Raw genomic sequence first — 57,671 nt, forward strand, 5'->3', positions numbered from 1 at the left:
AGTCCCGAGTCCCGAGTCCCGGCTTTCTAGTCCCGAGTCCCTCTCTCCATCCCCGGGCCGCACCGCTGCCAAGGCCCGGTGCAGGCTGCCGAACAGGAAATCGTGCACCAGGCGGCTGTCGCGGAAGCGCACCTCGTGCTTGGTCGGGTGCACATTCACATCCACCGACGCTGGATCCAGTTCCAGGTAGAGTACGAACGCCGGGTGACGGCCGTGGTAGAGCACATCGGCGAAGGCGCGGCGCACCGCGTGGCTGACCACTTTGTCGCGGATGGCACGGCCGTTGACGTAGAAGAACTGCAGGTCCGCCTGGGAGCGGGAGAAAGCCGGCTCGGCCACCCAGCCCCACAGGCGCAGGCCGTTGCGCTCCACGTCGATATGCAGCGCATTCTGCATGAACGCCGGGCCGCATACCTGCGCCACGCGCCGCTCCTTTTCCACCCGACCACTGCCGGCGCGCAGGTTGTGCACGCCCTTGTTGTTGTGACGCAGGGTAATGGAGACATCGAAACGGGACAGCGCCAGCCGCTTGATGGTGTCGTCGACGCGGTTGAACTCGGTTTTCTCGGTACGCAGGAACTTGCGCCGCGCCGGGGTGTTGAAGAACAGGTCGCGCACATCCACGGTGGTCCCGCGCGGATGCGCCGCCGGCGCCAGCTGTGCGTTCATATCGCGGCCCTCGGCACTCACCTGCCAGCCCTTGCCGCTCTCGTCGCGGCTGCTGGTCAGGTTCAGGCGCGCCACCGAGGAGATGCTGGCCAGCGCCTCGCCGCGAAAGCCCAGGGTGGCGACCGCCTCAAGGTCTTCCAGCACGTGGATCTTGGATGTCGCGTGGCGGGCCAGCGCCATCGGCAGGTCGTCCTTGTCGATACCCTTGCCGTTGTCGCGCACCTTGATGCGCTTGATACCGCCGTTGTCGATTTCCACTTCCAGGCGGCTGGCGCCGGCATCCAGGGCGTTTTCCAGCAGTTCCTTGATCACGGATGCCGGGCGCTCGACCACCTCGCCGGCGGCAATCTGGTTGGCGAGGCGGGGGGAGAGTTGCTGGATTCTGTCGGACATAACAATTTACGAATCAGGTTTCGGGGCACCCAATGTGGCGCCGGGTGGGGTGGCCCTTTGCGGGACACGCTGTGAATACATCCCTGTACGCTCGTAATCGACATCCCTGTCTCATACGGTCCCGCAAAGGGCCACCCCACCCGGCTTCGTGCCCACAGCCGGATCTCTCCAGCTCCGAAATGGTCATTTCAGCCTGAAGGGATCGTCAGGGTCTGGCCAACGCGGATCACCGAGGAATCGATCCCGTTCAGCCGCTTCAGCGCCGACACCGACACATTGTACCGCGCCGCGATGCCCGACAGGGTATCCCCGCGGCCAATGGTATGGCGGCGCTCGCCCTTGCCGGGATTGGCGGCCAGCCAGGTACCGGCCGGCGGCCGGCTGCTGAAGTGCGCCACTATACCGTCGCTGAGCGCCCTTGCCATCTTGCGCTGGAACGATGGGTCACGCAGGTGCCTGGCCTCGCGGGGATTGGTGATAAACCCGGTTTCCACCAGGATCGACGGTACGTCCGGCGAGCGCAGCACGGAGAAATTGGCCTGCTCCACCTGTTTCTTGTGCAGGTGGGTAATACCGCCGATCCTCGACAGCACACTGGCGCCGATATCGAGACTGGCGTTCATGGTCGCGGTCATGGATAGATCCAGCAACACACCGGCGAGGGTATCGTCCTTGTCGCCGATATTGAGGCTGCCGGCCCCGCCGATCAGGTCGGATTCATTTTCCCGCTGGGCCAGGAAGCGCGCCGTCTCACTGGTGGCACCGCGCGAGGAAACCGCATAGACGCCGGCCCCGCGGGCGTCCTTGCGATGGAATGCATCCGCGTGGATGGAGACAAACAGGTCGGCACGCATCTCGCGCCCTTTCTTTACCCGGCCGCGCAGCGGAATGTAGTAGTCACCGCTGCGCACCAGCCTGGCCGCGAAGCCGGGCTGTTTTTCCAGGGCGGCTTTCAGTTTTTTGCTGATGGCCAGCACTACATCCTTCTCGCGCAGGCCGCCGGGCCCGGAGGCCCCGGGATCCTCGCCGCCGTGACCGGCGTCGATGGCAATGACGATGTCCCGCTCGCCGCCAACCTGCTGCAGGGTTTTCTCCTCACTCTGCACTCGGTCGTGCAGGTCGATCACCAGCCGATCCGGCAGGTCCTCGTGGCGACGCAGGGCGAAGCTGCGGGGTTTGACCTGCTGTTTCAGGTCCAGCACCACGCGCAGGTCTTTCTTGTTGTGGCGGCCGTGGCGCACCCGCGCGATCGGAGTATTGTCCAGCTCCAGGTCGTCGAACTGCGCCGCCAGCCTGGTATCCGCCACGTCGATCACGACCCGGTGCGGCCCACTCAGGGTGAACAGCTTGTGCTCCGCCGGGCCGCTCAGGTCGAACACCAGGCGCGTGTGGTCCGGCGCGCGCCACAGGCGCACGCCTTCCACTTCTGCCGACTGTGCCGGCAGGGACAGCAGTAACATAGCCACTGATATGTAGAACGGACCGAACACTCGGCGCCACACTGATTTCATTCTTCCGCCCTGTCGATTATTTTTTCCCGCACTTCCCTGCTGCAATTTAGCCGAGTTTTCTTACAACAATTTCTGCATCGCCCGGATCGCGGTCTCACCGGCAGACGAGTGCGCCATCAGCTGCAATTGTCGACCGCTGTCCGGCACCTGCAGTTCAATTTCCAGGTCCGGCTCCGGCAACACACCGGCACCGCGCTCCGGCCACTCCACCAGGCTCAGGCTGCCGGGCGCAAAATAGTCCCGCACCCCCATAAACTCCAGTTCCTCCGCATCGCCGAGGCGATACAGATCGAAGTGAAACACCCGCTGCGCACCCAGCTCGTAGGGCTCCACCAGCGTATAGGTGGGGCTCTTGACCGCACCGCTGTGGCCGAAAGCGCGCAGTACACCGCGGCAGAAAGTGGTCTTGCCAGCACCCAGCTGGCCGTGCAGGTAGAGGGTTAGCCCCTCCGCCAGGCCGGTCGCCAGGCAGGCGCGGCCCAGTTGCTCGCCGGCGGCGACCGTCGCCTCCTCGTCGACCAGGTGCAGGGTCAGCTCGCTCACGATCAGTCCACCAGCTTGCGGATATACGGCAACAGGTCCGTGGCCAGCAAACCGCGCTGGCCGTCACCGGCGGCACAGTTGCCGGCCTCGCCGTGCAGCCACACCGCCAGCCGCGCCGCCTCCAGCGGCGACAGGTGCTGGCCGATCAGCGCCGCAATCACACCGGTGAGCAGGTCGCCCATACCACCGGAGGCCATACCCGGGTTGCCGCTGTTGATCAGGTCCACACCGGCGTCGTGGGCGATCAGGGTACCCGCGCCTTTAAGTACCACCACGCCGCTGAATTTCTGCTGAACTGCCAGCGCCGCCGCGCGCGGGTCGTCGAGCACCTCGGCGGTATCCCAGCCGAGCAGTCGCGCCGCCTCGCCGATATGGGGCGTCAGCACCCAGTCGTCGCGCCGGACACCGGCCAGCACGCGGCCGCCGGCGAGAATATTCAGCGCATCCGCATCCAGCACCAGCGGCACCTCCGCGCGGCCGGCACGGGCCAGCAGCTGCTCGCCCCAGGGCGCGCGGCCGAGACCGGGCCCCACGGCGATCACATCGGGGCCCTCCAGCAGCGGCTCCAGCTCCTGGCCGGAGATCACCGGGTGTGCCATTACTTCCGGGCAGCGGGTCAGCGCCGCCGGCAGGTGCTGCGGATGGGTCGCCAGGGAAATCAGGCCGGCACCGCTGCGCGCCGCGGATTCCGAGGCCATCAGCGCGGCGCCGCCAAAGCCGCTGTCGCCGCCGACAACCAGCACGTGTCCGAACTGGTTCTTGTAGCTGTCCGCGGCGCGCGGCGGCAGGCGCCTGATGCTGGCGCCATCAAAGCGCCTTGCCAGCGACTCCAGCCCGCCGTGCACTTCCACCGGCGCGCCCAGGCTCTCGAAGATAACCTCGCCGCACAGGGCCGGACCGCGCCCGCAGTAGAGACCGAGCTTGCGGCCGATAAAAGTCACCGTGGTATCGGCGCGTACGGCATCCGCCGCGGCGCCGCTGTCGGCACTCAGTCCGGAAGGAATATCGACTGCCAGCACCGGGCCGGGCGATCTGTTGATACGCTCCACCGCGTGCCCGATGGGCTCGCGCAGTTCGCCCTCGAAACCGGTGCCCAGCAGCGCGTCCACCACTGCGGTGTCGCCGTCGGCGTCGTCCAGTCCGGTTGGGGATGTCACTATCTGCACACCTTCGCGGCGGGCGTAGTCGCAGGCTTCGAGTGCGTCGCCTTTCAGCTTCTGTGGATCGACACAGGCGCAGACGGTCACCGGGATCTGCTTCTGTGCCGCCAGCGCGGCGATCACGTAGCCGTCGCCACCGTTGTTGCCGCCGCCGCAGAATACCTGGATGCGCCGCACATCCGGCCAGCGCCGCAGCAACTGGTTGAAGGCCGCGCGGCCGGCGCGCTTCATCAGTGCGATGGAGGGAATTTTCAGCGCCGCGATGGTGCGGCTGTCCAGCTCGCGAACCGATTCGGCGCTGTAGAGAGGTTGAGGCGTGTCCATTCGACTCCCGCGATTCGACCAGAATTGGTGCTCAAAATTTAATCTGTGGCAGAATACACGGCCACAGTGCCGCCGTATTCCATCGAGAGACCACAGTATACCGCCCCGGGCGCGCATTTTGCTCCCGCGGGGCCGCTTCAGAATGCCATGACCGAAACATCACTCGCCGCGCTGGCAGGCCAGATCAGGATCTGGGGCCGCGAGCTCGGCTTCCAACAGATCGGGATTACCGACTGCCAGCTGGAAGAGCACGGCGAGCGCCTGCGCGCCTGGCTGGCGGCCGGTTACAACGGCGATATGGAATGGATGGGCGCCCACGGGGAAAAGCGCTGGCGACCGGACCTGCTGCAACCGGGGACACTGCGGGCGATCAGTGTGCGGCTGGACTACCTGCCGCCGGACACCGAACCGGTGCGGGTGCTGAAGGATGCCGACAAGGCCTATGTGTCCCGCTACGCCAATGGGCGCGACTACCACAAGCTGATCCGCAAGCGGCTCGCGCAACTGGCGCAGAAGATCGATGCCTGGTGCGACGAGCGCGGTATCGAGTCCTCCGGCCGCGCCTTTACCGACAGCGCACCGGTCATGGAGCGGGCGCTGGCGGAAAAGGCCGGCCTGGGCTGGATCGGCAAGAACTGTATGGTGATCAATTCCGGCGCCGGTTCCTGGTTCTTCCTCGGCGAGATCTACACCAACCTGGCACTGCCGGTGGACCGGCCCCAGGAGATCAACCAGTGCGGCGACTGCAGCGCCTGCCTGAAGGTCTGCCCCACCGACGCCTTTGTCGGCCCCTACCAGCTGGATGCGCGCCGCTGTATTTCCTACCTGACGATCGAGAACAAGGGCCCGATTCCGGAGCAGTTCCGCGAGCCCATGGGCAACCGCGTGTTCGGCTGCGACGATTGCCAGATCATCTGCCCCTGGAACAGGTTCGCCAAGCCCACCGCAGAGAAGGATTTCCACCCACGGCACGGACTCGACGACGGCGAGCTGCTGGCACTATTCGGTTGGACGGAACAGGAATTTCTGGACAGGACCGCCGGCTCCGCAATCCGGCGTATCGGTTACGAGCGCTGGCGGCGGAATCTGGCGGTGGCGCTGGGAAACAGTACCCCCGGGCCGGAAGTGATTGCGGCGCTGGAAAATGCGCTGGTGGATGCGACACCGCTGGTGGCGGAGCATATCGAATGGTCGCTGGGGCGGTTGCGCAGTGGGCGCAGACGCAAGCGGAAGATCAGGCGGGCATAGCTATCGCCGGGTCCCAGGAGGTCGCCCGCAAGCCCGCTTTCGGGACGGCAGTAGGGCCTTCGCATTGAGCCTCAATATTCTTTTCGATCGTGCAGTGCGTAGGGTGCGCCGTGCGCACCTTGTCCGAGTCCCGAGTCCCCAAACACTACAGCCGGAAAAAATGCTCCCGGTAGTGAATCAACTCATTGATCGAATCGCGGATATCGTCCAGCGCCAGGTGGCTGCTCTCCTTTTTCACGCCCTCCAATACATCCGGCCGCCAGCGGCGCGCCAGCTCCTTGACCGAGCTGACATCCAGGTTGCGGTAGTGAAAGTAGGCCTCGAGCCTGGGCATGTACCTGACCAGGAAACGGCGATCCTGGCCGATGGAGTTGCCACACATGGGCGAGGCGCCCTCCGGCACCCACTGCTGCAGGAACTCGATCGTCTCGCGCTCCGCGTCGCGCTCGCCGATGGTCGACTCGCGCACCCGCTTGACCAGCCCGGAACCGCCGTGCTGCTCGGTGTTCCAGTCGTCCATCGCATTCAGCAGCCCGTCGCTCTGATGCACCGCCATGGTCGGCCCCTCGGCGAGGATATTGAGCCTGGAATCGGTGACGATGGTGGCGATCTCGATGATGCGCTCTTTCTCCGGATCGAGACCGGTCATTTCCAGGTCGATCCAGATCAGGTTGTTCTGGTCCACTGCGGGCCTCCTTTCGGTTTGCGGGCAAGTTACCGCAACAATCCTCTAATAGCTATAATCCGCGGCGAATCCAACGGCCAGTAGCGCATGAGCAAACGCAGACTGAACCGCCGCCAGCAGTGGCGCATCGACAAGATCCAGAAAGAGCGCGAGGCGCGCGCCCACAGGCGCGCCGCCTCCGCGGAGCAGGTGCTGGAGGAAGGCGACCTGGGACCGGAGCAGACCGGGTTGGTGATCGCCAACTACGGCACCCAGGTGCTCGTCGAGAGCGCCGCCGACCCGGCGTTGCGCCAGCGCTGCCACCTGCGCGCCAATATCGACACACTGGTCACCGGCGATCGCGTCGCCTGGAGTCCCGCCACCGGTGACAGCAGCGGCGGTACCGGCGTCGTGGGCGCGCGCCTGGAGCGCCAGTCGGAGCTGCAGCGGCCGGATCGCTACGGCGACCTGAAGACAGTTGCGGCCAATATCGACCGCATCCTGATCGTGATCGCCCCCTACCCGGAGCCCTTTGCCAACGCCATCGACCGCTACCTGGTGGCGGCGGAAACCACCGGTATCGCACCGCTGTTGCTGCTGAACAAGAGTGACCGCATCGACGACGGCAATCGCGAGGAGCTCGAGGACCTGCTGGCGCCCTATCCGGGTCTCGGCTATCCGGTCCTGCGGCTGTCCACCAAGACCGGCGAGGGCCTGCCGGCACTGCTGGAGACGCTCGCCGGGGGCACCAGCGTGTTCGTCGGCCAATCGGGCGTGGGCAAGTCGTCGCTGGTCAACGCACTGCTGCCGTCCGCCGGCGCGCGCACCGGCGCCCTGTCCGAGGCCACCCAGAAAGGCACCCACACCACCACCGCGGCGGAACTCTTTCACCTGCCGTCCGGCGGCGATCTGATAGACTCCCCCGGCATCCGCGAATTCGGCCTCTGGCATATGGACGAGCAATCGCTGCTGGAGGGCTTTGTGGAATTCCGGCCGTTTATCGGTCACTGCCGCTTCCGCGACTGCCGCCACCAGGGCGAACCCGGTTGCGCCATCGCCGGGGCGCTGGCCCGCGGCACCATCAGCGAGCGGCGCATGGACAGTTTCCTGCGTCTGCGCAACAGCCTGGAATCGGAGAATTGATGTCGAACCTGATCATTGAACCGGAAGAGCTGGCTGCACAGCTCGGCCGGGAAGCACTGCTGGTTGTCGACCTGAGCACACCGCAGAACTACCGGGGCGGCCATATTCCCGGCGCTATTCACCTGCCGTTCCAGGCGCTGCTGGCGGGTACGCCGCCGGCGCCGGGCAAACTGCCCAGTGCCGAGCGGCTGACACAGGTATTTCGCGCCATCGGCCTGAAACCGGGACATCACGTTATCGCCTGCGACGACGAGGGCGGCGGCTGGGCCGGGCGCTTCCTGTGGACCCTGGAAGTCATCGGCCACAAAAACTACAGCTACCTGAACGGCGGCATGCACGCCTGGCGCAGCGCCGGCTTGCCGCTGTCGACGGAGGACGTGGCGCCGACACCGAGCGAGATCGATATTTCAATCGACCCCGCCCCGTCGATGGACGCCGAAGAAATCCAGCGGCACCTGCACGACGACAACTTCCTGGTCTGGGATGCCCGCTCGCCGCGGGAGTACAGCGGCGAACAGGTCGCGGCGATGAAAGCCGGCCATATTCCCGGCGCCATCAACTGCGAGTGGACGCAGCTGATGGACCCCCAGCGCGACCTGCGCATCCGCACCGACGCGCGCGAATTCCTGGCCAAGCTCGGTATCGATGACCAACACAGGATTGTCACCCACTGCCAGAGCCACCACCGCTCCGGCTTTACCTGGCTGGTGGGCAAATCTCTCGGTTTCGACATCCGCGCCTATCCCGGCTCCTGGAGTGAGTGGGGGAATCTGCCGGATACGCCGGTGGAGCGATAATCGGGACTCGGGACTCGGGACTCGGGACTCGGGACTCGGGACTCGGGACAAAATTGTCAGGAACAATTTTGGACGCCGCAAGGCGCCCGCGCAGCGGGTGTGCGCCGTGCGTACCCTACAAACTGGAATTTGCCTCCATAAGAATTGCCACTGAACTCCAAAGGCCGGGTGGGGCGCCGCTTTCCGGGACTGTCTGCGAGAGGGACCTCGCGGACAAGCCTACAGGGACGTATTCACGGCGTGTCCCGGAAAGCGGCGCCCCACCCGGCCCGGCAACCAACTCCGAATAACGGGGCCGAAGACGCTCCCAAACAGAAATAGACTTATGCACCCCAAACTATTTGCCGCACTGCAATACCTGACCCCACAACGGGCCCTGTCCCGCGCCGCCGGCTGGCTGGCGGAAACCCGCATCAAGTGGATCAAGGATCCGTTCACCCGCTGGTTCGTGGACCAGTACGATGTGGACATGAGTGAGGCGGAAGAGACAGACTGCACCGCCTTCGCCAGTTTCAACGACTTTTTCACCCGCGCACTGAAGGCCGACGCGCGGCCGATTGCCGGGGGCGACAATACCATCGCCTGTCCCGCTGACGGCGCCGTCAGCCAGCTGGGTGAAATTCACAACGGCCGTATCTTCCAGGCCAAGGGCCACGACTTCAGCCTGCTGGAACTGGTCGGCGGCGATCCGAAAACCGCGGCCCAGTTTACCGGCGGCCACTTCGCCACCGTCTACCTGTCACCGAAGGATTACCACCGGGTGCATATGCCCATCGCCGGCAGGCTCAGGAGTATGACCTATGTACCGGGGCAGCTGTTCTCGGTCAACGACGTCACCACCCGCACAGTGCCGCGGCTCTTTTCCCGCAACGAGCGAGTGGTCTGCATTTTCGATACCGCCGTGGGGCCCATGGCCGTGATCCTGGTCGGCGCGATGATCGTCGCCAGCATTGAAACCGTCTGGGCCGGGCTGGTGACACCACACAAACGCTGTGTGCGCACCACCGACTACGACGACAACCAGCCTATTCAACTGCAAAAAGGCGAGGAAATGGGCCGCTTCAAGCTCGGCTCCACGGTGGTGATGCTGTTCGGCGCGGACAAGGTGCGCTGGGCGGAATCACTCGGGGCGGAAAGCGGGGTGAAGATGGGGGAACATTTCGGCGATCTCCTGGCGCCGGCGTAAGAACCGGACCCGGCGCTGATGGCGCGGCCGCGTGAGCGCCAGGGAAAGCGGCCGCTTAGCGGTTCAAAAACCGCGAGAGAAACGCCGGCAGGCGCCGACGGCTGAACAGATAGCTGTCGCGCACCGCGGCCACGCTCACATGCGGGAAACGGCCCGGCTCCACATCATTGAGGATGGTGATCTTGTCACCGGGCGCGAGCTTGCCCCGCTGGATCAACTTATCCTTGCGATCGTCGTCGGCGGCCATATCCAGCAGCCTAGGCTCCGCCAGCAGCTGTTTATCGCTGTCCAGCACGACCATCACGCGCGGCTTCAGCCGCCGCCGATGGGTCTGTTCCACCACCACACCCACTTCGCCGGTGGAGAGCGCCACCTGGGTGCCGGTGGGATAGAGGCCGATGGACTGGATAAATTCCACCGCCAGTTGCTCCTGGAAGCTGATACCGCGCAGGTCATACAACCTGGCGACCGCTTTCGACGGTGCCACGGGATAGGTGATGCCGCGGGGATTGGTGGCCTCGTCATAGAAGGTGACGATACCGCACATGCGCGCCAGCACCGGTATCCTGTCGCCGCGCAGCCCGCGCGGGTAACCGCTGCCGTCGTGCATCTCGCGATGGCTGTGGACGATATCGACCACCTGCGGATCCATCTGCGGGTCCGCGGCCAACAGCCGCACACTGTGGTCGACAAACTGGCGGTACTCCAGCTCTTTGCGCGGATCGCGCCTGTGCGCCTTCAGCACCTCGTCGGGCAGCATCAGCTTACCCACATCCTTGAGCAGCGTCGCCACCCCCAGCCGCACCAGGTCGTGGCGGCGCAGACCAATATGGCGTCCGAACATCACCGCCCAGATACTGGCGCGGATGGAGTGGCTGTAGGTGTGCTCGTCCTTTTCCCGCACCCGCGCCAGCCAGGCAAATGCATCCGGGCTGCGCAGCACGCTCTCCACGAGGCTTTCCACTATGCGGTTGACCTGCTGCAGCGGAAGCGGCCGGTCGCCGCGGACCTGCACCATCACCTCGTGCATGCCCTTTACAATCTGGCTGTGCAGTTTGCGTGCCTGGTCGGCTTCCCGGCGTGCCGGCAGCGGCGCCGGATAGGCGTCGCGGGAAATCTGTACAGGCCTGCAGGGGATGGCTACCGGGATGCGGGCGGAGCCCGAAGCAGAGGAGGAGGGGGAGACGGTGCCGGCACCGCCACCATTGGCGCGGACGATGCGGCGCAGCTTGACGCCCACGTCACCGACGGTTTTCACCACATCGACATAGACGTAGCGACAGTATTTCTGCAGCTGGCGGATCTCTTCCAGATCGCGAATGTAGAACCCCTGCAGCGCAAAAGGTGTCCGCGTCCAGGGCCTGTCGAGCCTGGACACAAACATGCCGCGCTGTAGGTCTTCCACCAGGACTTTCGCCTGTTCTATTGCCACGCCTGTGTCGCCAAACCGTTTCAAATGGAGCACTACCGTACCGAGCGGAGAGGCTGCGGACGGAAGCGTTCTTTTATAACACGCAAGTCTACCCTCAGGTACACAATGAAATTGTGACCGATATCACGGTAATGATGTAAGAGCGTGTAATACGACTTGGCCAGCGGCTCAATCGTGGTATTGCGGTGATAATTCGACCACCGCCTCGATCATCGCGCGCGCGTGTTCCGGGTCCACTTTCGGCGTGATGCCGTGCCCCAGGTTGAAGATATGGCCGCTGCCGCGCCCGAAGGACGCCAGCACCGCAGCCACTTCGCTGCGGATTCGCTCCGGCGACGCATAGAGCACCGCCGGGTCCAGATTGCCCTGCAGGGCCACCTTGTCCCCGACGCGGGCGCGCGCCGCACCCAGGTCGGTGGTCCAATCCAGACCCAGCGCGCTGGCACCGGAATCGGCCATGGCCTCCAGCCACTGGCCGCCGCCCTTGGTAAACAGGATCGCCGGCACCGGGCGGCCGTCCGCCTCTTTGATCAGGCCGTCGACGATACGCGCCATATATTGCAGGGAGAATTCACGGTAGGCCTCGTGGCTGAGGGCCCCGCCCCAGGTATCGAAGATCTGCACCGCCTGGGCACCGGCGCGAATCTGCGCGTTCAGGTAGTTGATCACCGAATCCGCCAGCACTGTCAACAACTGGTGCATGACTTCCGGCTGGTTGTAGAGCAGCGCCTTGCAGCGGGCAAAGTCGCGGCTGGAGCCGCCCTCGACCATATAGGTGGCGAGTGTCCAGGGGCTGCCGGAAAAGCCGATTAGCGGCACGCGACCATTCAGTTCGCGGCGGATGGCGGACACCGCGTTCATGACATAGTCCAGATCGCGCTCACTGTTCACCACCTCCAGTGCGCCGATCTCCGCACCGGTGCGGACCGGCTTGCGGAATTTGGGTCCCTCGCCCTCTTCGAAGTAGAGCCCCAGGCCCATGGCGTCGGGGATCGTCAGTATGTCGGAAAACAGAATCGCCGCATCCAGCGGGTAGCGCTCCAGCGGCTGCAGCGTCACCTCGCAAGCCAGCTCGGTATTGCGACACAGGTCCATAAAGCTGCCGGCCTTGGCGCGCGCGGCGCGGTACTCGGGCAGGTAGCGGCCGGCCTGGCGCATCATCCACACGGGAGTGCGGTCCACCGGCTGGCGGGCCAGGGCGCGCAGGAATCGGTCGTTTTTCAGGGGGGCAAATTGGGAATCGGGCATGATCTGTACACTTTCCGGCGTGGGGCTGGCTAAAACGGCGGCTATTGTACAGAGCGCTGCCGGACTGTGACAGGGGACGGTCTATTGGTTATTCGTATGGTGGCGATTGGGAACGGCCGCCGGGTATTCCAGCGGCCCGCGGGCCGGGCCGGAACCCGGCGCTACCGGATCAGACATCGAGATAATCGAGGATACCCTCGGCGGCCTGGCGCCCCTCCCAGATGGCGGTCACCACCAGGTCGGAGCCGCGCACCATATCGCCGCCGGCAAAGACCTTCTCGTTGCTGGTCTGGAACTTGAACTCCTGCTCTTCCGGCGCGATGACGCCGCCCCAGTCGGCCACGTCGATCTTGTGCTCGCCGAACCATTCCTGCGGGTCGGGACGGAAGCCAAAGGCCACCAGCACCACGTCGGCGGGCACAATTTCCTCGGAGCCCTCCACCACCTGCGGGCGGCGGCGGCCGTTTTCGTCCGGCTCGCCCAGTTCGGTGGTCACCACCTTGACGCCGGTCACACCGCCACTCTCGCCGCCACCGACGATCTCCACCGGCTGGCGGTTGAACAGGAACTTCACCCCCTCTTCCTTGGCATTGGCCACCTCGCGGCGGGAGCCGGGCATGTTTTCCTCGTCGCGGCGGTAGGCGCAGGTCACGCTCCGGGCCCCCTGGCGCACGGAGGTGCGGTTGCAGTCCATGGCCGTGTCGCCACCGCCGAGCACCACCACGCGCTTGCCCTCGACAGAAATGAACTCTTCCGGGCTCTTTTCCCAGCCCATGTTGCGGTTCACGTTGCCCACCAGGAACGGCAGCGCATCGTGTACGCCGGGCAGGTCCTCGCCGGGGAAACCACCTTTCATGTAGTTGTAGGTGCCCATGCCCATGAATACGGCATCGTAGTCGTTGAGCAGCTCTTCGAAGGTGATGTCTTTACCCACTTCGGTATTGAGGCAGAACTCGACCCCCATACCGGTGAAAATTTCGCGGCGCCGCTGCATCACGGACTTTTCCAGCTTGAACTCCGGGATACCGAAGGTGATCAGGCCGCCGATCTCGGGGTATTTGTCGAACACCACCGGCTGCACACCGTTGCGCACCAGGATATCGGCACAGCCGAGCCCGGCCGGGCCGGCGCCGATGACGGCCACGCGTTTGTCGGTTTTCTTTACATGGCTCAGGTCCGGCTTCCAGCCCAGGGCGAAGGCGGTGTCGGTGATGTACTTTTCCGCGTTGCCGATGGTCACCGCGCCGAAGCCGTCGTTCAGGGTGCAGGCGCCCTCGCACAGGCGGTCCTGCGGGCAGACCCGGCCGCAGACTTCCGGCAGCGAGTTGGTCTGGTGGCTGAGTTCCGCCGCCTCCATGATGTTGCCGTCGCTGATCAGCTTGAGCCAGTTGGGAATATAGTTGTGTACCGGACAGCCGGTCTCACAGTAGGGGTTGCCGCAATCCAGGCAGCGGTGCGCCTGGTTGGCCACCTGCCGCTCGGTGTACGGCTGGTAGATCTCCACAAACTGGTTGGTGCGGGTGATGATGTCCTTTTTCGGCGGGTCCATGCGGCCCACGTCGACAAACTGGAAATCGTTGCTCAGTCTTTCTTTCATTCTGTTCACCCCTTATTCGCCGCGCTTGCGCACGTCCGCCAGCAGACCGGCGAGGCTCGCCGCCTTGGGTTTGACCAGCCAGAAGCGGCTCAGGTAGTCGTCGAAGTTGTCCAGCAACTCAGCGCCCCAGGCACTGCCGGTTTCATTGGCAAATTCCTCGATCACCTCGCGCAGGTGACTCTGGTGCGGTTCCAGAGTCTCGCTGCTGATGCGGCGCAGCTCGATCAGCTCGTGGTTGCACTTGTCGAAGAAATTGCGCTCCAGGTCCAGCACATAGGCAAAGCCACCGGTCATGCCGGCGCCGAAGTTGTAGCCGGTGCCGCCGAGCACCGCGACCATGCCGCCGGTCATGTATTCGCAGCAGTGATCGCCGGCGCCCTCGACCACCGCATAGGCGCCGGAGTTGCGCACGGCGAAGCGCTCGCCGGCACGACCGGCGGCAAACAGTTTGCCGCCGGTGGCACCGTAGAGGCAGGTGTTGCCGACGATGCTGGTGTCCTGGGACTCGAAGGCGCTGTTCTGCGGCGGGCGGATCACCAGCTTGCCGCCGGCCATGCCCTTGCCGACATAGTCGTTGGCGTCCCCTTCCAGGTACATCTCCAGGCCGCCGGCGTTCCAGACACCGAAGGACTGGCCCGCGACGCCTTTCAGTTGCAGCTTCACCGGCGCATCCGCCATGCCCTGGTTGCCGTGGCGCTTCGCGATCTCGCCGGACAGGCGTGCGCCGATGGAGCGATCGCAGTTGGTGACTTCATAGCTGAACTCACCGCCGGACAGGTTTTCGATCGCCGACAGCATGTCCGCGACCATGCGCTCCGCCAGCTCGCCCTTGTCCCAGGGGTCGTTGTGCGGGATCTGGCAGGTCTGCGGCTTGCTGTCGAGCAGTTCGTCGCGGTACAGCAGTGGCGACAGGTCCAGTTTTTTCTGCTTGTCGGTCTCGCCTTCCAATACGCGCAGCAGGTCGACGCGACCCACCAGCTCCTCGATGGAACGCACACCCAGGCCCGCCATCCATTCGCGCACTTCCTCGGCGACGAATTTGAAGAAGTTCATCGCCATCTCGGCGGTGCCGATATAGTGCTCGTCGCGCAGGTCCTGGTTCTGGGTGGCGACACCGGTGGCGCAGTTGTTCAGGTGGCAGATACGCAGGTATTTGCAGCCCAGCGCGACCATCGGCGCGGTACCGAAGCCGAAACTCTCGGCGCCGAGGATAGCCGCCTTGATCACGTCCAGTCCGCTCTTGAGACCGCCGTCGGTCTGCACCCGCACCTTGTCGCGCAGGTCGTTGGCGCGCAGGGTCTGGTGCGTCTCCGACAGGCCCAGCTCCCAGGGCGAACCGGCGTAGCGGATCGAGGTGATGGGGCTGGCGGCGGTGCCGCCGTCGTAGCCGGAGATGGTGATCAGGTCGGCGTAGGCCTTGGCCACACCGGCGGCGATGGTACCGACACCGGGGCGGGAGACCAGCTTGACCGACACCAGCGCGTCCGGGTTGACCTGCTTCAGGTCGAAGATCAACTGCGCCAGGTCCTCGATCGAGTAGATGTCGTGGTGCGGCGGCGGCGAGATCAGGGTCACACCGGGTACCGAATAGCGCAGCCGCGCGATCAGCTCGTTGACCTTGCCGCCGGGCAACTGGCCGCCCTCGCCGGGCTTGGCGCCCTGGGCCACCTTGATCTGCAGTACATCGGCGTTGACCAGGTAGTGGGGTGTCACGCCGAAGCGACCGGACGCCACCTGCTTGATCCTGGACACCTTGTCGGTCCCGAAGCGCGCCGGGTCCTCGCCGCCCTCGCCGCTGTTGGAGCGGCCGCCGAGGCGGTTCATGGCCTGGGCCAGGGACTCGTGCGCCTCCGGCGACAGGGCGCCGAGGGACATGGCGGCGGAGTCGAAGCGGCGCAGGATATTTTCCGCTGGCTCCACTTCCTCCAGCGGGATCGGCTGCAGGTCTTCCCGGAAGGCCAGCAGGTCGCGCAGTGTCGCCACCGGGCGCTTGTTGATCAGTTCGGCATAGTCGCGCCAGGCGGAGTAGTCGCCGGTGCGCACCGCCTGCTGCAACGCCATGACCACGTCCGGGTTGAAGGCGTGGTACTCCTGGCCGTAGACAAATTTGTGCAGGCCGCCCGGCGATACCGGTTTGCGGGCCTTCCAGGCGATCTTCGCCCGCGCCGCCGTATCCGCCTGCAGGTCGACGAAACCGGCACCCTGGATGCGGCTGGCGGCACCGGGGAAACACAGGTCCACCACATCGCGGTCCAGGCCCACCAGCTCGAACAGCAGTGCACCGCGATAGGAAGTCACGGTGGAAATGCCCATCTTCGACAGGATTTTCAGCAGTCCCTTGATGATGCCGTTGCGGTAGTTCTTCTGTGCCTCGGCCGCGTCCAGCAGCAGTTCGCCGGTGTCGATCAGGTGGTTGATGATGCTGTAGGAGAAATACGGGTGCACCGCGGTGGCACCGACACCGATCAGGCACGCCAGTTGGTGCGCGTCGCGGCTGCTGGCGGTATCGACGACGATATTGGTATCGCAGCGCAGGCCGGCGTGCACCAGGTGGTGGTGCACGGCGCCGGTGGCCAACAGCGCATCGATCGGCAGCCTGCCCTCGGCGATCTCGCGGTCCGACAGTACCACGATCACGGCCTCGTCACTGCGCACCGCCGCTTCCACATCGGCGCAGAGTTTCTCGATGGCCGCGCGCAGATCCAGTTCTGCCGGGTCGTAGTTCAGGTCGAAAATCTTCGTCCCGAAGCCCGGGCGGTCCAGCTCCAGCAACGCCGTGTATTTCATGTGCGACAGCACCGGCGACGACAGGATCACCCGGTCGGCGTGCTCGGCCGTCTCCTCGAACACGGATTTCTCGCGGCCGAGGCAGGTCTCCAGGGACATGACCACGGTTTCCCGCAGCGGATCGATGGGCGGATTGGTGACCTGGGCGAACTGCTGGCGGAAATAATCGTAGATGGAACGGTTGTGGCGCGACAGCACCGCCATGGGGGTGTCGTCGCCCATTGAGCCGACCGCCTCCTGGCCCGCTTCGGCCATCGGCCGCACCACGGTATTGCGCTCCTCGAGGGAAGAGCTGAACAGTTTCTGGTAGACCTTGAACTGCTCGTGGGAGAAGTTGTTGTCCACCGGCGCCGTCACCAGGGTGGAGCGGATGCGGCGCGCCTTGTCCTTCAGCCAGCGCTTGTAGGGCTGCGAGCGCTTGAGCATATCGTCGATGTCGTCGGTATGCAGCAACTTGCCCTCGCGGGTATCCACCGACAGCATCTGGCCCGGGCCCAGGCGGCCCTTGGCCACTACATTCTCCGGCGCGTAGTCGTAGGTGCCGATCTCGGAGGCGACAGTGATCACGTCGTCGTCGGTGATCACCCAGCGCGACGGGCGCAGGCCGTTGCGGTCCAGGGTACAGACAGCGTAGCGGCCGTCGGTCATCACCAGGCCGGCGGGGCCGTCCCAGGGTTCCATATGCATGGACGTGTATTCGTAGAAGGCGCGCAGGTCGGAATCCATGCTCTCGACATTCTGCCAGGCCGGCGGCACCAGCATGCGCACCGCCCGGTGCAGCTCCATACCGCCGGCGGTCAGCATCTCGAGCATGTTGTCGAGGCTGGAGGAGTCGGAGCCCTCGCGGTTGACCAGCGGTGCCAGTTCCGACAACTCGGGGATCAGTTCGGTGGCGAATTTCGGTGTGCGCGCCACGGACCAGTTGCGGTTGCCGGTAATGGTGTTGATCTCGCCGTTGTGCGCCAGCAGGCGGAACGGCTGCGCCAGCGGCCAGCGCGGCATGGTATTGGTGGAGAAGCGCTGGTGGAACACACAGATGGCGGTCTCCAGGCGCGGGTCCGCCAGTTCCGGGAAGAATTTGGGCAGGTCCGCTGGGATCATCAGGCCCTTGTAGGACAGCACGCTGGTGGACAGGCTGGCAATATAGACGCCATCGCCCAGCTGCTGTTCGGCCCTGCGGCGGGCGACAAACAGACGCGCGTTGAATTTCGCTTCCCCGAGGGGTTCTTCGGCGTCGTTGAGCAACAGGTGTTCGAAGCGCGGCAGGGTTTCCTTGGCAATCGGGCCCAGGCAGTCGTTGTCGGTGGGCACCGGCCGCCAGCCGGCGATACGCAGCCCCTGGGCCGTCAGCTCTCGCTCGAGAATTTCGCGCGCGCCACGGGCCGCCTCTTCGTCGAGCGGCAGCATGATCGACCCCACGGCATAGGCATCGGTCAACTCGGTGCCGAACAGGTCTTTCGCCTCGGCGCGCAGGAAGGCATCGGGTTTCTGCAATAGCAGGCCACAGCCATCGCCGGTCTTGCCGTCGGCGGCGATACCGCCGCGGTGCGTCATGCAGGTGAGCGACTCGATCGCCGTCTGCACGAGTTTGTGACTGGCCTTGCCTTTCAGATGCGCGATGAGGCCAAAGCCACAGTTGTCCTTGAACTCATCCAACCGATACAGACCGCTACCCATAGAATTCCTCATCGTTATCGTTGCGACCCTCGGCAGCCCGGTGTCGCCGGGATAACGCTGCCTGAAGGGTGGGGCTGCTGCTGAACATACCCCACTGACAAAAAAAGCCCGCGTGCGGGCTTTTTTATTGTCTTGCTGGTGTACTGCTTCGCCGGGTTTTCCCCAGAGGGCGCGCAATATTACTGGCGCGCCCCTGGAATTGCAAGGTTTGCCAGTTTTATCTTCTGTCAAGAGGTATCAAAACCGACTTATCTTCTTTTGGCAAAAGAGATTGCGAAATAGTCCTCAGTCAGCATAGTTTCTTGTGCTGGAGATCACACCGCACCGCAGAGAGACAATGCTTCGATCACCTGCTCGCGCGGGCTGTCGTCGACGATCTGCGCGTCACCCAGCGATGCGAGTAGAATCAGGCGCAGGCGACCATCCAGCACCTTCTTGTCGATGGACATGGCCTCCAGGAAAGCCCCGGTCGTCATCCCCTCCGGCGCGGATACCGGCAGCCCGGCGGCCTCCAGCAGAGTGCGAATTCTCGCAACCAGTGCGCCGTCGATATCGCCGCGCAGCCGGGACAGCTCGGCGGCCATCACCATGCCGGCCGCCACCGCCTCACCGTGCAGCCAGTTGCCGTAGCCCTGCACCGCCTCGATCGCGTGGCCGAAGGTATGGCCGAAGTTGAGAATCGCCCGGCGGCCGGACTCCCGCTCGTCTTCCGCCACCACCGCGGCCTTGTCCCGACAACAGCGCTCGACGGCATAGGCCAATGCCCCGGGTTCCCGCTCCAGCAGGCGGGGCAGGTTTGCCTCCAGCCAGTCGAAAAAGGGCGCATCGCAGATCAGCCCGTACTTGATCACCTCGGCCAGACCCGCGGCCAGTTCGCGTTGCGGCAGACTGGCGAGAGTATCCATATCGGCGATCACCAACCGCGGTTGGTGAAAGGCGCCGATCATATTCTTGCCCAGCGGGTGGTTGACGCCTGTCTTGCCTCCCACCGACGAATCCACCTGGGCCAGCAGCGTGGTGGGCACCTGGATAAAATCGACCCCGCGCTGGTAGCAGGCCGCGGCAAACCCGGTCATATCGCCGATGACCCCACCGCCGAGGGCGATCAGGGTGGTGCTGCGGTTGTGGCGTTTTTCCAGCAACAGGTCGAAGACCCGGTTGACCGTATCGAGAGTCTTGAAGGCCTCGCCATCCGGCAGTGTCAGTGTATCGACCTTGTCCAGGCCGGACAGCCCCTCCAGCAGCCGGGAAAGGTACAGGGGCGCCACTGTCTCGTTGGTCACGACACAGACCTGGTTACCGCCAATAAAGGGCAGCAGGTTCTGCGGATTTCCGAGCAGATTTGAGCCGATCTCGATGGGATAGCTTCGCTCTCCCAGTTCCACATTGAGGCTGTGCACTTCGCCCTCCGTTTGGCACGAACAGGTAGACAGGAGCCGCGGCAACCGCGGCCGGGAGGGCACTTTAGCACGAAGCGGGGGCTTTACGGCGCGCCGAGGCGCTCCACCACCATCAGCGCAGCCTGTTTGGGCGTGCAGTGGTCGGTGTCGCAGACAATATCGGCCACTTCCCGGTAAAGGGCGTCGCGCTCCTCGAGCAATTCGACGATGCGGGCGCGGGGATCGGCCACCTGCAGCAGCGGCCGGTTGGCGTTCTTGGATGTTCGCTCGAGCAGCTGGTCGACACTCGCCTGCAGATAGACCACCAGGCCCTGCTTGCGCAGCAACTGGCGATTGCCGGGCAACAGCACTATGCCGCCGCCGGTGGCCACCACCTGAACGGGGCCGGCACAGAGATCCGCCAATACTTCGCTTTCGCGCTTGCGGAAACCCGCCTCGCCCTCGACATCGAAGATCCAGGGAATGTCGGCACCGGTTCGATCTTCCAGTACCTTGTCGGAATCGGCAAACGGCAGCTGGAGTTCAGCCGCCAGCAACTTGCCGATGGTGGACTTGCCGGCCCCCATGGGACCGACAAGAAAGATGGAGTGCTCGATCACTTTCCGCCTGAGAAGAACAGCTCGTCTTCCATAATACGTGGCGTGATGAAAACCAGCATTTCGCGTTTATCGTCCTGGCGTACGGTGTTCTTGAACAGATGGCCCAGGAAGGGAATATCGCCCAACAGCGGTACTTTGGTTTCACCATCCACCACAGTATTTTCAAAAATACCACCCAGTACAATGGTCTCGCCATTATTGACCAGCACTTTGGTATTGACTGAGTTGATATTGATCGCCGGAATCCCCGTGGTGCCGACCAACTCACCCACAGTATCCTGGCTGATATTGAGCGTCATGATGATGTTGTTGTCAGGCGTGATCTGCGGGGTCACATTCAACTCCAGCACCGCCTGGCGGAAGGTCACCGATGCAGCACCGGAAGAGGTGGCCTCCAGGTAGGGCAGTTCTACCCCCGACCTGATATTTGCTTCCTGCTTGTCGCCTGTCACCACTTTCGGCTGGGAGACAATTTCGGCACTACCCACATCTTCCAGGGCGGAAAGCTCAAGGCCTATAAAATAGTTATCCTTGATAATTGAATAGGCATAACTGCCGGCCGCATCCGCAACACCCAGATCCACCAACAGGGTGTCGTCGAGGCTCGGCGTCCAGGCCCCGGTTTCCTCGTCGACGTTGTCCTCCAACAGGATGGACCCATCGAGAGACCCAACGCCTTCGGAGATACCGCCATTGACTGAGTGGTGGGCACCGTAGTTCCAACGTACCCCCAGTTCATTCAGGAAGTTCGTGTTGGCATTCACGATACGGGCTTCAATCATTACCTGACGAACGGGGATATCTATCGCGCTGATCAGGTCCCGGAATTGCGCAATTTTTTCCTCGGTATCAGTCAGGATGATGGTATTGGTGCGCTCATCGACAATCGCACTGCCGCGCGCGGACAGCATACTGCGCTGCTGTGCGTCCTGTTGACCGCCGGCAAAGTTGCCTTGTCCGGCACCCCCACCCCGCTGGTCATCACCGGAAAACAGGCTGAACAACTCACCTGCATCGGCGTAACGCACCTGGATATATTCGGTGCGCAGCGGCGCCAGCTCCTGCAGCTGTTTGCGCGTCTCCAGCTCCTGGCGCTCGCGCTCGGCGATCTCGGCCGCTGGCGCCACCATGATCACATTGCCTTCCTGGCGCTTGTCGAGCCCCTTGGCCTTCAGGATCAATTCCAGTGCCTGGTCCCAGGGCACGCCGTCGAGGCGCAGGGTGATCCGCCCCTCCACGGTGTCGCTGGCCACCAGGTTCAGGTCGGTAAAGTCGGCGATCAGCTGCAGTACCGAGCGCACCTCGATATCCTGGAAATTCAGCGACAACTTCTCACCGGTGAAACGGAATTCCTTCTCTTTTTCCTTCACCTCGGCCACTGTCAGCGGCTTGACGCTGAGCACATACTCATTGTCGGCCTGGTAAGCCAGGTAGTCGTAGTCGGAATCGTTGGGATCCACGGCAATGATGGTATTGCGCCCATCGTGGTCCACGGTGATGGAATTGACCGGGGTGGCGAAATCGGTGACATCCAGGCGCTGGCGCAGCTCGGCCGGAAGGTCGGCGCCGAGGAACGTCAGCAGAATCCTGCCCTTGGTGCGCTCCACATCGATATTCACCGCCGGGTCACTCAGGCTGATGATTACCTTGCCCTCACCCGCTTCGCCGCGGCGGAAATCCACATTGCGGATGGCGATATTGCTGGCCGCCTGGAAGCGTTTCTCGCCGCCAACCTGGATGCCGTCATTGTGAGCCTGCTTGGTGGGCGCCGCGGCAACCGTGGCCGTGGCGGCGGAATCGGCCCCAATCTCGAGCAGCACCTGGTTGCCCTGCCGCTCGCTGGTGTAGACCGGCAGCTCATCCAGGTTGACGATCAGGCGAGTGCGGTCTTCGCTGGACACCACCACCGCACTGCGCGCAGCGCCGATACCCAGGGTGTATTTCTTTTCCGCCAGGGCGCTTTCCACCCCGGCGAAGTCCATCACGATACGCGCTGGCTTCTCGATGGTGTAGCCGGTCGGTTCCGGCGGCACATCGCTGAACGTCAGCCGCAGTTGCACGCGGCTGCCGGGCAGTTCAGAGAACTGGATGTCGTTGAGCTGGTTGACCTGCGCCATCAGAACCGCGGGCATCATTGCCAGGCCCAGCAACAGAACCCTTGCCGGAGCCAGTACTTTGGCGAGTTGCCTGTTGATCATTACTAGTTGTCCTTCTCTTCCAAAGTCAGCGCCCGCGGCCGTTCAATCCAGCCGCCGGTGCCATCCGGTACGATTTCCAGTACGTCCAGCTGCGATGGTGAGGCATTCACGACGCGGCCGTGGTTTTTACCCAGGTAGTTGCCGACCGTGATACGGTGGATACCGCCCTCACCGTCATTGATCAGCGCCCACAGCTGACCGCCGCGGGACAGCGTGCCCACCATCGACAGGGCGTCGAACGGATAGCCCTCGAGCAACTCTTGCTGGCGACTCATATCCGGAGCCACATCCAACTTGCGTCCCACCAGACGCTGGTCCGACTCGAGCACCGGACGGGTAAACGGGCTGCGCTGCGCCGCGGCGCTGTAGACATAGGGACTGTAGGGCGTAAAGGTCGGAATCGGCTCTATCTGCCCTTTGGGCTTGTGTTTTACCGCCGCCATTTTCTGGTTCAGGTCGCTGTGATCGCCGTCGAGGCTGCAACCGGCCAGCGCCAGCAGGGCTGCGGTCAGGACTGCATATCTGCTCATCCCTCTTCCCCCTGCTCTTTGTAGCGGTAGGTTTTGGCGTTGATCACCATATTCAGCAGCGCGCCGCTCTCTTTGTTGGTCTCGATATTGAAATCGTGCAGGGTGACGATCCGCGGCATACCGGCGATGCCACTGACAAATGCACCGAACTCGTGATAACCGCCCTGCACCTCAATGCGGATCGGCAGTTCTACATAGAACTCGCCCACCTGCTCGTCTTCCAGTGCCACTTTCTGGATCGTCAGGCCACTGCCGCGACCGTACTCGTCGATATCCTCCAGCAGGCCGGGCACTTCTGTATCCTTCGGCAACTGCTGCAGCAGCGAGCCGAAGGTTTCCTCCATTTCGACCAGCTGTTCGCGGTAAGCATCCAGGTTCGCCGCCTCAAAGGACTTTTTCTCGAACTGGTTAAACAGCTCCCGCTCCTTGTTGGCGGCAAATTCGAGCTGCTGGTAGCGGTCGCTGATCATGAAATAGTATGCGCCGCCGACCAATACCGCCGCGATTATGATCAGCAGGGCCACGCGGCCCGCCAGCGGCCAGACGCCGACGCGCGAGAAATCGATATCATTGATATCGAGCTGATTCAGCTGTTTGAGCGTATCCTCCAGAGCCATGTCGGGTTCCTTTGCTTAACCGGCGTCAGCCTGTTCTTCGTCTTCTTTCTTGCGCCCGCTGACAGCCACCGTCATCTGGAAAGCGCTGGCCTGCTCGCCAAATTCCGGTTTGGCGGTAACACCGGTGAGGTTCGGGGACTGGTACCAGTCGGATTGGTCCAGGTTGCGCATGAATGAGGAGACGCGGTTATTGGATTCGGCAACGCCCGAGATCTGCACGGTATCGCCACTGCGCTTGAGGCCGGTGAGCCAGAGTCCCTCGGGTGCCGAGCGCACCATCTCGTCGAAATAGCGCACCGATAGCGGCCGGTTGCCCTGCAATTCCTGGATCACGCGCATGCGGTCGATCAGTTCCTGGCGACGCTTTTTCAGGTCCTTGATCTCGCGCACCTGTTTGTTGAGCGCATTGATCTCGGTCTGCAGTATCTGGTTGCGTTCTTTCTGGTTGTCGATCTGGCCGTCGACCGTCTTCATCCACAGGAAAGCTGACGCGCAGGCCGCGATCACCACCAGGGTCGCCACCTGCTGGAACTCTTTCTGTTTCTGCGCGCGGTATTCCTGGCGCCAGGGCAATAGGTTGATTTTTGCCATGCTCAGAACTCCCGCTCGCGCATCGCCAGGCCGGCGGCAATCATCAGTGACGGCGCCTCATTGGCCAGCGCCTGCCGGTTGACCCGCGAGGCGACGTTCATATCGTGGAAGGGATTGGCCACCACCGTGGGCTTGTTCAGTTTCTGGCTGACCAGGTCCGCCAGGCCGTCCATCGCGGCCACCCCACCGCCCAGCAGTATGTAGTCCACATCGCTGTAGGAGGTGGATGAATAGAAGAACTGCAGCGAGCGGGTCACCTGCTGGATCACCGCGTCGCGGAAGGGCTCCAGCACCTCCGGGTAGTAGTCGTCGGGCAGGCCGCTGCCGCCCTGTCGCTTGGCCAGGCCCGCCTCTTCGGAGGACAGCCCGTAGCGGCGCTGGATTTCGTCGGTCAACTGGCGGCCGCCGAACAGCTGTTCGCGGGTGTAGACGGTGCGCCCATCCACCAGCACCGACAGCGCACTCATGGTCGCACCGATGTCGATCACCGCCACGACCAGCTGCTCCTGGGGTGGGAACTGGCGCTCCAACAGGGTGTAGGCGCGCTCGATGGCATAGGCTTCGACATCCACCACACCGGCGGTCAGGTCGGCGTCAGACAGCGCGGACACACGCTGCTCGATATTCTCACTGCGGCAGGCCGCCAGCAGCACCTCGACCTGCCCCTCGCCCTTGTCGGACGGGCCCTGGACCTCGAAATCCAGGTTTACCTCGTCCAGCGGATAGGGAATGTACTGGTCGGCCTCCAGCGCTATCTGCGCCTCCAGCGCGTCGTCGTTCAGGTCCGACGGCATCTCCAGCGTCTTGGTGATCACTGCGGAGCCGGACACCGCCACCGCCGCCTGGCGCAGGCGGGTCTTGGAGCGGCGCACGACCTTGCGGATGGCCTCCGCGGTCGCGCCGACATCGTTGATATTCTTGTCCACAACCGCATTGGGAGGCAGGGGTTCGGCCGCGTAGCATTCCACCCGGTATTTGTCACCGTTGCGACTCAGCTCCAGCAACTTGACCGCGGTGGAGCTAATATCGAGCCCCAGCATGGCCTTAGGGCCTTTGTTGAGAAAAGGGAGCATCCCCATTTTTCTTATCTTTCCGTGGGTTATGAAGATCTGATGTTATAGCACTTTAAATTACAGCTGCAACCGGCTTTTGCATAGGTAACAGCGCACAATCCTCGTATAATCATTTATTGGACCCGATTTGGACGTAAACCAGAAGCAACTCATGACCGATAAAGCCCGCAACCGCCTGCTCGCCCTGTTCTGGCTCGCCCTGGCCGGTGCCGCCGCCGCCGCGATGGCCTTCTCCAGCATCTATCTCTACCTGAAGCCGGGCCTGCCGTCCGTGGAAAGCCTGCGCGATATCCGCCTGCAGACACCGCTGCGGGTCTATTCACAGGATATGAAGCTGATAGGCGAGTTCGGCGAGAAGCGGCGCAACCCCATCACCATGGACGAGACGCCGGAGATGTTCGTCAGGGCTGTACTCGCCGCCGAGGATGCCGGATTTTACTCCCATAACGGCGTTTCCATTAAAGGCCTGATGAGAGCTGCATCACAATTATTGCAAACGGGTTCGATTCAATCCGGCGGCAGCACCCTGACCATGCAGGTGGCCCGCAACTTCTTCCTGAGCCGCGAACAGCGCTTCCTGCGCAAATTCAATGAAATCCTGCTGTCGCTGCAAATCGAACGGGAACTCTCCAAGGACGATATTCTCGAGCTTTATATCAATAAAATTTTCCTCGGCAATCGCGCCTACGGCTTCCAGGCGGCCGCACACGTCTACTACGGGCGCGATATCAAGGAGTTGAACCTGTCCCAATGGGCGATGATGGCCGGTCTGCCCAAGGCCCCGTCCACCTACAACCCGATTGCCAACCCGACCCGCGCACTGGTGCGCCGCAACTGGATCCTGAAGCGGATGCTGGAGCTCGGCTATATCGACCAAGACGACTACAAGAACTCCATCACAGCGCCGGTCACCGCCCGCTACCACGGCCGCGACCTGGACATGAGCGCCCCCTATATCGCCGAGATGGCCCGCAAGGAGGCGGTGGAGCTGTTCGGCGATGCCGCCTACACCGACGGCTACCAGGTCATTACCACCGTCGATAGCAAGCTGCAGCAGGCCGCGCGTGAGGCCCTGCAGCACGGGCTGGAGACCTACGACGACCGCCACGGTTACCGCGGCCCGGAGCAGCGACTGGAACCCGAACTGCTCGAAGACAGCGACCAACTGGTCGACCTGCTCAACGAGATCCCGGTGCTCGGCGGCCTGGAACCGGCTGTGGTGACGGCGGTCGAGCCTCAGCAGCTGCAGGTGCAGTTGCGCGATCGGCGCGTGGTCGAGGTGCTCTGGGAGAATGGTTTGGACAAACTGCGGCCCTACATCTCCGAGAACGCGCGCGGCGCGCGCCTGAAGTCCGCCGAGGAGATGTTTGCCCCCGGCGACGTGATCCGCCTGCGACGCGTCGAGGTCAAGGCCGGGGACCGCGCGGACGACGACAGCGAAACTGACGGCGATAATGACTTGGCCGATACCGAAGACCGGGATCCGGCCGACGATCCTTTCGCCGATCCCGGCCAGCACAGTGTACCGGAGCCCGAACCCCAGTTGCGGGAGGAATGGCACCTGGCCCAGGTCCCGGACGCCCAGGGTGCGCTGGTATCGCTGAATCCGGAGGATGGCGCCATCCGCGCGCTGGTGGGCGGCTACGACTTCCGCCAGAGCCATTTCAACCGCGTTACCCAGGCGGCGCGACAGCCGGGCTCGAACTTCAAGCCGTTCATCTACGCGTCCGCAATCGAGAAGGGCTATACCGCCGCCAGCATCATCAACGATGCACCGATCATCTTCGAGGACACCAACCTGCAGGATGTCTGGCGCCCGGAAAACTCCAGCGGCCGCTTCCTGGGCCCGACCCGCTTGCGCCGGGGTCTTTACAAGTCCCGCAACCTGGTGTCGATCCGCCTGCTACAGGCCATTGGCATCGACTACGCGCTGGACTATGTAGAGAACTTCGGCTTCGATCGCAGCAAGCTGGCCCGCAACCTGACCATTGCCCTGGGCAGCTCGGCGCTGACACCGCTGGAAGTGGCGCGCGGCTACGCGGCTTTCGCCAACGGTGGTTTCCGCGTCGAGCCCTACCTGGTGGACCGGGTACTGGATGTCAACGGCAAGAGCATCTACCGGGCACTGCCGCTGACCGTCTGCCGGGAATGTCCCGAACCGGGCAGTGAAAGCGAGGGCGAACTGCAGCGGGAACCGATGAACCTGGCGGATGCTCAGATCGAAGCGGACCTGATGGCCCCCGCCGAGGAGCCCATCGAGCTGCGCACCCTGCAGGTCAACCCGCTGAGCGAAGAACAGGCCCCACCGCGGGCACCGCGCGCCATGTCCGCCGAAACCACTTACATCATGGACTCGATTCTGAAGGACGTGATCAAGAAGGGGACCGGCAGGAAAGCGCTGGCAATGAAGCGCGGCGATATCGCCGGCAAGACCGGCACCACCAATGGCCCGCGGGACGCCTGGTTCTCCGGCTACAGTCCACACCTGGTCACCAGCGCCTGGGTCGGCTTCGACTCCAACGGCCAGCTCGGCAAACGGGAATACGGCGGCTCGGCGGCGCTGCCGATCTGGATCGATTTCATGAGCATCGCGCTAGAGGGGCTGCCGGAAAGACATCTGCCGCAGCCGGACGGTATCGTGACCGTGCGCATTAATCCGCGCACCGGCCTGCGCACTTCCCGCGGCGGCATGTTCGAGATATTCCGCGAGGGCCATCTGCCGGGTCGCGAGAACTACAGCTCCTACCGCCCGGACAGCTCCAGCAGTGAAGGAGAAACCGAAGACTCGGGCGAATCGCTGCCGGAAGAGCTTTTTTAGTACTGCGCCAAGAAGAACCGATAAAAAAACGGGGCCCCTGGCCCCGTTTTTTATTGCAGATCAGTTGCCGGGGCCTGTGTCTAACGCCCATCCCGGTATTCGAGGCAGGCCCTCTCCAGGGCGGCCAGGTCCGGAATAACGGCCTCCTCGCCGGACAGCGCCACGTGCATCAACTCTCCCAGACCGCAGGGCTGCTCGCGGCCCGCCAGCTCTTCCTCTGTCACGCGCACAAGCCGCGGGGTTCCGTGCAGCACCAGCGCAAAAAACGGCAGGTCACCACCGGGATTGCCGCTGCTCAGCACCGCGATGCGGCTGCTGTCGTCGGTGGCGGACAGGGGCTGGCCGCGCATCACCTCGAATGACAACAACGGCAGCCGCTGCTCGCGCCAGTTGAGTTCCCCCAGGTACCAGTCCGGCGCTTCGTAGGCGGCTACCGGTGTCTGTATTGCGATCACTTCCGAAAGCGTGTCCACCGGGACCAGCAAATGGCCGTCGGCCAGCGGCAGGAGCAGGCTGCTTACCTCCTCGGGAACCTCTACCGAAAGTGCTTCAACTCCACTCATCGCCTTTCTCTATTTCCGTTAATCAGTATCGCACCAGGCACAAAATCAGACACTGACCATGGCGCCGCCGGTGTACTCGCGTATCGCCTCCAGCAATACCTCCTCCTGGTAGGGCTTGCCCAGGTAGTGGTTCACACCGAGGGACAGCGCGTGGTCGCGGTGCTTTTTGCCGGTGCGCGAGGTGATCATCACGATCGGTATATCCCGCAGCCGGCTGCTGGAACGGATATGCCGCGCCACCTCGAAGCCGTCCATGCGCGGCATTTCGATATCCAGCAAAATCAGGTCGGGAAGGTTGTCCTGCAGCTGGATCACGGCGTCCTGGCCGTCCTTGGCGGTACTGACCAGGTAGCCCTCCCGCTCCAGGAAGCGCGTGGTGACCTTGCGCACAGTCACCGAGTCGTCCACGACCATGACCACCTGCTGCCGCTCTTCGGGCTGGGGCTCCGGTTCGCGGGCCATTTCCAGCTGCGGCATGTCCGGGCGCGCCAACTGGGCCGCCTGACGGCGCAACAGCGCGTGGGCATCGAGAATCACCACCACGGTACCGTCACCGGTAACCGTCGCGCCCGAAACACCCTGTACACCGGCAAACTGGGAGCCGAGGCTCTTCACCACGATCTCCCGACTGCCCATGATCGCGTCCACCTGCAGCGCCATGGCATGCCCCTCGGAGCGCACCAGCAACACCGGCAGCTGCATATCCTCCACGTTCAGCTTGGGCTGCGCCTCGGACTGCAACAGGGTGCCGAAGTAACTCACCTGGTAGGGTTCTCCGGCATACTCGAAACGCGCGTCACCGGAGCGGTAGTAGTGCTCCAGTTCGAACGGGCTCAGGCGCACGATGCCCTCGATGGTATTCAGCGGCAGCGCGAACAGGTCGTCGCCCACCCTGACCATCAGCGCCCGGTTGACCGACACGGTAAACGGCAGGCGCACTATGAATTCAGTGCCCTGTCCCGTCTGCGAGTTGATATGGACGGCGCCGCCGATCTGCTTGATCTCGGCGGATACCACGTCCATCCCCACGCCGCGGCCGGAAATCTGGGTCACCTGGTCGGCGGTACTGAAGCCGGCCTGCAGGATGAACTGCAGAATCTCGTTGTTGGACAACTCTGCATCCGGCCGCATCAGGCCGCTGTCGATGGCCTTCTCGCGCACTTTCATCAGGTTGATGCCGGCACCGTCATCGCTGATGTTGATGACGACCTCGCTGCCCTCGCGCTCCAGCGCCACATTGATGCGGCCGCGCTCCGGCTTGCCGGATGCCGCGCGCTCCTGCGGCATCTCGATGCCGTGGTCGACGGCGTTGCGCAGCATATGCTCCAGCGGCGCCACCATGCGCTCGAGCATGGACCTGTCCAGTTCGCCCTCGACATTGGAAAAGACCAGGTCCACCTGCTTGCCCAGCTCGGCACTGACCTGCCGCACAATACGCCGCAGCCGCGGCACCAGCCGCGAGAAAGGCACCATGCGGCTGCGCATCAGGCCTTCCTGCAATTCGGTGTTCACGCGCGATTGCTGCAGCAGCAGTGTCTCGGTGTCGCGGGCCTTGTTGCCCAGGGTGCTGCGCAGTTCCATCAGGTCCGAGGTGGATTCCAGCAGCGAGCGCGACAGTTGCTGAATGGACGAGTAGCGGTCCATTTCCAGCGGGTCGAAATCCACATCCTGCTCCGCCAGCTGCTCCTGCCGGAACAGGATCTGCGCTTCCGTTTCCAGGTCGAGCCGGCGCAGCTGTTCGTTCAGGCGCGACAGGGTCGAATCCATCTCGTCCAGCGCCAGGCCGAATTCGCTGACCTGCTCTTCCAGGCGGCCGCGCGAGATGGAGGTCTCACCGGCGAGGTTTACCAGTTCCTCCAGCAGTTCCGCGGCCACCCGCACCATTTCCTGCGGCTGGCCCCGCGAGGGTGTGCCGGTTTCCCGCTCGCGCACCTGGTCTTTCCTGCGCACAAACGGCAGCACATTGCCGCCCGCTTCCCGCCTGTTGTCGGCACCGGCTTCCGCCGGGACCTGCGGCGCCGCTTCCGCCGCTGGCAGGTACTCGTGGTCCGGGGCCAGCTCTGTCGGTGGCTCTTCCGGCGCACCGCCCTCCGCGCTTGCGGGGGGAGCTCCATCGGCCGGCTCGGCGCCCGTCGATACCTTGTCGTCGGCCCAACTGGTGCTCAGCAGTGAAGCGAAGTCCTGCAGACGATCGCCGGCCATCCAGGCGCGGACGGTCTCCACGCCGGCGGCGACACGGTCGTAGATGGAGTGGGCGTCGGCGAAGAATGCCGCGGACGGCTCCGCGTCTCGCTGCATGCCCTCGATCACCGTCTCGAAGCGGTGTGCCACCTCGCCCAGGCCCATCAGGCCGGCCATGCGCGCGCCGCCCTTGAAAGTGTGCAGGACCCGTTTCAGGGCCTCGGCCTGGCTGCGGTCGGCCGGGTTCTGCTCCCACTCCTGGATCAGCTCCTCGAGCTCGTCGATCAGGTCGCCGGCCTCCTCCATAAACACATCGACGACATCCGGATCGATATCGGCCAGCAGCGCCTGCAGGTCGTCGCCGCCCTGGGCGGCGGGCGCGACGGGTTTCGGTGCAGTCGGCTCTGTGGGGATCGGCGGTACGGGCTCCAGTTCCAGGTCGTCCAGGAACAGGTCCCCGAATACCGGATCTGCAGCCGGCGCCGACTCGCCAACCTGTGGCGCCTCGCCGTCGACCTCTGCGGCCGGCACCTCGACTTCTGCCGTCTGTTCGGAGGCGACCAGATCGTCGAAACCCAGGTCGCTGTAGTCCTCGCTGGATGCGGCGGTGTCACTTTCGGTAGCCGCGCCCGGCAGGTCGGCGCTGTCGATACCCAGTTCCGACCAGTCGTAATCCTCATCGTTGCTGGGGCCGCCCTCGTCCTGGGCCAGGTAACGCAGCGCCTCACCCACCGCCTCACTGACTTCGGGCAGGTCCTGGGTGGCAGCTACGGCATCCACCAGGTCGAGCAGCTCGTTGTGTCCCTGTTCCAGGGCCGCCCACAGCGCCGGCTCCTCCTCCAGGGCACCACCGATGACCTTGCGGTAGACCTCCAGCAACAGCTGCGACAGCTCCGCCAGGGTCGGCAACTGCGCGCGGCTGGCCGCGTCCAGCAGCACCTCCAGCTCATCCGCAACCGGCTGCAGCAGCGAGCGATCGCCGGGGGTCGCGCGCCAGCGATTCAACATCTGGTCGGCATCCAGCAGCACCCTCATGCCGTCGGACATGATCACTGCCAGCAGTTGCGGATCCACCGCTTTGGGTTCGTTCGCCTCGCGCTCGCGGATCAGGTGGCCGACGGCACGCTCCTGCAGTTCGGCGACCCGCGCCAGGAACTGTTCGGATTTATCGATGGTCGGGCCTTCGCCGGCGCGGATCTGCGCCAACACGCCGCGCACATAGTCGGCGCCATCGCTGATCAGTTCATAGATGTCCTCGTCGATAGGGACCTGGTAGGTACGCAGCTCCTTGACGAAACGCTCCAGCGGCGCGATCAGCTGTGCTACCTGCGTCACTTCCGCCATATGGGCGGAGCCTTTCAGGGTGTGCAGTGCGCGGTGCAGCGGATCCGAGGGCACACCAAAGAGCGGTGCGGCAGCGCGCATATCGCGCAGGAACTCGGCCACCGTGACCAGGTGGGTATCCGCCTCCTGGGCGAATATTTCCCACAGCTGGTCGATATCCTCGGCGCTGTCGAAGGGCTCTTCGATCGCCGGCTCAGCCGGTTCCGCCGGACGGCTCGGCTCGAGCATCTCCGCCGGCACTTCGCCGCGCGAAAGCCGCTGGGCCCAGTCTTCCAACTGCGCGGTGCGCTCCGGTTCCGGGTCGCCGCTGCCGCGGCGGAAGCCGTCGATCATCGACGGCAATTTCTGCCGGACCATCTCCACCAGCTCGGCGTGTACCCGCCCGGGCTTGACGCTGTCGTCGATCACTCGGTTGAGCATGTTCTCCACGGCCCAGGCCAGCTCGCCGACTTCCAGCGCCTCGACCATGCGGCCGGAGCCTTTCAGGGTATGGAAGCCGCGGCGGAACTCCACCAGCGCCTCCTGGTTGCCGAAATCGGCGGCCCATTGGGGGAAATACTCGCCGATGGTCTCCATCACCTCGGCCGCCTCTTCGAGGAAGATCTCGACAATCTCATCGTCGATCAGGCTCTCTTCATCGTCGTCGCCCGGCGCCGGCCCGGCCGCCGCGGAAACCTGTGGCTGCTCGGGTGCGGACGCGGCGCTCTCGACCGCGCTTTCCGCCTCGAGCCCGGCGCTGCCGGCAAACCAGCTGTCCTCTTCCGCGACGCCCTCTTCAGCGACACCCTCAACCCGGGCCTCTTCGACACTCTCAGCGTCTTCCCCGGCACCCGCTGCCGACTCATCGGCCTGCGGTTCAAATTCAAAACTGTCCAGGGTCAGCGCTTCCGCGCCGCCCACATGCGATTCCACGGCATCGGCCCCATCCACCGGCGGGACGGGCTCCTCTACCGGAGCGGCTTGTTCGTCCCCGACGCCAGCGACGGCGAATCCGAGGGTCGCGACGCTGTCCTCGGCCAGCGCCAGCAGCATATCCGCGTCCTCGATACCGTCGGCACGCCGTTCGAGGTAGTACTCGACACTGGTGATGGCGTCGGCGAGGGTATCCAGCAGCTTCCACTCCGGCTTCTCGGCCGCATCGATCAACTGCTCATTGATGTAGCGCTTGCAGGCGCCGACAATGTCGCCCGCGCGTCGATAACCGACCATCTCCAGGCCCCCGCAGACTTCCTGCAGGCGCTCCGGCACCAGGCTCAGGTAGGAGACATCCCAGTGGCTGGCGATATATTCCACCACGGATTCCTTTACCGTCTCCAACCCGACACGCGCCTCGCGCAGTACCGTCTCGGTGGCATCCCCCATCAGTGGCTGGTCACTGTCGGCCCTTTTGTTGCGGGCCATGGCGGATGCGAGCGCGGAATCCAGCTGCACCAGTTCACCGGCCGCCTGCAGCAATAACTCGTCGGGCGCTTCGCTGCGCGATGCGTCGCGCAGACTCTCGTAGATACCCCGGGCGCGGCTGCGCTGCTTTTCCAGCCCCAGTACACCGAGCGTGTCGGCGAGGCGCTTGGCGATGGCGGCGATATCGCTCAGCGGAGTGGCTTCGCCACCGGCCAGACTGGGCTCCAGTGCCTCGCGCACTGTATTCAGCTCTTCCCGCAGGGCGCCGACCGCGGTGCTCATCGCCTCCGGCCCCATGGCCAGGGCATCCTCGGTATCCGGGCGCGGCGTGCCCGGCACGGCGCGGTCCAGTCCGTAGTCGCGGTAGAGGGCGCCGCAACGCTCACCGTCCGGCCCTGCGAGGTAGACATAGAACAGCAGGTTGCGCACCAGGTCGCGATCCAGCCGCGCATCTAGCACCGGCGCCCCGCGGCCGGCCAACAGGCGGAATTCCACATCGATACGCCGCAGCAATTGCCGCAGCGCCGGCATCACGGTAATGCGGTGTTCGGCGATGGCCTCGAACACTCCCAGCAGGATCTGCCACAGGGGCCGGCGCACACTACCACTGTAGAGCAGCGCCATCTTCTCGGTGACCTTGACCAGATAGGCGAGGCTGTCGCCACTGTTGACGTCGCGAATCAGGGAGGCGGCGGCCACGTGGTACATCTTGCGCAGCTTGCCCAGCAATTCGTCGAGCCTGGCCTTGTCATTCAGCAGCGGCTGGCGGTTGCCGGTGGCGATCTCCAGCGGCGACAGATCGGGGGAGAAGAGTGCGCCCTCGGTAATCAGGCGCTCGCGGCGCACCGCGCGCAGGTCGTTCAGCAGGGGCAGGAGCAGCACCGCGTTGTCGCGGCGCTGGTAGGCGACCTTTTCCAGGTAGAGTGGCAGTTCCAGCAACGCGCGCATCAGGAATTCGCGCGTCTCGTCGCTGTTCTCAACTTCGCCGGCGGCCAGTGCCTGCACCAGTTGCTCCATCTCTTCGGCAAGCATGGCGGCGCCGGTCAGCTCGGCCATATGCAGGCTGCCGTGCACCTGGTGAATCAGCTCGAGGCAGTTTTTCAGCAGGCCCGTATCGGGCTCGGCCTCGGAGGCAAAGGTCTCCAGTTGCTGCCGCGCCTGCGCCAGTGTCTCGTTGATCTCACCTGTCAGCCAGTCCAGGGCCAGGAAGTTCGGATTGTCGTGACTCACGCCAAGTCCTCAGTAATTCAGTCTGTGCGCCGGCGCAGTGCCTCGAACGCGGAAGCTGTCGGGGCCATTGTCCGACTGGAATCCGTGCCACCGCCGGCAGTGCCTCTCCCGGGAGCGGCCGGCGGGCAGTTGGCGAATCAGGCCAGGGCCCGGTCTTCGCGGTTCTCGAGCGTACCCGCCTCGTCGCTGTCGAGCAGAGAGAATTCCTCCTCGCCCATATCCGGCAATTCCACATCGTACAGCTCGCCGCTGTCTTCTGTAGTTTCCTCTTCCGGCAGCTTGAAGCCGGCGACCGAGTCGCGCAGTGCGGACGCGGTCTGCGCCAGGTTACCAATAGACTGGGCAGTGGCCTGGGTACCGGCGGAGGTCTGCGAGGTGATCTCCTGAATCACGTTCATCGTGTTGGAGATGTGGCCGGCGGAAGAGGCTTGCTGGCGCGCGGCGTTGGAGATGTTCTGAATCAACGCGGCCAGGTTGGTGGATACGCCTTCAATCTCTTCCAGCGCAACACCGGCGTCCTGGGCCAGGCGGGCACCGCGCACCACCTCGGTGGTGGTCTGCTCCATCGACACCACCGCTTCGTTGGTGTCGGACTGAATCGCTTTTACCAGGCCTTCAATCTGCTTGGTGGCGGCGGCGGAACGTTCCGCGAGGCGCTGTACCTCGTCCGCAACCACCGCGAAGCCGCGCCCGGCGTCGCCGGCCATGCTCGCCTGGATGGCGGCGTTCAGGGCCAGGATGTTGGTCTGGTCGGCAATGTCATTAATCAGGCTCACGATATCGCCAATTTCCTGCGAGGACTCACCCAGGCGCTTGATCCGCTTGGAGGTGTCCTGGATCTGCTCGCGAATGGTGTCCATGCCCTTGATGGTGTTCTGTACCACCTTGGCACCGTTGCTGGCGATCTGTACCGAGCGCTCGGCTACCTGGGCGGATTCGGCGGCGTTGGCGGATACCTGGTCGATCGTCACGGCCATTTCGTTGACGGCCGCGGAGGCGCCGGCAATTTCCTGCGCCTGGTGTTCGGAGGCCTCGGCCAGGTGCAGGGCGGTCTGCTGGGTTTCCTGGGACAGGCCGGATACCTCCTGCGCCGCGCCGTTGATTCGGCTTACGAGTACCCGCAGCTGGTCGATGGTGTAGTTGATGGAGTCCGCAATGGCACCGGTGAAGGCCTCGGTTACCGTGGCGCTGGTGGTCAAGTCACCGTCGGCGAGGTCGGCCAGCTCGTCCAGCAGCTGCATAATGGCCTGCTGGTTGCGCTCGTTGGTGTCGGATTCCTCCCGCAGGCTGCGGCGGGTACCGGAGAAGGCCGTGATCATCATGCCGAAGATCAGCAGTACGAATACCGCTGCGATGATCATGATGGTCTGGTTATTCGGCTGGCGCTCGCCGGACAGGCCCGCAATGCGATCGTTCAGCGTGTTGAGGGATTCCAGCAATTGCGGCGAGGAGGCCAGGATACCGTCGGCGGCCTGGCGGGTTGCGAACAGTGCCGGCGTGGCCTCGAAGATCTCGCGCACCGAGGAGCTCACGAATTCGAACAGCTCGGTAATTTCCTCCAGGGACTGCCGGGCCTCTTCGTCGGTAACGCGGGAAATCCCCATCACCACGTCGCCGCCCTTCATGCCCTCGACCACCTTACCGAACAGGCTGGCGTCGGTATTGAACTGGTCGGCGGCGTCCTCGGCGTTGTCCCCACCCTGCAGCATCTTGTCGATGTTCCGGCCGATACGCTCGGCGCGCCACACCTGCAGCTGGGCCTGTTCCACCTGGTTCGCAGGGGCGTTGTTGGCCAGCAGAATCTCCACGATGTTGTTGTGCTCGGCCTGCAGTTCCGGCAGCGAGTCGTTCAGGGTGCTCGCCACATCGTTCAGGAAAATGATCGAATCCTTGTTGCCGAGAATGGTCTCGGCCTGCTCGCGCACCTGGCGCCATACCTGGGCGTAGGCGGCCAATTCGCTGTCGAGGGCGCGGCGGGTGCCGGCATCGGCGCCCTGGAGCTGGTTCCAGGTTTCGGTCATGTCGCCGATCACCGTCTCCAGCTCAGCGAACGCCTCCTCGTTACCGGCGGTGGCCGCCGGTGCGTGGGACACCACCTGATAGGCCAGTGCGCGCAGCTCGGCAACTTGCTGAAGGTATTCCTGATCGCGGTCGCCCTGGGTCTGGACCAGGTAGATACTGACAATCAGCCCCGCCAGTGTGGCGAGTACCAGCAGACCCATAAACAACGCCGCGGGGTTACTGCGCAGCGCGGAAAAGGAACTCTGGGAGCCTGTTTTCATAGTTTACTCCTGGCGGACCTGTGCTTCAGGCCAATTCTTTTATGTCACCACTTCAATGAACGCTTGGACCGACGCAGCCCTCAGTGCCACCGTGCTTTCATTGATTCGAAAGCCACCCGGCACAAACCTGCGCGGAACTTTTCCCCGAAACGGGAAATCAGAGTGCCGCGGGCACCATCTATCAGTGCGCCGCGGCATCCATAAACTGAAAATCGTTGATCAGCGCCAGCATGTCGAAGACCAGCCAGCGATCCTGTTGCAACTCAAACTGCCCGTTGACCATCGGCGCAAACGGTTCCAGCAGGTCGCCCGGCGCGTGCCCGGCGTATTCCAGCGCCAGATGCTGCATGCCGAACAGTTCGTCGACAATCAGGCCGGCGTAGACCTTTTCATGCTCGACCACCAGCACCCGCCGCTGCTGGCGCTGGCTTCGCAGGCTGCCGCCGAAAAAAGCCGCCAGATCGAAGATCGGCAACAGGCGGCCGCGCACATTGGCCACACCCCTCACCCAGGGCTGGGCACCGGGGATAAAGGTGTACTGCGGCACCTCGAGCAACTCCACCACCTCATCCATCGCCGCGACAAAGCGATAGCCGAGCAGGGAGAAGCCGATACCGGTCCAGTAGGGCTTGACCTCCTGGCGACCGGGCAGGCCGGCGGCCTGTGACTTGGCACGCCTGGCGATATCGACCAGTGCGAGATACGGGGTCTGCTTTGACTGCACTGAACTATGGCTGGCCTAGGCCAACACCTCCTCGATGGTACCCAGCAGTTTGCCCTCTTCCACCGGCTTGGTCAGATAGGCGCGCGCACCCTGGCGCATCCCCCAGACACGGTCGGTGTCCTGATCCTTGGTGGTCACGATAATGATCGGGATGCCGCTGGTATTGCCATCCTTGCTCAGTTGACGGGTGGCCTGGAAGCCGTTCAGGCCCGGCATCACGATATCCATCAGGATCACGTCCGGGCGCTGCTCGCGCGCCACGTCGACACCATTCTCACCACTGGCCGCAGCGAGTACCGCGTGGCCGTTCTTCTCCAGCATGGTGGTCAGCTTGTGTGTTTCGGTTGGCGAATCGTCAACAATTAATATTCTTGCCATTTTTCCCCCGCGACATTTCTCGTCCACAACGCACCGCCCGGGGCGGGCCTCTGCGGATAGGCTCTTGTCGTTCTGGCAGGCCTCGTCCGACTGGCGATGCCCACCTCGCTTGATTGCTTGATTTCCGTACCGCCCGGGCCCGGCAGGGCGCGGACAGACTTTGATTTTTCATCACACTGGCACCGACAACCGGCCCCAGAGTGAACCATTCTACGCCAGCAACATCGACAAAGTCACAGCGCTCTCTCCCCGCCGGTAGCAAAACCGCGACCGGCGCAACGCTCAGGCCGCGTGGTGCGGCTTCGCGTGTGCGGAGATAGCGCCCAGCAACTCGCTCTTGCTAAACGGCTTGGTCAGATACTGATCGCACCCGACCACACGCCCCTTGGCCTTGTCGAACAGGCCGTCCTTGCTCGACAGCATGACCACCGGCGTTGAACGGAATTCGCTGTTGTTCTTGATCAGTGCACAGGTCTGATAGCCGTCGAGGCGTGGCATCATGATATCCACGAAAATGATATCCGGACGCGAATCGGCAATCTTGGCCAGTGCATCGAAACCGTCTGTGGCAGTGACGACAGTGCAACCGACTTTCTGCAGCAATGTCTCCGCAGTGCGGCGGATAGTCTTGCTATCGTCGATCACCATCACCGTCAGGCTTTCCCAGTTGAGCTCCATAGTGTTGTTGAATCCCCTGTTTACTTATTTTCGGGCACCGCCTTGTGAAGTGTCAGAAGTGCCCTTTCTGCAACCACTTTCAGGGTCTGGGCGCCTCGGATGACGTCGAGGTCGCACATAAGTACGAACTTTTATCACAGAACCCCAAGTGAATCTACCGAAGCCAGAGAGAGGATTGCACCACCGTACAAATAGTCATCAAAGTTCGGTGAAGCAGACAAGACCTTCGGAAATTGCTCACAATTTCGCCACGCAATTTCACTGTCAAACAGTTGCGCAGCCGCAGGGCAACTCTTACCTTACCGATCTGGATTACGCGACTTCTTACCACCCAGCACGGAACCCGCCATGAGTTATTCCCTCGGCGTGGTGATGGACCCCATCGCCCAAGTACATTTTAAAAAGGACACCACCCTCGCGCTGTTACAGGCCGCACAACGGAGCGGTTTCGAGCTGATTTATTTCGAACAGGGCGACCTCTACCTGGCCGACGGGCGCGCCATGGGGCGCGGCCGGCCGCTGCAGGTGTTCGATAACCCGGAACACTGGTTCGAGCTCGGCGATGTCAGGGAGATGCCGCTGGGCAACATCGACACCCTGTTGATGCGTGTCGATCCGCCCTTTGACAACGAGTACCTCTACTCCACCTACATACTCGAAACCGCCGCACGCGAAGGTGCCCTGGTGGTCAACAATCCCCAGTCCCTACGCGATTGCAATGAAAAACTGTTCGCCACCCAGTTTCCGCAGTGTTGTCCGCCGCTGATAGTCAGCCGCGACATGCAGCGGCTGCGCGCCTTTCACGGTGAGCACAGGGATGTCATCTTCAAGCCGCTGGATGGCATGGGCGGTACCGGCGTATTCCATTGCAAGCCCGACGGCGCCAACCTCGGCGCCATTCTGGAAATGCTCACCGATCGCGGCCAGAGACAGATCATGGGCCAGCGCTATATCCCCGAGATCAAGGCTGGCGACAAGCGTATCCTGGTCGTCGACGGCGAGGCCGTGCCCCACTGCCTGGCACGGATACCGGAGGCGGGCGAGACCCGCGGCAACCTGGCCGCCGGCGGCCGCGGCGAGGCGCGCCCGCTGAATGACCGCGACCGCTGGATCGTCGAGCAGGTGGCACCGTCACTGAAAGAGAAGGGCCTGCTGTTTGTCGGCTTGGATGTAATCGGCGACTACCTGACCGAAATCAATGTCACCAGCCCCACCTGCGTGCGCGAGATCGACGCCGCCTGCGGCACCGATATCGGTGGCCAGCTGATGAGCGCGATCACAGACCGGCTGCGGGAAAAAGGATAAACTGGGCGACCGCACTCAAGGATGGAACTGTCGGGACGCAGGGACGCTCCCGAAAAGAAGTAACCAATAACGAACAATGAAGCCGACCGCCAGCACCTCACCGCAACAGGCCGCACAACACGACCGTTTCGTGTTCGCGCTGTTTGTCGCCTGCGCGTTTCACGCCATGATTATTTTCGGCGTCGCCTTCGCCGCCCCCGAGGGGCGACAGGCGCCGCCGACCCTCGAGGTTACCCTGGCCCAGCACCACACCGCCCGGGCACCGGAAGACGCCGACTACCTGGCGCAGCACAACCAGCAGGCCAGCGGCAGCGCGGAGCGCCCAAGGGAACTGTCCACCGACCGCCGCGCCGAGATCGCCGACACAGCGATTCGCAAGGTCAACCCGCTGCCGCAACAGCGCGCGGCGCGCCCCGCGGACCAGCGCCGCCAGCTGGTCACCACCATCGGCGAAAGCCCGCAGCAGGCACCGGAGCTGCCGGCCGAGGACAAGCACTCTGACGAAAAGCGCGGCGACGCCCCCACCGACCTGCCGCCCTCCAACCCGGAGATCGCCAGCCTGCAGGCGCGCCTGGACAAGATCCGCCAGACCATCGCCCAGCGCCCACGGGTGCGGCGCCTGACCTCGGTGGCCACCAAGGCCTCCGCCGACGCCGCCTACCTGCACGACTGGCGCCAGAAAGTCGAAGCCGTGGGCAACGACAATTTTCCCGAAGAGGCCCTGCAGCAACAGATCACTGGCAGCCTGCGCATGATGGTGCGCCTGCTGCCCACCGGTGCAGTGGAAAAAGTGGTGATCCTCGACTCCTCCGGCGAGCCGGTGCTGGACGACGCCGCCCAGCAGATAGTGCGCCTGGCCGCGCCCTTTGCGCCCTTCCCGGCGGAGATCCGCAAAGAGGCCGACCGCCTGGAAATCATCCGCACCTGGCGCTTCGAAATGACCGGTTTCTCCACCGCCGCCGGCAAACTTCCCGGCCGCGGCTGATATCGCGGCGGCAAACAGCGGCTCGTCCACACTAAACTACCGATATGCAACACTCTACGATCGACAGCGACCTGACCCACTCCAGCCTGCGCGGCCAGTTCCTGCTGGCCATGCCCGGCATGGCGGACGAGCGCTTCCGGCAGACCATTGCCTTCGTCTGCGAACACAGCCCGCAAGGCGCCATGGCCATCGTCGTCAACACCCCCAGCAAGGTGCACTGGAAGGAGGTGTTCGACCAGCTGTCACTGGAGGACCTGAGCCTGCGCGGCGACGAGACCGTCCTGCTGGGCGGCCCCGTCTCGCCGGAGCAGGGATTCGTACTGCACGGCGCCGGCGCCCGCTTCGATTCCACCCTCGAAGTGAATGACGACATCAGCCTCACCGCGTCGCGCGATATCCTCGAATCCCTGGCCGCCGGTCGCGGCCCCGACGACGTGCTGGTGGCGCTGGGCTATGCCGGCTGGGATGCCGGCCAGCTGGAACGGGAACTGGTGGACAACGCCTGGCTGACCCTGCCGGCAGAGCCGGAAATCCTCTTCGCCACTCCCTGGAACCGCCGCTGGCAGACCGCCGCCGCGCGCCACGGTATCGATATGGGCGGGCTGGGCTCGCAGGCGGGGCACGCCTGACAGTGAGCGATCGCAAACCCGTCACCGCCATCGCCTTCGATTTCGGCACCGGCTCCATCGGCGTGGCCTTCGGCCAGAGCCTGACCGGCAGTGCGCGCGAACTCCGGCCGCTGCCGGCCAGGGACGGCAAACCCGACTGGACCCGGCTGCAGAAGCTGCTCGATGAGTGGCAGCCGCATATCCTGCTGGTGGGGCTACCGCTGAACATGGACGGCAGCGAAAGTGCGTTCGGCGCCCGCGCGCGCAAATTCGGCCAGCGACTGCACGGCCGCACCGGCCTGCCGGTGGACTATGTCGACGAGCGCCTCAGCACCCGCGCCGCCAAGGAGGAGGCCCGCGAGCGCGGCCACCGCGGCAACTACGCCGACGACCCGGTGGACTCCATCGCCGCGCGCATCATTCTCGAGGACTGGCTGCGGGCGCGCGATCCGCAACCGTAGCGGGTCGGTCACCCGCGCAACGCCGGGACGCCCGCCACTCTGTTAGAATGGCGCTCCCATTTCCCAACCAGTCAATCGAACCCTATGCCCATCACCCGCATCCGCATTGCCACCCGCGAGAGCGCCCTGGCCCTGTGGCAGGCCAACGACGTCAAGGACCGCCTGCAGCAACTGCACCCGGAGCTGACCATAGAACTGCTGCCGCTGACCAGCCGCGGCGACCAGCTGCTGGATATCCCCCTGGCCAAGGTGGGCGGCAAGGGGCTGTTCGTGAAAGAGCTGGAGCGGGCAATGCTCGACGGCCATGCGGATATCGCCGTTCATTCCATGAAAGACGTGCCAATGGAATTTCCCGACGGCCTGCACCTGCCGGTGATCTGCGAGCGGGAGGACCCGCGCGACGCCTTTGTGAGCAATCACTACGCCGACCTGGACGCATTGCCCGCTGGCGCCGTAGTGGGCACCTCCAGCCTGCGTCGCCAGTGCCAGGTGCTGGCGCGGCGCCCGGACCTGGAAGTGAAATTCCTGCGCGGCAACGTCAACACCCGCCTGACCAAACTCGACCGCGGCGATTTCGACGCCATCGTACTCGCCGCCGCCGGCCTGTTGCGCCTGGAGATGCCCGAGCGCATCCGCGATTTCCTCGCCCCGGAGATACTGCTGCCCGCCGGCGGCCAGGGCGCCGTGGGCATCGAGTGCCGGCGGGATGCCGCACTGGAAGCGCTGCTGGAACCGCTGCACTGCGACGACACCACCGCCCGCCTGCGGGCCGAACGCGCCGTGGTGCGCCGCCTCAACGGCAGCTGCCAGGTGCCCATCGGTTGCTACTCGGAACTGGAAAACGGCGACCTGTGGCTGCGCGGGCTGGTCGGCAAGCCGGACGGCACCACCATGGTCCGCGCCGAACGCCGCGGCCCGGCTGCCGATGGCGAAGCCATGGGAATCGACCTGGCCGAAGAACTGCTGGCCTCCGGCGCCGACAGGATCCTCGCCGCCATCTGACCGGCGCAGCGCAAATGGAACTGGCCGGCAAGCGCATTCTCGTCACCCGCCCACGACACCAGGCCGATGGCTGGTGCCGCGCGCTGCGCGACGCCGGTGCGAGCGTGGACCATATCCCGATGCTGGCGATCGAGCCGATCGAAAACGGCGCGCCCCTGCAGGCGATCAAGCGACGGATTCTCGATTTCGACCAGGTCGATCGCGCCATCTTCGTGTCACAGAACGCGGTGCAGCTCGGCTGCGACTGGCTCGACCGCTACTGGCCGCAACTGCCGATCGGTCCGCGCTATTACGCCATCGGCGCCGCCACCGCCCGCGCGCTGCGCGAACACGGAATCGACTGCCAACGCGGCGGCGAGACCGCGCCAGACACCATGGACAGCGAGGCACTGCTGGCCCTGCCGGAACTGCGGGACGTCGCCGGTGAGCGCGTATTGATCTTCCGCGGCAGCGGCGGTCGACCCCGGATCGGCGACGCGCTGCGGCAACGGGGTGCGCGGGTGGATTACTGCGAACTCTATCGACGCGCCCTACCCGGCACTGCCGAGCGGCAACTGGCGGATTACACCGCCCAGCCGGATGCCATCGCCGTGCACAGCGGCGAGACCCTCGCCAACCTGTGCCACTGCATCGACAAGAGCGGGCGGCGGGCCCTGTTGCGCGCACCACTCGTATGCCCGAGCGAGCGCGTCGCCGGGCGCGCGCGGGAACTGGGTTTTGCGCACACACAGGCGGCCCTGAACGCCGGCGACAACGCCATGACCGAGGCTCTGCGCGCGGCGCTGGCGCGCGATTGGTGACGGACGCGCCGGATTTTCCGCCCTGTTGCGGTAAAATTTTTCAAAAGCACGCCAGAGGTCGTATAAAGCGTGTCGCCAGTCGCTATAATTTGACGACATTTTCTACCCCTTGCCAGCCGCGCCCATGACTGACGATAAATCCAAAGACACCGGGACATCGAAAGACGCCGACACCGCCGCGGAAGAAGCGGAGCCCAGGAGCAATTTCGCCAAAGCCGCCGCGGAAAAACCGGCCGCGCGGAAAAAGGGCCGCGGCTGGCTGTGGCTGCTGCTGGCGATCCTGCTGCTGGGCGGCGCCGGCACCTGGGCCTGGCTCCAGTGGCCGCAACTGCGCGGCAGCATCGGCCAGCACCTGGATTTCCTGCCGGGCTTCGCCACCGGCAAAACCGATGCGACCGGAGCGGATACCGCCGATAGCGAATCGACCGAACCGGCGGCGACAGCGGCCGACACCGAACCGGCCGCGACCGCAACACAACCGGCCACACCGACGCCAGCGCCGGCGGCCCCCTCTCAATCCACCGGCGCGCCGGAAGCCCGGCAACAGGCCGACGCCGCCCTGCGCAACCAGTTGCGCCGCCAGCAGCGCACCATCGCCCAACTGCAGCGACAGCTGGGCGAATTGCAACGCGACGTCACCGCCCAGGGCAGTCGCCTGGGCCAGCTGGGCAACGTCAGCCGCGAGGACTGGCAACTGGCGGAGGCCGACTACCTGCTGCGACTGGCCAACCAACGACTGCTGCTCGAGCGCGACAGCCGCGCCGCACTGGGACTGCTGGAGGAGGTCGATGCCATCGTCCGCGGGGTGGACCTGCCGGATCTTTACGGCGTGCGCCAGCAACTGGCCCGCGATATCGCCGCGCTCAAGCTGGTGGACAATATCGATCGCGAGGGTATTTACCTGCGCCTGCGAGCCCTGGAAGAACAGCTGATGCGCTCCAGCATCCAGCCCGAATTCGACCTGGCGAAACGGGACGATACCGACAGCGACGCCACACAGGAAAACGCGGACGCCAGTGCCTGGCGGCGCAGCTGGAACAACTTCAGCGAATTCATGCGCGATTCCGTGCGGATCCGCGACGGCGATATCGACCCGGTGCTGCTGTCTCCCCAGAGCGAGGCCCGCTACCGCCAGAGCCTGCGCCTGAATATGGAACAGGCGCAACTGGCACTGCTGCGGGAAAACACCACCGTCTACAGGGATGCCCTCGACAGCGCGCGCCAGCTGCTGCTGGATTACGGCATCGCCAACAACCAGCGCGATGTGCTGGCGCGCGAACTGCAGCAACTCAGTGAAATGCCAATCGAGGCCGAGTTGCCGAGCCTGGCCGCCTCCCAGAGCGCCCTGCACAACTATATAGAACGCCTGCACAAGACCGGCGGTGACGACAGCAATCCGGGCAGCGCAGATGCGCCGGGGAGCGAGTCACCGTGAAGCGCTTTCTGTTTTCGGCACTGGCCTTCCTGCTGTTCGGCGCTTTCCTGGCGGAGATGATCCGCAGCTACCCCGGCTATATGCTGCTGGCCGTCGGCGGCAAGCGCATCGAGATGAACCTGTGGGTGGCGATCGGCGCCCTGGCGGCCGGCCTGTTGTTGCTGTTCTTCGCCATCTGGCTGCTGCGCAGCCTCTTGCGCGGCATCGGCGGCGGCGTCAGCCGCATCCGCTTCGGCCGCCAGCGGGTGGCCCGTCGGCGCCTGACCAGCGGCCTGGTGGAATTTATGGAGGGCAACTGGTCCCGCGCCCGCCGCCAACTGCTGAAAAGCGCCCCCCGCTCCGAGGCGCCGCTGATCAACTACCTGGCCGCCGCGCGCAGCGCTTTCGAACTCGGCTACCGGGACGAGGCCAATGAACTGCTGGCCAAGGCCGAAGCCAGCGGCGAGGACACCCGCCTCGCGGTAGCCCTGAGTCAGGCCCGCATGCAGCTGCTCGACAAACACTACGAACAGTGCATCGCCAGCCTGGAGCGCGCCAAACAGGTGGAACCCAGGCACCCGGCGCTACTGCAGTTGTTGAAACAGGCCTACTACCGGCTGGGCGACTGGAACGGTCTGCGGGAGCTGCTGCCGCAACTGGAAAAGCACTCCAATATGCGCGAGGAGGAGCTGCAGCAGCTGGAACTCGAGGTCTACCAGCACCAACTCGGGGACGCCGCCAGCCGCCGCGATGCGGAAAAGCTGCGGGAAGTCTGGAACAGCCTCAACGGCCGCTGGCAACGCAACCTGGAACTGCGCTGTCTCTACGCCCGGCAACTGCACGAGATCGGCGACGATGCCGAGGCGGAAAAGCAGTTGCGCTGGGTATTGAACCGCGAGTGGCGCCCGCAGATGGCGCGCCTCTATGGTTGCCTGACCGGCGCCGATGCCGCCGCGCAGCTGACTGTGGCCGAAGGCTGGCAGAAGGAATACGGGGAAAACGCCGACCTGCTCACCTGCCTGGGCCGCCTATGCCTGCAAAACCAGCTGTGGGGCAAGGCGCGGCAGTATTTCGAAAAGAGCCTGTTGCTGCGCTCGGATCCCGCCACCTCGGCGGAACTGGCGCGGCTGCTGTACGCGCTGGGGGAAAAGGAACAGGCATCGGAACTCTACAAGGAGGGGCTGATCCAGGCGGTCGCCGACCTGCCGCAACTGCCGCTGCCGGGGCGGGAAAAGCCGCTGCTCGATACCGGTACCTGAGCCCGCGCGTCACGCCTCCCGCTCCAGCAGCAAGGTGTAGGACATTACCATGCGGTTGCTGCCGACCTGGCGTATGCGCCAACCATCGCGGTTCAGCCCGGCGATCTTTTCGTTCAACGCCGCCAGATCCACCTGGCTGCCCCAAAAACTGCGCTTGCGAAATTCGACTATTTTCTGCACTGGCACTCCCCTTGCCTGACTCCCCTACCCGATGCGACGGAAGCGCGGCCCCGTGCGACAGGCGCAACCGATCGGTAAGGGGCTGTTGGTACTATCGGCAGATACAGAATTCAACCCGTTGAAAGTGGAGGAGACACCATGTCGATGTCCGGGACTTTTCGCCTGCTGGCCGCGTCACTGCTACTGGCCAGCCAATTCGCATTCGGCGGGGTCGATGTCGCGCCGCAGGACGCCACACTGAGTGATTACGACTACCCCTATCCGGTAAAGACCTTCCCGCTGCGGGCCCAGCAACAATCCCTGACCATGGCCTATATGGATATTCCACCGGCAGAATCGGCGAAGACCCTCGGCACCGTGCTGCTGCTCCACGGCAAGAATTTTTCCGGCGCCTACTGGAAAGACACCATCGAAGCGCTGACCCGACAGGGCTACCGCGTGATCGCCCCGGACCAGGTCGGTTTCGGCAAATCCAGTAAGCCGGCTCCTTTCCAGTACAGTTTCCAAGGTCTCGCCGCCAATACCCGGGCCCTGCTAGACAAACTGGATGTCGACAAGGTCGTCGTCGCCGGCCACTCCATGGGCGGAATGCTCGCCAGCCGCTTTGCATTGATGTATCCGGACACGGTGGAAAAACTGGTATTGATCAACCCGATCGGCCTGGAGGACTGGAAACGCTCTGTGCCCTACCAGCCGCTGGACGAGGCCTTTGCCGGCGAAAAGTCGCAGACACCGGCCAAGGTGAAAAGCTATATGACCCGCGCCTATTTCGATGGCAATTGGAAGGAAAAGTACCAACCGCTGCTGGACCTGCAGGCCGGCTGGACCATCGGACCGGACGCGGAGCGCATCGCCGCCGTCGATGCGCTGACCTCGGAAATGGTCTTCACCCAGCCGGTGCTGTATGAATTCGCCGATATCCGGACGCCGACGCTGCTGATCATCGGCACCCGCGACCGCACCGCCATCGGCGCCAATCGCGCACCGGAATCGGTACGCACAAAACTGGGACGCTATGACCAACTGGGTGAAAAAACCGCGCAGGCGATTCCCGACGCGCGGCTGGTCGAACTGGACGATATCGGCCACGTACCGCAATTCGAGGATTTCGACCGCTATATGGCCGCGTTCAGCGCATTCCTGCAGCAGTAGGTTTTCCGGCTGCGGCCCCCGTCAGGCCCACAGCCGGATACCGATCACGCCGTAACCGAGCAGGTACAGCGCCACCAGCAGGTTAAGCAGGATCAGCGCCGTGGAGTGATACTTTACCAGGCGGTTGATCCGGCTCCCGCGGTGGCGGAACCAGATGTGCAGGCTCCACAGCGCACAGGCAAAAAAGGCGATGCTGCCGGCAAATACCATCAGGCTCGGCAAACTGACCCTGCCGGCCAGCGCATAGGGGGCATCGCTGGCCATTGCCATTTTCACCCCCAGCAGCGCAACGAGCGCGGCAGCCAGGGTCAGCAGCGGCCAGACCCGTATCGCTACAGCCGCGCCGCGCGGTATTCTGCCCAGCCAGTAGCGCGGCAGCCAGATCGGCACAAATGCCAGTGCCACCAGCGCACACACCAGCCAGGCCACCGCCAGCAGCGGCGGACCATAGGCGCCGACCGCGCCGATTTTTTGCAGCGCCTGCGGCCCGTAGTGCAGCAGTGCCCCCGCAGTGGGATCTTCAACCCGCACCAATGCCACCCTGCCGGTGGAACGCTGCAGGAAATTGTCGCCCGCTCCAGGAACCAGCACCCGCGGCGGCGCGCCCAGAAGCGGCCCGATCGAGGCGCCGTCCGCCCCCACCTGCAGCATCCAGGGCAGCAGCCCGGCGAGAAACTCCGCGGATTGCATCACTGGGCTGACAAGCCGGTAGTGGCCACTCAGCGCCCGGTCCGCGTCGGTAATCTCCCGCTCGGGCGCTACCGGCGCCGCGGACTTGTCGCGGCTCCAGTAGTCGGCGATCAACCGGTGTATCTCCGCCGCTACCGGGCCGCCGCTGTTGGCCAGCACGATATACGCGGCCCCGGTTTGCGGATCGTAGGCCAGCAGCGAGCTGGCCCCCGGCAGGCCGCCCTCGTGGCCGTGAAACACAACACCTTTGCGGTGGAAAACGGTGTTGCCCAGCCCCCAGGACAACTGCAGCCCCGCCTTTGCGGCCAGTGTCTGCCGTGGTGTCTCGCTGCGCGCAACCGAGTCTGCGGACAGCAGCTGCGTTTCGCCGACGCGGCCGCGATCCAGCAGCATCCGCGCAAATCGCACCATATTCGTCCAGACTGCTGTGCATACCGCCGGCGGCCCGGTTGTTGAGATGCCAGTAGGGCAGCTCCCGCCCACGGCGATACTGCACCGCGGCGTTGCTGCGGTAGTCGTCGCTGTAGAAAAAGCCCGTCGCCGTCATGCCCAACGGGTCCAGCAACTGCTCCCGCACAAAGGCCTCATAGCTGGGCGCACCGGAGACCTTCTCGACGATATAGGCGGCCAGCAGCGGCCCGGTGTTGTTGTAGGCAGTACGGCTGCCCGGTGCCCAACGGCTGACACGCGAGTGCGGGTGCAGCGCCAGTGTCTCGCGGATGGACAGCGGCCCGGCCCCACTGCCGATCTGCTCCACAAAGTGCGGCGCGTCCCAGCCGCTGCTGTGATTGAGCAGATGTACCAGGCGCAGCGGATGCGTATCTTCCCAGGGATTGTCGAATACGATTTCCGGGGCCAGCGTCGCCACGCGCTCGTCCAGCTTCAACCGCCCCTGCTCCTGCAGGCGCAGTACCGCCAGGCTGACAAACATCTTCGAGATGGAGCCGATACGGAAGCGGGTGTCGGCGGTGACCGGACGCCGCGTATCGATATCCGCCAGACCCGACGAGTGCCGCCAGACTTCGCCGTCGGGTTTCAGCAGCGCCACGGCAACGCCCGGTGTCTTGCGGTGGGCCGCCAGCCTGTCGATGGCGTCCGCGAGTTGCGCCAGGGTCTCGATTGGCGGCGCCCGGTCCGCACCGGTCGCCGCAGCGGGGCCGGCCAGCAGTATCCAAACAATCAACAGCGAAATCAGTCGGCACATTTTTGGGAGTTCCTTTTTATTTTCGGATGGCGTGGTCGCTGCCGGTCGCGCAGCGCCTGTGTTTTAATGAGCCGGGATACCGCACCGCCGTTGGGTGGGCAAAGAGAACTTTGTGAAGGTTTGTGACCGGCGTCCGCCGCGGCCCGGTCACAGCCGGTCACACGACGTAACTTATTGACGTGAAAGATAAAAATAAAAGATCGCCGGAAGCCCCATGGCACGTCCGCATCGGTGATTTCCTGTTCGACCCGGCGGCGGGCAGGCTCCGCGATTGCGGCGGCGGAACGGAAACCGGGCTGGAGCCCCAGGTGGCGGAATTCCTGGCGCTGCTGGTTCGCCACGCCGGCGAAACCGTCGGCCGCGAGCAGATCAACCGGGAAATCTGGCGCGGCCGGGTGGTCGGCGACGATGCCATCCGGGCCGTGGTCAGGAAGCTGCGCGATGCGCTCGGCGACGACGCCCGCAACCCGCGCTATGTCAGGACCCTGCCGCTGAAAGGATACAGCCTGATCGCCGAGTGCCGGCTGGAGAGCGGGGCCCGTACAGGCAGGCGCAATATCGCTATCGCAATCGCTGTACTGGCGGCAATTCTGCTGATCGGCGTTTCGATGTCGGCGCATTTCGACAGGCGGCCATCCAGCACCGCCGCCATCGAGAGCCTGACCGATATACCCGGCTCCGAGCTCGGCCCCGACTTCAACCCACTGACGCGCCGCCTGCTGTTTTCACAGCGGGCCAACAAGGACGATCTGTTGCAGCTGTACACCAAGGACCTGGACAGCGGACGCGTCCAGCGGCTGACCTGGGACGCCGCCAACTACGCCAATGCGCACTGGTCGCCGGACGGCCAGGCACTCGTCTACACCCGCAGTGCGGCCGGTGACAGGGCACATTTTCTCGCCCGCTTCGATCCGCAACAGGGCATTCTCGACCCGCGGCCGCTGCCCGCCGCAACGACTGCCGACAAATACCTGCTGGACTGGTCCGGGACCCGGCGCGCCGTCTACCTGAACGACGAGTACCGCCCCGGGGCGCCCCGCGGCATCTGGCGGCTGGATCTGGACAGCGGCCAGATAGAGCAGTTGACGGCACCGAGCGTGGAAGGGGTGGGCGATTTTTTTGCGCGGGAATCCGCCGACGGCCGCTGGTTGGCACTGCTGCGCGCCGTGGAGCCGGGCAAGCGGGAACTGCTAGTGGTCGACAACGCCACCGGTACGCTGCTGCACAGCCGTATACTGCCGGGGCACCCGGACCGGCTCGCGTGGCGCGCCGATGGCGAGGGGCTGGCACTGTCGAGCTTCGACGGCCAACTGCTGGAATACCGCCTGGCCGAAGACCGCTTCGCGGCACTGCCAAACCCCAGCCGCAATATCAACGATGTCTTCTTCCAGTGCGGCGCCCACTGCTATTTCATGCGCCGGCACAACGGCAATTTTCTCGACCTGCAGGAGTCACCCGACCCGTTTGACGGCGAGCCACTGATGTCCGGCGATCATTTCGACCTGCCCGGTGCCGAGGACTTCCCGCTCTACGGCGGGGATGGCGACAGCCTGTTTTTTGTCTCGCGCCGCGAGGGTGCGCAGTTGCTGCAACGGCAGGTCGGGAATAACGATGCCGAGACGCTGTTGTCACTGCCGGCTGGCGCAAGCGTCAAGTCACTGGCTCTCGCGCCCGGCGATCACTACCTGGCCGGCATCCTCGGCAAGCGGGCTTTTCTGTTCGATATCGAGACGCGGCGAATGCGCTACCTGAGCACGGAAGTCGAGTCCGCCGGCCCGCCCGGCTGGAGTGCCGATGGCAGCGCGGTACTCTATTCGAAAACCGAGAAGGGGCGGCCGACGCTGTACCGCCATGAGATCGCCAGCGATCGCCGCACGCCGCTGATCGCGGGCTATATCGCGGCACAGGCACTGACGGATTCCCGACTGCTGGCGGTGGATGCGGCACAGCGCGCCTGGCTGCTCGACGGCGATACTGTGGTACGCCAGGTCGCCACCCTGCCCGCTGTAATTCCCAATCGCTGGCAGGTCGAGCGGGGTTGGCTCTACTACACCGAACACCGTGGCAACGATGCCTATATGACCCGGCTCCGCCTCGAAGACGGCCGGAAACAGCGCAAACTGCTGGCGAAAAACCGTTTTCGCCTCAATTTTGATCTCCACCCGCAGGGGGCGCGCATGATCGCCGTGCGCTCACTGCTCGCCGAGAGCGACCTGGTGCAGGTGTCTTTCGACCAGTAGGCCGTATGGGAAGTTCGCAAAAAGCACACTAATCGCTTCCGGCCAGGTCCCGCAGTGCCTGTCCCGCCAGCCGGTAGCCGATCCACTCGCTCTGCGGTTTTGCCCCCAGCGATTCATAGAAATCGATCGCCGGCCGGTTCCAGTCCAGTACGCTCCACTCGAAACGGCCGCAGTCCCGCTCCACCGCAATCTGCGCCAGCCGTTTCAGCAGTGCCCTGCCCGCACCGCAGCCGCGCGCCCCGGGCGTTACGTAGAGGTCCTCCAGATAGAGGCCGTTTTTGCCCAGCCAGGTGGAGTAGTTGAAAAAGTAGACCGCGAAGCCGATCGGTTCGCCGCCTCGCTCACAGATCAACGCCCGGGTACTGGAACCATCGCCAAAAATGGATTCGGCGATCATCTGCTCCGTCGCCCGCACCTCGTGTTCGGCTTTCTCGTAAATGGCCAGCTCGCGCACGAAGCGCAGTATCAGCGCCACGTCTTCGACCACGGCCGCGCGTATCGACAGTTCCGACATATTCCCCCCAATCACAGCCCCAGCTCGGGCCAGAGTTCGTCGATCCGTTTGACCACGTCCGGATCCCGCTCGATCGGCCGCCCCCACTCTCGGCTGGTCTCGCCCGGCCATTTGTTGGTGGCGTCGAAACCGATCTTGGAGCCCAGGCCGGAGACCGGCGAGGCAAAATCCAGGTAGTCGATGGGGGTATTTTCCACCATCACCGTGTCCCGCGCCGGGTCCATGCGCGTGGTCATGGCCCAGATCACGTCTTTCCAATCCCGCGCGTTCACATCGGCGTCGGCGACAATCACAAACTTGGTGTACATAAACTGGCGCAGGAAGGACCAGACCCCCATCATCACCCGCTTGGCGTGACCGGCGTACTGCTTTTTCATCGTCACCACCGCCAGGCGGTAGGAGCAGCCCTCCGGCGGCAGGTAGAAGTCGACGATTTCCGGAAACTGCTTTTTCAGGATCGGCACGAAGACCTCGTTCAGGGCTTCTCCCAAGACCGCCGGTTCGTCCGGTGGGCGGCCGGTGTAGGTGCTGTGGTAGATCGGGTCCCTGCGGTGGGTGATCTTCTCCACCGTGAAAACCGGGAAGCGGTCCACTTCGTTGTAGTAGCCGGTGTGGTCGCCGTAGGGGCCCTCGTCGGCCATATCGTCCGGGTGGATAAAACCCTCGAGGACATACTCGGCACTGGCGGGCACCTGCAGGTCGCTGAGGGTGGCGTCGGCCACCTCGGTCTTGTCGCCGCGCAGCAGGCCGGCGAAGGCGTATTCGGACAGGGTGTCCGGCACCGGCGTCACGGCGCCGAGGATGGTGGCCGGATCCGCACCCAGTGCCACGGCCACCGGGTAGGGTTTGCCCGGGTTGCGCTGGCACCAGTCGCGGAAATCCAGCGCGCCGCCGCGATGCGACAGCCAGCGCATGATCAGCCGGTTGCGGCCGATCAGTTGCATGCGGTAGATGCCCAGGTTCTGGCGCTTCTTCTCCGGCCCGCGGGTGATCACCAGCGGCCAGGTGACCAGCGGCGCGGCGTCGCCGGGCCAGCAGGTCTGGATCGGCAACCGGTGCAGGTCCACATCGTCACCGGAGATCTGCTCCTGCTGGCAGGGCGCCCCCTTGATGACTTTCGGCCCCATATTCAGCACCTGCTTGAACACCGGCAGTTTTTCCCAGGCGTCGCGCAGGTTTTCCGGCGGCTGTGGTTCCTTCAGGAAGGCCAGCAGCTCCCCCACTTCGCGCAGTTCGGCAACGCTTTCGCGGCCCATACCCAGGGCGACCCGCTCCGGGGTACCGAACAGGTTGGCGAGTACCGGCGTGTCGTGACCCACCGGGTTTTCGAACAGCAGTGCCGGGCCTCCGGCGCGCAACACGCGGTCGGCGATCTCCGTCATTTCCAGCTTGGGGTCCACGGGCTGGGGAATGCGCTTCAGCAGGCCACGCTTTTCCAGCAGCTTGATGAAATCGCGCAGGTCTTTGTATTTCATACCGTTCCCGACATCGGATTCAAATCCGTGCCAGTGTAAAACAGTGGGAACAAAATGGGGAATGGCACCCCGCGGTCGGGGAGCAAAAAGAAGGGGAAGTTTGTAAAACGACTGCGGCGGATGCCGCAGCCGTCAAATTCTCAAGCTGCCAGCAGCTTAGAAGCGGGGGCGACGCGGACGATCTTCGCGCGGCTTGGCTTCGTTAACACGGATGTTACGGCCAGACAGCGGCTTGTCGTTCATCTCTTCGATCGCTTTACGCGCTTCGTCGTCGTTCGGCATTTCTACGAAACCGAAGCCTTTAGAACGGCCAGTCTCACGGTCGGTGATTACGGTAGCCCGAGAGATTTCTCCGAATGCGCCGAATGCTTCGTGCAGCTCATCAGAGGTAACGCCGTAGGCCAGATTTCCAATATAGATATTCACAAAAAGTTCTCACTAGGTACGTGGGCTGTCGTGCAGTCACAAATGGATAACCAGCTCCACCAGATCATCCATCTGAGATTGGCCCCTCTGTGCGGTGATTCACATCACCCCCGGGCCAATTCAGTCGGGCGCTGTACATCGCCAGCGCCGCAATGGGGAACTTTATATGCCTAACGGCGCCCCTTTTCAACTCGTTTCGGCGCAAATAGCTGCCTTTATTTGCGCCGATAGCAATCGGGCGCCGACATTGGCGCCCGATAGTAAAAAATATTTATTTCCGCTTCATGGACAGGAAGAACTCGTCGTTGGTCTTGAAGTCCTTCAGCTTGTCGATCAGGAACTCGGTGGCCGCCATGTCTTCCATATCGTGCAGCAGCTTGCGCAGGATCCAGACTCGCTGCAGCTCGCCCTCGGGCATCAGCAGCTCCTCGCGGCGGGTGCCGGAGCGGCGCACGTTGATGGCCGGATAGATGCGCTTCTCGGCGATCTTGCGGTCCAGCTGCAGCTCCATGTTGCCGGTGCCCTTGAACTCCTCGAAGATGACCTCGTCCATCTTGGAACCGGTATCCACCAGCGCGGTGGCGATGATGGACAGGCTGCCGCCCTCTTCGATGTTGCGCGCCGCGCCGAAGAAGCGCTTGGGGCGCTCCAGCGCGTGGGCGTCCACACCGCCGGTCAGCACCTTGCCCGAACTGGGCACCGTGGTGTTGTAGGCGCGCGCCAGGCGGGTGATGGAGTCCAGCAGGATCACCACGTCTTTCTTGTGCTCCACCAGGCGCTTGGCCTTCTCGATCACCATCTCGGCCACCTGTACGTGGCGCGCCGGCGGCTCGTCGAAGGTGGAGGCCACCACTTCGCCGCGCACGGAGCGCTGCATCTCGGTGACCTCTTCCGGGCGCTCGTCGATCAGCAGTACGATCAGGTGACACTCCGGGCTGTTGCGGGTGATGGCCTGGGCCATGTTCTGCAACATGATGGTCTTGCCGGCCTTCGGCGGCGCCACGATCAGCCCGCGCTGGCCCTTGCCGATGGGCGCCACCAGGTCGATGATGCGGCCGATCAGGTCCTCGGAGGAACCGTTGCCACATTCGAGCGTCAGGCGATCATTGGGGAAGAGCGGGGTGAGGTTTTCGAAGAGAATCTTGTTGCGCGCGTTTTCTGGCTTGTCGAAGTTGATCTCGCTGACCTTCAGCAGCGCGAAATAGCGCTCACCTTCCTTCGGCGGCCGGATCTTCCCGGCAATCGAATCGCCGGTGCGCAGGTTGAAACGGCGGATCTGGCTGGGCGAGACATAGATGTCATCGGGGCCCGCCAGGTAGGACGAGTCGGCGGAGCGCAAAAAACCAAAACCGTCCTGAAGGATTTCGAGTACACCATCGCCGTAGATGTCTTCACCGCTTTTGGCGTGGCGCTTGAGGATATTGAAAATAATATCCTGTTTGCGCGAGCGGGCCAGGTTCTCAAGGCCCATGCCCTTGGCTATTTCAATCAGTTCTTCAATGGGTTTGGTTTTTAATTCGGAGAGATTCATACCAATTGCTTTATTAAGGTTTCATTGTCAATTGGCGCGGACGCGCCGAAACATTTGAGGAGGGGTTTGAAATTTGAAAAAAATCGAAATTCTTTCGCCGTGACGATTGCCGCAGTGCCAACTCCACCCGTCTGCACCACACTCGAGCAATCTCACGAACCGCGCTGGACCGGTTGTAACCGGACAGCCTTGAACGGATGGTTTAACTCGAGGAGTTTGTGCGCCGGGGAAGGTCAGTGACCGTGCGGAGGGGCGTCTTCTGTCAGTTTGCCGCCGTCGTTCCGTTCTTTCAATTTCCCGACTCCCGTCGGAAAGGACTTACCGGAATGATTGCGACTCTTCTGAATAGTTTCAAGATTACTGGGCAGTATAACGGCAGTTCGCCATCCTGCAAAGGAAATTTGCAGGATGGCGACGACTTTTCAGCCGTTTATCACAGCTGGCTGTCGATAAACTCGGTCAACTGGGCGCGGGACAGGGCGCCGACCTTGGTCCCCTCCACATTGCCGCCCTTGAACAGCAGCAGGGTCGGGATACCGCGGACATTGTACTTGGCCGGGGATTCCTTGTTGGCATCCACGTCCACTTTGACGACCTTCAGCTTATCGCCGTATTGACCCGCCAGGTCCTCCAGTACCGGAGCGATCATCTTGCAGGGACCGCACCACTGCGCCCAGAAGTCCACCAGTACCGGACCCTCGGCCTTCAGGACCTCGGCTTCGAATTCGGCGTCGGTTACGTTGACGATCTCGCTCATATTGCTTTCCTGTTCTCTGGTTACTCTGGGTTGCCCGTGGTCGCGGACCGGGCGGACATATCGCGACATCATAAGGACTGCCGCTCGCCAGCCGCAAGGCATTTCCGGCTAGATGGGGTTGGCTTTGGCGGCTTTCAAGGCCCACCCGCCAGATTGCGTTTCACACCTGCTCCAGGAACCGCTGCAGTATCTCGTCGAGATAGTCGAAACCGAAGGCGGTTGCGGCGATGCGCTGCTCCAGCGGCTCCACCAGGTCCATCGCCTGCAGTCCCGGCCAGTGGCGCCGGAGCCGCTCCAGCGGCAGGCCTGTATGGCGCCCGAAGGTATCGATCGGCACGCCCCCCACCAGTCGCAGCGCGTTCATCAGGAACTCAAGCGGCAACTCCCGAAGCTCGACATCGTCGGTGTGCGGCGGTGCCAGTTCGCTGTGAATCAAGTCCGGCGCCGTGCCCGCAGCGTCCGCAAGGTAGTGGCGCGGCGCGCGGGTGCGGCGACTTCGCAGTATCCGGCCGCCACCATTCGCCGAGGGGGCCAACGGCAGTGTGACCTTGCCGTGGGCGCCGGCGCCGATACCCAGGTAGTCGCCGAAGGACCAGTAGTTCACATTGTGCCGCGACTCCAGCCCCGCGGGACTGTAGGCGGACACCTCGTAGCGGGCATAGCCCTCCCCGGCCAGATAGTC

45 protein-coding genes and 1 pseudogene (2 of these 46 cut by a window edge) are annotated in these 57,671 nt (G+C 64.0%); 15 read left to right on the forward strand and 31 right to left on the reverse strand.

The window, feature by feature from the left end:
* From mutL to MWN76_RS05960, 4 genes are all read right to left on the reverse strand, one after another.
* Positions 1–1,062: the 5' portion of a DNA mismatch repair endonuclease MutL gene (mutL, locus tag MWN76_RS05945; protein WP_250460170.1), read on the reverse strand. 795 nt of this gene lie to the left of the window's left edge; the window shows 1,062 of its 1,857 coding nt (coding positions 1–1,062); the start codon lies at positions 1,060–1,062; the stop codon falls past the left edge of the window.
* 188 nt (positions 1,063–1,250) lie between these two features.
* The gene (locus tag MWN76_RS05950; RefSeq protein ID WP_250460171.1) at positions 1,251–2,522 is read right to left on the reverse strand and encodes an N-acetylmuramoyl-L-alanine amidase; all 1,272 of its coding nucleotides are present in this window, start codon (positions 2,520–2,522) and stop codon (positions 1,251–1,253) included.
* A 111-nt stretch (positions 2,523–2,633) separates the two neighbouring features.
* A complete protein-coding gene (tsaE, locus tag MWN76_RS05955) occupies positions 2,634–3,116 on the reverse strand; it encodes a tRNA (adenosine(37)-N6)-threonylcarbamoyltransferase complex ATPase subunit type 1 TsaE (protein WP_250460173.1) in 483 nt (160 codons plus the stop codon).
* Between the two features lie 2 nt (positions 3,117–3,118).
* Positions 3,119–4,600 (reverse strand): NAD(P)H-hydrate dehydratase, encoded by a 1,482-nt coding sequence (locus MWN76_RS05960; RefSeq protein ID WP_250460174.1) that lies wholly within the window; start codon positions 4,598–4,600, stop codon positions 3,119–3,121.
* 147 nt (positions 4,601–4,747) lie between these two features.
* On the opposite strand from MWN76_RS05960, the gene queG reads away from it, so the two are divergent.
* Positions 4,748–5,848 (forward strand): tRNA epoxyqueuosine(34) reductase QueG, encoded by a 1,101-nt coding sequence (gene queG, locus MWN76_RS05965; protein WP_250460176.1) that lies wholly within the window; start codon positions 4,748–4,750, stop codon positions 5,846–5,848.
* A 145-nt stretch (positions 5,849–5,993) separates the two neighbouring features.
* On the opposite strand, the gene orn is transcribed toward queG, so the two are convergent.
* Entirely contained in the window at positions 5,994–6,533 is a 540-nt protein-coding gene (gene orn, locus MWN76_RS05970; RefSeq protein ID WP_345780054.1) for an oligoribonuclease, read from the reverse strand.
* Positions 6,534–6,620: 87 nt separating this feature from the next.
* Here orn and rsgA point away from each other — a divergent pair, with 87 nt between their 5' ends.
* The 3 genes from rsgA (at position 6,621) to asd (ending at position 9,638) form a co-directional block, all read left to right on the forward strand.
* Positions 6,621–7,655, forward strand: coding sequence for a small ribosomal subunit biogenesis GTPase RsgA (gene rsgA / locus MWN76_RS05975; protein WP_250460178.1), 1,035 nt, complete (start codon positions 6,621–6,623; stop codon positions 7,653–7,655).
* The gene (locus MWN76_RS05980; RefSeq protein WP_250460180.1) at positions 7,655–8,452 is read left to right on the forward strand and encodes a sulfurtransferase; all 798 of its coding nucleotides are present in this window, start codon (positions 7,655–7,657) and stop codon (positions 8,450–8,452) included. The genes rsgA and MWN76_RS05980 overlap by 1 nt, the downstream gene beginning before the upstream one ends.
* A gap of 325 nt (positions 8,453–8,777) precedes the next feature.
* Positions 8,778–9,638, forward strand: a complete 861-nt coding sequence (gene asd / locus MWN76_RS05985; protein WP_250460182.1) for an archaetidylserine decarboxylase — start codon at positions 8,778–8,780, stop codon at positions 9,636–9,638.
* A 55-nt stretch (positions 9,639–9,693) separates the two neighbouring features.
* Here the strand turns inward: asd and MWN76_RS05990 are convergent, their stop codons facing one another.
* From MWN76_RS05990 to MWN76_RS06040, 11 genes are all read right to left on the reverse strand, one after another.
* A complete protein-coding gene (locus MWN76_RS05990) occupies positions 9,694–11,070 on the reverse strand; it encodes a cyclic di-GMP phosphodiesterase (protein WP_250460184.1) in 1,377 nt (458 codons plus the stop codon).
* Between the two features lie 168 nt (positions 11,071–11,238).
* Positions 11,239–12,318, reverse strand: coding sequence for a uroporphyrinogen decarboxylase (gene hemE / locus MWN76_RS05995; protein WP_250460185.1), 1,080 nt, complete (start codon positions 12,316–12,318; stop codon positions 11,239–11,241).
* Positions 12,319–12,487: 169 nt separating this feature from the next.
* Positions 12,488–13,915, reverse strand: a complete 1,428-nt coding sequence (locus MWN76_RS06000; RefSeq protein WP_250460187.1) for an FAD-dependent oxidoreductase — start codon at positions 13,913–13,915, stop codon at positions 12,488–12,490.
* Between the two features lie 12 nt (positions 13,916–13,927).
* Entirely contained in the window at positions 13,928–18,379 is a 4,452-nt protein-coding gene (gltB, locus tag MWN76_RS06005; RefSeq protein ID WP_250460189.1) for a glutamate synthase large subunit, read from the reverse strand.
* A 314-nt stretch (positions 18,380–18,693) separates the two neighbouring features.
* Entirely contained in the window at positions 18,694–19,779 is a 1,086-nt protein-coding gene (gene aroB, locus MWN76_RS06010) for a 3-dehydroquinate synthase (protein WP_250460191.1), read from the reverse strand.
* Positions 19,780–19,862: 83 nt separating this feature from the next.
* Positions 19,863–20,378 (reverse strand): shikimate kinase, encoded by a 516-nt coding sequence (locus tag MWN76_RS06015; protein WP_425606599.1) that lies wholly within the window; start codon positions 20,376–20,378, stop codon positions 19,863–19,865.
* Positions 20,375–22,576, reverse strand: coding sequence for a type IV pilus secretin PilQ (locus MWN76_RS06020; RefSeq protein WP_284500192.1), 2,202 nt, complete (start codon positions 22,574–22,576; stop codon positions 20,375–20,377). The genes MWN76_RS06015 and MWN76_RS06020 overlap by 4 nt, the downstream gene beginning before the upstream one ends.
* Positions 22,577–22,578: 2 nt before the next feature.
* Complete coding sequence (locus MWN76_RS06025; RefSeq protein WP_250460193.1) at positions 22,579–23,106, reverse strand: pilus assembly protein PilP; 528 nt, start codon at positions 23,104–23,106, stop codon at positions 22,579–22,581.
* Complete coding sequence (locus MWN76_RS06030; RefSeq protein WP_250460195.1) at positions 23,103–23,723, reverse strand: type IV pilus inner membrane component PilO; 621 nt, start codon at positions 23,721–23,723, stop codon at positions 23,103–23,105. Before MWN76_RS06030 ends, MWN76_RS06025 begins: the two co-directional genes overlap by 4 nt.
* A 15-nt stretch (positions 23,724–23,738) precedes the next feature.
* Positions 23,739–24,314 carry a PilN domain-containing protein gene (locus MWN76_RS06035; RefSeq protein WP_250460197.1) on the reverse strand — a complete coding sequence of 192 codons (576 nt, stop codon included), beginning with the start codon at positions 24,312–24,314 and terminating at the stop codon, positions 23,739–23,741.
* A 2-nt stretch (positions 24,315–24,316) separates the two neighbouring features.
* Entirely contained in the window at positions 24,317–25,393 is a 1,077-nt protein-coding gene (locus MWN76_RS06040) for a pilus assembly protein PilM (RefSeq protein ID WP_250460198.1), read from the reverse strand.
* 145 nt (positions 25,394–25,538) lie between these two features.
* Here MWN76_RS06040 and MWN76_RS06045 point away from each other — a divergent pair, with 145 nt between their 5' ends.
* On the forward strand, positions 25,539–28,205 hold the full coding sequence (locus MWN76_RS06045; RefSeq protein WP_250460200.1) for a penicillin-binding protein 1A: 2,667 nt from the start codon (positions 25,539–25,541) through the stop codon (positions 28,203–28,205).
* An 80-nt stretch (positions 28,206–28,285) separates the two neighbouring features.
* Here MWN76_RS06045 and MWN76_RS06050 read toward each other — a convergent pair whose 3' ends face one another.
* The 6 genes from MWN76_RS06050 to pilG all read right to left on the reverse strand — a co-directional run bounded on the left by MWN76_RS06050 (position 28,286) and on the right by pilG (position 38,986).
* Positions 28,286–28,768 carry a chemotaxis protein CheW gene (locus tag MWN76_RS06050; RefSeq protein WP_250460201.1) on the reverse strand — a complete coding sequence of 161 codons (483 nt, stop codon included), beginning with the start codon at positions 28,766–28,768 and terminating at the stop codon, positions 28,286–28,288.
* A gap of 45 nt (positions 28,769–28,813) precedes the next feature.
* Positions 28,814–34,924, reverse strand: coding sequence for an Hpt domain-containing protein (locus tag MWN76_RS06055; RefSeq protein WP_250460203.1), 6,111 nt, complete (start codon positions 34,922–34,924; stop codon positions 28,814–28,816).
* 137 nt (positions 34,925–35,061) lie between these two features.
* Positions 35,062–37,206 carry a methyl-accepting chemotaxis protein gene (locus MWN76_RS06060; protein WP_250460205.1) on the reverse strand — a complete coding sequence of 715 codons (2,145 nt, stop codon included), beginning with the start codon at positions 37,204–37,206 and terminating at the stop codon, positions 35,062–35,064.
* Positions 37,207–37,387: 181 nt separating this feature from the next.
* Positions 37,388–37,930: a chemotaxis protein CheW gene (locus tag MWN76_RS06065; RefSeq protein ID WP_250460206.1), complete on the reverse strand. Its 543-nt coding sequence runs from the start codon at positions 37,928–37,930 to the stop codon at positions 37,388–37,390.
* A 15-nt stretch (positions 37,931–37,945) separates the two neighbouring features.
* Complete coding sequence (gene pilH, locus MWN76_RS06070) at positions 37,946–38,308, reverse strand: twitching motility response regulator PilH (protein ID WP_250460207.1); 363 nt, start codon at positions 38,306–38,308, stop codon at positions 37,946–37,948.
* Positions 38,309–38,590: 282 nt separating this feature from the next.
* Positions 38,591–38,986 carry a twitching motility response regulator PilG gene (gene pilG, locus MWN76_RS06075; protein ID WP_250460209.1) on the reverse strand — a complete coding sequence of 132 codons (396 nt, stop codon included), beginning with the start codon at positions 38,984–38,986 and terminating at the stop codon, positions 38,591–38,593.
* A 348-nt stretch (positions 38,987–39,334) separates the two neighbouring features.
* Here pilG and gshB point away from each other — a divergent pair, with 348 nt between their 5' ends.
* The 8 genes from gshB (at position 39,335) to MWN76_RS06115 (ending at position 46,820) form a co-directional block, all read left to right on the forward strand.
* A complete protein-coding gene (gene gshB, locus MWN76_RS06080) occupies positions 39,335–40,291 on the forward strand; it encodes a glutathione synthase (protein ID WP_250460211.1) in 957 nt (318 codons plus the stop codon).
* Between the two features lie 76 nt (positions 40,292–40,367).
* A complete protein-coding gene (locus tag MWN76_RS06085; RefSeq protein ID WP_250460213.1) occupies positions 40,368–41,276 on the forward strand; it encodes an energy transducer TonB in 909 nt (302 codons plus the stop codon).
* Positions 41,277–41,320: 44 nt separating this feature from the next.
* Entirely contained in the window at positions 41,321–41,905 is a 585-nt protein-coding gene (locus tag MWN76_RS06090) for a YqgE/AlgH family protein (RefSeq protein ID WP_250460215.1), read from the forward strand.
* 2 nt (positions 41,906–41,907) lie between these two features.
* Positions 41,908–42,345: a Holliday junction resolvase RuvX gene (ruvX, locus tag MWN76_RS06095; RefSeq protein ID WP_250460217.1), complete on the forward strand. Its 438-nt coding sequence runs from the start codon at positions 41,908–41,910 to the stop codon at positions 42,343–42,345.
* An 84-nt stretch (positions 42,346–42,429) separates the two neighbouring features.
* Complete coding sequence (gene hemC / locus MWN76_RS06100) at positions 42,430–43,347, forward strand: hydroxymethylbilane synthase (protein ID WP_250460220.1); 918 nt, start codon at positions 42,430–42,432, stop codon at positions 43,345–43,347.
* A 14-nt stretch (positions 43,348–43,361) separates the two neighbouring features.
* A complete protein-coding gene (locus MWN76_RS06105) occupies positions 43,362–44,147 on the forward strand; it encodes a uroporphyrinogen-III synthase (RefSeq protein ID WP_250460221.1) in 786 nt (261 codons plus the stop codon).
* Positions 44,148–44,271: 124 nt separating this feature from the next.
* On the forward strand, positions 44,272–45,582 hold the full coding sequence (locus MWN76_RS06110; protein ID WP_250460223.1) for a uroporphyrinogen-III C-methyltransferase: 1,311 nt from the start codon (positions 44,272–44,274) through the stop codon (positions 45,580–45,582).
* Positions 45,579–46,820: a heme biosynthesis HemY N-terminal domain-containing protein gene (locus MWN76_RS06115; RefSeq protein ID WP_250460225.1), complete on the forward strand. Its 1,242-nt coding sequence runs from the start codon at positions 45,579–45,581 to the stop codon at positions 46,818–46,820. The genes MWN76_RS06110 and MWN76_RS06115 overlap by 4 nt, the downstream gene beginning before the upstream one ends.
* A 9-nt stretch (positions 46,821–46,829) precedes the next feature.
* On the opposite strand, the gene MWN76_RS06120 is transcribed toward MWN76_RS06115, so the two are convergent.
* Entirely contained in the window at positions 46,830–47,000 is a 171-nt protein-coding gene (locus MWN76_RS06120) for a DUF4177 domain-containing protein (RefSeq protein WP_250460227.1), read from the reverse strand.
* Between the two features lie 144 nt (positions 47,001–47,144).
* Here MWN76_RS06120 and MWN76_RS06125 point away from each other — a divergent pair, with 144 nt between their 5' ends.
* Entirely contained in the window at positions 47,145–48,152 is a 1,008-nt protein-coding gene (locus tag MWN76_RS06125; RefSeq protein ID WP_250460229.1) for an alpha/beta fold hydrolase, read from the forward strand.
* Between the two features lie 21 nt (positions 48,153–48,173).
* On the opposite strand, the gene MWN76_RS06130 is transcribed toward MWN76_RS06125, so the two are convergent.
* Entirely contained in the window at positions 48,174–49,253 is a 1,080-nt protein-coding gene (locus MWN76_RS06130; RefSeq protein WP_250460231.1) for a serine hydrolase domain-containing protein, read from the reverse strand.
* Positions 49,225–50,046, reverse strand: a pseudogene (locus tag MWN76_RS21255) (serine hydrolase domain-containing protein); the annotation flags it as partial. The gene MWN76_RS06130 and the pseudogene MWN76_RS21255, both read right to left, overlap by 29 nt.
* Before the next feature lie 179 nt (positions 50,047–50,225).
* On the opposite strand from MWN76_RS21255, the gene MWN76_RS06140 reads away from it, so the two are divergent.
* Positions 50,226–52,286 (forward strand): winged helix-turn-helix domain-containing protein, encoded by a 2,061-nt coding sequence (locus tag MWN76_RS06140; RefSeq protein WP_250460235.1) that lies wholly within the window; start codon positions 50,226–50,228, stop codon positions 52,284–52,286.
* Positions 52,287–52,314: 28 nt separating this feature from the next.
* Here MWN76_RS06140 and MWN76_RS06145 read toward each other — a convergent pair whose 3' ends face one another.
* From MWN76_RS06145 to hemW, 6 genes are all read right to left on the reverse strand, one after another.
* Complete coding sequence (locus MWN76_RS06145; RefSeq protein ID WP_250460237.1) at positions 52,315–52,800, reverse strand: GNAT family N-acetyltransferase; 486 nt, start codon at positions 52,798–52,800, stop codon at positions 52,315–52,317.
* Positions 52,801–52,811: 11 nt separating this feature from the next.
* On the reverse strand, positions 52,812–54,275 hold the full coding sequence (gene ubiD, locus MWN76_RS06150; protein ID WP_250460238.1) for a 4-hydroxy-3-polyprenylbenzoate decarboxylase: 1,464 nt from the start codon (positions 54,273–54,275) through the stop codon (positions 52,812–52,814).
* Between the two features lie 156 nt (positions 54,276–54,431).
* The gene (locus MWN76_RS06155; RefSeq protein ID WP_067150273.1) at positions 54,432–54,701 is read right to left on the reverse strand and encodes an RNA-binding regulator; all 270 of its coding nucleotides are present in this window, start codon (positions 54,699–54,701) and stop codon (positions 54,432–54,434) included.
* 271 nt (positions 54,702–54,972) lie between these two features.
* Positions 54,973–56,232 (reverse strand): transcription termination factor Rho, encoded by a 1,260-nt coding sequence (gene rho, locus MWN76_RS06160; RefSeq protein WP_250460240.1) that lies wholly within the window; start codon positions 56,230–56,232, stop codon positions 54,973–54,975.
* A 433-nt stretch (positions 56,233–56,665) separates the two neighbouring features.
* Positions 56,666–56,989 carry a thioredoxin TrxA gene (gene trxA, locus MWN76_RS06165; protein ID WP_250460242.1) on the reverse strand — a complete coding sequence of 108 codons (324 nt, stop codon included), beginning with the start codon at positions 56,987–56,989 and terminating at the stop codon, positions 56,666–56,668.
* A 160-nt stretch (positions 56,990–57,149) separates the two neighbouring features.
* Positions 57,150–57,671: the end of a radical SAM family heme chaperone HemW gene (gene hemW, locus MWN76_RS06170; protein WP_250460244.1), read on the reverse strand. Its footprint extends 765 nt past the window's final position; the window shows 522 of its 1,287 coding nt (coding positions 766–1,287); its start codon lies beyond the right edge, outside the window; it ends in the stop codon at positions 57,150–57,152.

It is taken from the genome of Microbulbifer litoralis, from assembly GCF_023634065.1.
GTDB lineage: Bacteria > Pseudomonadota > Gammaproteobacteria > Pseudomonadales > Cellvibrionaceae > Microbulbifer > Microbulbifer litoralis.

Excerpts from the sequence above, each read along its gene's own strand:
- MWN76_RS05960 (WP_250460174.1), bottom strand. The coding sequence starts at position 4,600 with ATGGACACGCCTCAACCTCTCTACAGCGCCGAATCGGTTCGCGAGCTG.
- MWN76_RS06145 (WP_250460237.1), bottom strand. The coding sequence starts at position 52,800 with ATGTCGGAACTGTCGATACGCGCGGCCGTGGTCGAAGACGTGGCGCTG.
- hemE (WP_250460185.1), bottom strand. The coding sequence starts at position 12,318 with ATGCCCGATTCCCAATTTGCCCCCCTGAAAAACGACCGATTCCTGCGC.
- asd (WP_250460182.1), top strand. The coding sequence starts at position 8,778 with ATGCACCCCAAACTATTTGCCGCACTGCAATACCTGACCCCACAACGG.
- MWN76_RS06025 (WP_250460193.1), bottom strand. The coding sequence starts at position 23,106 with ATGAGCAGATATGCAGTCCTGACCGCAGCCCTGCTGGCGCTGGCCGGT.
- rsgA (WP_250460178.1), top strand. The coding sequence starts at position 6,621 with ATGAGCAAACGCAGACTGAACCGCCGCCAGCAGTGGCGCATCGACAAG.
- MWN76_RS06110 (WP_250460223.1), top strand. The coding sequence starts at position 44,272 with ATGACTGACGATAAATCCAAAGACACCGGGACATCGAAAGACGCCGAC.
- MWN76_RS06125 (WP_250460229.1), top strand. The coding sequence starts at position 47,145 with ATGTCCGGGACTTTTCGCCTGCTGGCCGCGTCACTGCTACTGGCCAGC.
- MWN76_RS06130 (WP_250460231.1), bottom strand. The coding sequence starts at position 49,253 with ATGGTGCGATTTGCGCGGATGCTGCTGGATCGCGGCCGCGTCGGCGAA.
- MWN76_RS06040 (WP_250460198.1), bottom strand. The coding sequence starts at position 25,393 with ATGGGGATGCTCCCTTTTCTCAACAAAGGCCCTAAGGCCATGCTGGGG.
- trxA (WP_250460242.1), bottom strand. The coding sequence starts at position 56,989 with ATGAGCGAGATCGTCAACGTAACCGACGCCGAATTCGAAGCCGAGGTC.
- rho (WP_250460240.1), bottom strand. The coding sequence starts at position 56,232 with ATGAATCTCTCCGAATTAAAAACCAAACCCATTGAAGAACTGATTGAA.
- MWN76_RS06060 (WP_250460205.1), bottom strand. The coding sequence starts at position 37,206 with ATGAAAACAGGCTCCCAGAGTTCCTTTTCCGCGCTGCGCAGTAACCCC.
- MWN76_RS06045 (WP_250460200.1), top strand. The coding sequence starts at position 25,539 with ATGACCGATAAAGCCCGCAACCGCCTGCTCGCCCTGTTCTGGCTCGCC.
- MWN76_RS06090 (WP_250460215.1), top strand. The coding sequence starts at position 41,321 with ATGCAACACTCTACGATCGACAGCGACCTGACCCACTCCAGCCTGCGC.
- gltB (WP_250460189.1), bottom strand. The coding sequence starts at position 18,379 with ATGGGTAGCGGTCTGTATCGGTTGGATGAGTTCAAGGACAACTGTGGC.
- MWN76_RS06035 (WP_250460197.1), bottom strand. The coding sequence starts at position 24,314 with ATGGCAAAAATCAACCTATTGCCCTGGCGCCAGGAATACCGCGCGCAG.
- MWN76_RS05980 (WP_250460180.1), top strand. The coding sequence starts at position 7,655 with ATGTCGAACCTGATCATTGAACCGGAAGAGCTGGCTGCACAGCTCGGC.
- queG (WP_250460176.1), top strand. The coding sequence starts at position 4,748 with ATGACCGAAACATCACTCGCCGCGCTGGCAGGCCAGATCAGGATCTGG.
- MWN76_RS05950 (WP_250460171.1), bottom strand. The coding sequence starts at position 2,522 with ATGTTACTGCTGTCCCTGCCGGCACAGTCGGCAGAAGTGGAAGGCGTG.
- MWN76_RS06105 (WP_250460221.1), top strand. The coding sequence starts at position 43,362 with ATGGAACTGGCCGGCAAGCGCATTCTCGTCACCCGCCCACGACACCAG.
- hemC (WP_250460220.1), top strand. The coding sequence starts at position 42,430 with ATGCCCATCACCCGCATCCGCATTGCCACCCGCGAGAGCGCCCTGGCC.
- gshB (WP_250460211.1), top strand. The coding sequence starts at position 39,335 with ATGAGTTATTCCCTCGGCGTGGTGATGGACCCCATCGCCCAAGTACAT.
- pilG (WP_250460209.1), bottom strand. The coding sequence starts at position 38,986 with ATGGAGCTCAACTGGGAAAGCCTGACGGTGATGGTGATCGACGATAGC.
- MWN76_RS06085 (WP_250460213.1), top strand. The coding sequence starts at position 40,368 with ATGAAGCCGACCGCCAGCACCTCACCGCAACAGGCCGCACAACACGAC.
- ubiD (WP_250460238.1), bottom strand. The coding sequence starts at position 54,275 with ATGAAATACAAAGACCTGCGCGATTTCATCAAGCTGCTGGAAAAGCGT.
- MWN76_RS06000 (WP_250460187.1), bottom strand. The coding sequence starts at position 13,915 with ATGAAAGAAAGACTGAGCAACGATTTCCAGTTTGTCGACGTGGGCCGC.
- pilH (WP_250460207.1), bottom strand. The coding sequence starts at position 38,308 with ATGGCAAGAATATTAATTGTTGACGATTCGCCAACCGAAACACACAAG.
- MWN76_RS06050 (WP_250460201.1), bottom strand. The coding sequence starts at position 28,768 with ATGAGTGGAGTTGAAGCACTTTCGGTAGAGGTTCCCGAGGAGGTAAGC.
- MWN76_RS06020 (WP_284500192.1), bottom strand. The coding sequence starts at position 22,576 with ATGATCAACAGGCAACTCGCCAAAGTACTGGCTCCGGCAAGGGTTCTG.
- MWN76_RS06030 (WP_250460195.1), bottom strand. The coding sequence starts at position 23,723 with ATGGCTCTGGAGGATACGCTCAAACAGCTGAATCAGCTCGATATCAAT.